The organism is Vibrio floridensis, from assembly GCF_021852965.1.
GTDB lineage: Bacteria > Pseudomonadota > Gammaproteobacteria > Enterobacterales > Vibrionaceae > Vibrio > Vibrio floridensis.
This window is the reverse complement of the sequence record NZ_JAKGCY010000005.1, coordinates 1-57,671: the sequence shown is the minus strand read 5'-3', so window position 1 is coordinate 57,671 and position 57,671 is coordinate 1. Positions and strand designations below refer to the sequence as shown.

51 protein-coding genes and 1 tRNA gene (1 of these 52 running past the window's edge) are annotated in these 57,671 nt (G+C 45.6%); 34 read left to right on the top strand and 18 right to left on the bottom strand.

Features of this window, described 5'->3' with window-relative positions; genetic code table 11:
• A protein-coding gene (locus tag LZU85_RS10160; protein ID WP_103193523.1) for a MarR family winged helix-turn-helix transcriptional regulator crosses the window boundary here: on the bottom strand, positions 1-283 show its 5' portion. It extends 134 nt beyond the left edge of the window; the window shows 283 of its 417 coding nt (coding positions 1-283); its start codon is at positions 281-283; its stop codon lies beyond the left edge, outside the window.
• Positions 283-1,212 carry a CDF family Co(II)/Ni(II) efflux transporter DmeF gene (gene dmeF / locus LZU85_RS10155; RefSeq protein ID WP_176298132.1) on the bottom strand — a complete coding sequence of 310 codons (930 nt, stop codon included), beginning with the start codon at positions 1,210-1,212 and terminating at the stop codon, positions 283-285. Before dmeF ends, LZU85_RS10160 begins: the two co-directional genes overlap by 1 nt.
• A gap of 308 nt (positions 1,213-1,520) precedes the next feature.
• On the opposite strand from dmeF, the gene LZU85_RS10150 reads away from it, so the two are divergent.
• The 3 genes from LZU85_RS10150 (at position 1,521) to LZU85_RS10140 (ending at position 2,841) form a co-directional block, all read left to right on the top strand.
• Positions 1,521-1,937, top strand: a complete 417-nt coding sequence (locus tag LZU85_RS10150) for a lysozyme family protein (protein WP_237287007.1) — start codon at positions 1,521-1,523, stop codon at positions 1,935-1,937.
• 63 nt (positions 1,938-2,000) lie between these two features.
• Entirely contained in the window at positions 2,001-2,390 is a 390-nt protein-coding gene (locus LZU85_RS10145) for a lysozyme family protein (protein ID WP_237287006.1), read from the top strand.
• Entirely contained in the window at positions 2,380-2,841 is a 462-nt protein-coding gene (locus tag LZU85_RS10140) for a hypothetical protein (protein WP_237287005.1), read from the top strand. Before LZU85_RS10145 ends, LZU85_RS10140 begins: the two co-directional genes overlap by 11 nt.
• Positions 2,842-2,956: 115 nt before the next feature.
• On the opposite strand, the gene LZU85_RS10135 is transcribed toward LZU85_RS10140, so the two are convergent.
• Positions 2,957-3,976: an MBL fold metallo-hydrolase gene (locus tag LZU85_RS10135; RefSeq protein ID WP_237287004.1), complete on the bottom strand. Its 1,020-nt coding sequence runs from the start codon at positions 3,974-3,976 to the stop codon at positions 2,957-2,959.
• Positions 3,977-4,168: 192 nt separating this feature from the next.
• Between LZU85_RS10135 and LZU85_RS10130 the strand changes: the two genes are divergently transcribed.
• Positions 4,169-4,798, top strand: a complete 630-nt coding sequence (locus LZU85_RS10130; protein ID WP_011081544.1) for a TetR/AcrR family transcriptional regulator — start codon at positions 4,169-4,171, stop codon at positions 4,796-4,798.
• Between the two features lie 81 nt (positions 4,799-4,879).
• Here the strand turns inward: LZU85_RS10130 and LZU85_RS10125 are convergent, their stop codons facing one another.
• From LZU85_RS10125 to LZU85_RS10100, 6 genes are all read right to left on the bottom strand, one after another.
• Positions 4,880-5,821 carry a Gfo/Idh/MocA family protein gene (locus LZU85_RS10125; protein ID WP_237287003.1) on the bottom strand — a complete coding sequence of 314 codons (942 nt, stop codon included), beginning with the start codon at positions 5,819-5,821 and terminating at the stop codon, positions 4,880-4,882.
• Positions 5,822-5,901: 80 nt separating this feature from the next.
• A complete protein-coding gene (locus tag LZU85_RS10120) occupies positions 5,902-6,999 on the bottom strand; it encodes an ABC transporter permease (protein WP_237287002.1) in 1,098 nt (365 codons plus the stop codon).
• Positions 6,996-7,922: an ABC transporter ATP-binding protein gene (locus LZU85_RS10115; protein WP_237287001.1), complete on the bottom strand. Its 927-nt coding sequence runs from the start codon at positions 7,920-7,922 to the stop codon at positions 6,996-6,998. The genes LZU85_RS10120 and LZU85_RS10115 overlap by 4 nt, the downstream gene beginning before the upstream one ends.
• 3 nt (positions 7,923-7,925) lie before the next feature.
• A complete protein-coding gene (locus LZU85_RS10110; RefSeq protein WP_237287000.1) occupies positions 7,926-8,876 on the bottom strand; it encodes an HlyD family secretion protein in 951 nt (316 codons plus the stop codon).
• A 245-nt stretch (positions 8,877-9,121) separates the two neighbouring features.
• Positions 9,122-9,985 (bottom strand): MurR/RpiR family transcriptional regulator, encoded by an 864-nt coding sequence (locus LZU85_RS10105; protein WP_011081539.1) that lies wholly within the window; start codon positions 9,983-9,985, stop codon positions 9,122-9,124.
• 96 nt (positions 9,986-10,081) lie between these two features.
• Positions 10,082-11,347 carry an amino acid deaminase gene (locus LZU85_RS10100; RefSeq protein WP_237286999.1) on the bottom strand — a complete coding sequence of 422 codons (1,266 nt, stop codon included), beginning with the start codon at positions 11,345-11,347 and terminating at the stop codon, positions 10,082-10,084.
• A gap of 182 nt (positions 11,348-11,529) precedes the next feature.
• Between LZU85_RS10100 and LZU85_RS10095 the strand changes: the two genes are divergently transcribed.
• The 5 genes from LZU85_RS10095 (at position 11,530) to LZU85_RS10075 (ending at position 17,404) form a co-directional block, all read left to right on the top strand.
• Positions 11,530-12,963, top strand: a complete 1,434-nt coding sequence (locus LZU85_RS10095; protein WP_419795967.1) for an N-acyl-D-amino-acid deacylase family protein — start codon at positions 11,530-11,532, stop codon at positions 12,961-12,963.
• Between the two features lie 75 nt (positions 12,964-13,038).
• Entirely contained in the window at positions 13,039-13,431 is a 393-nt protein-coding gene (locus LZU85_RS10090) for a RidA family protein (RefSeq protein WP_011081536.1), read from the top strand.
• Positions 13,432-13,487: 56 nt separating this feature from the next.
• Positions 13,488-15,896: a beta-N-acetylhexosaminidase gene (locus tag LZU85_RS10085; RefSeq protein WP_237286998.1), complete on the top strand. Its 2,409-nt coding sequence runs from the start codon at positions 13,488-13,490 to the stop codon at positions 15,894-15,896.
• A gap of 78 nt (positions 15,897-15,974) precedes the next feature.
• On the top strand, positions 15,975-17,015 hold the full coding sequence (locus LZU85_RS10080) for a lactonase family protein (RefSeq protein ID WP_237286997.1): 1,041 nt from the start codon (positions 15,975-15,977) through the stop codon (positions 17,013-17,015).
• Between the two features lie 26 nt (positions 17,016-17,041).
• The gene (locus LZU85_RS10075; RefSeq protein ID WP_011081532.1) at positions 17,042-17,404 is read left to right on the top strand and encodes a RidA family protein; all 363 of its coding nucleotides are present in this window, start codon (positions 17,042-17,044) and stop codon (positions 17,402-17,404) included.
• Positions 17,405-17,500: 96 nt separating this feature from the next.
• Here the strand turns inward: LZU85_RS10075 and LZU85_RS10070 are convergent, their stop codons facing one another.
• The gene (locus LZU85_RS10070; protein WP_237286996.1) at positions 17,501-18,151 is read right to left on the bottom strand and encodes an HAD family hydrolase; all 651 of its coding nucleotides are present in this window, start codon (positions 18,149-18,151) and stop codon (positions 17,501-17,503) included.
• Between the two features lie 200 nt (positions 18,152-18,351).
• Between LZU85_RS10070 and LZU85_RS10065 the strand changes: the two genes are divergently transcribed.
• Positions 18,352-19,227 (top strand): NAD(P)-dependent oxidoreductase, encoded by an 876-nt coding sequence (locus LZU85_RS10065; protein WP_176298119.1) that lies wholly within the window; start codon positions 18,352-18,354, stop codon positions 19,225-19,227.
• 59 nt (positions 19,228-19,286) lie between these two features.
• On the opposite strand, the gene LZU85_RS10060 is transcribed toward LZU85_RS10065, so the two are convergent.
• The 3 genes from LZU85_RS10060 to LZU85_RS10050 all read right to left on the bottom strand — a co-directional run bounded on the left by LZU85_RS10060 (position 19,287) and on the right by LZU85_RS10050 (position 20,626).
• Positions 19,287-19,844 (bottom strand): GNAT family N-acetyltransferase, encoded by a 558-nt coding sequence (locus tag LZU85_RS10060; protein WP_237286995.1) that lies wholly within the window; start codon positions 19,842-19,844, stop codon positions 19,287-19,289.
• 61 nt (positions 19,845-19,905) lie between these two features.
• Entirely contained in the window at positions 19,906-20,517 is a 612-nt protein-coding gene (locus LZU85_RS10055; RefSeq protein WP_237286994.1) for a DUF2913 family protein, read from the bottom strand.
• 25 nt (positions 20,518-20,542) lie between these two features.
• Positions 20,543-20,626 (bottom strand) — tRNA-Leu (locus LZU85_RS10050).
• Positions 20,627-21,187: 561 nt separating this feature from the next.
• Between LZU85_RS10050 and LZU85_RS10045 the strand changes: the two genes are divergently transcribed.
• A complete protein-coding gene (locus LZU85_RS10045; protein WP_237286993.1) occupies positions 21,188-22,396 on the top strand; it encodes a NupC/NupG family nucleoside CNT transporter in 1,209 nt (402 codons plus the stop codon).
• 109 nt (positions 22,397-22,505) lie between these two features.
• Here the strand turns inward: LZU85_RS10045 and LZU85_RS10040 are convergent, their stop codons facing one another.
• Both LZU85_RS10040 and LZU85_RS10035 read right to left on the bottom strand, forming a co-directional pair.
• On the bottom strand, positions 22,506-23,603 hold the full coding sequence (locus tag LZU85_RS10040) for a DUF3541 domain-containing protein (protein ID WP_237286992.1): 1,098 nt from the start codon (positions 23,601-23,603) through the stop codon (positions 22,506-22,508).
• 70 nt (positions 23,604-23,673) lie between these two features.
• The gene (locus tag LZU85_RS10035) at positions 23,674-24,285 is read right to left on the bottom strand and encodes an alpha-ketoglutarate-dependent dioxygenase AlkB family protein (RefSeq protein WP_176298114.1); all 612 of its coding nucleotides are present in this window, start codon (positions 24,283-24,285) and stop codon (positions 23,674-23,676) included.
• A 144-nt stretch (positions 24,286-24,429) separates the two neighbouring features.
• Here LZU85_RS10035 and LZU85_RS10030 point away from each other — a divergent pair, with 144 nt between their 5' ends.
• On the top strand, positions 24,430-25,809 hold the full coding sequence (locus tag LZU85_RS10030) for a diguanylate cyclase (RefSeq protein WP_176298113.1): 1,380 nt from the start codon (positions 24,430-24,432) through the stop codon (positions 25,807-25,809).
• Between the two features lie 81 nt (positions 25,810-25,890).
• On the opposite strand, the gene LZU85_RS10025 is transcribed toward LZU85_RS10030, so the two are convergent.
• Entirely contained in the window at positions 25,891-26,289 is a 399-nt protein-coding gene (locus LZU85_RS10025) for a PPC domain-containing DNA-binding protein (protein WP_176298112.1), read from the bottom strand.
• Positions 26,286-26,873 (bottom strand): TetR/AcrR family transcriptional regulator, encoded by a 588-nt coding sequence (locus LZU85_RS10020; protein ID WP_176298111.1) that lies wholly within the window; start codon positions 26,871-26,873, stop codon positions 26,286-26,288. Before LZU85_RS10020 ends, LZU85_RS10025 begins: the two co-directional genes overlap by 4 nt.
• A 98-nt stretch (positions 26,874-26,971) precedes the next feature.
• Here LZU85_RS10020 and LZU85_RS10015 point away from each other — a divergent pair, with 98 nt between their 5' ends.
• Complete coding sequence (locus LZU85_RS10015) at positions 26,972-27,589, top strand: glutathione S-transferase (protein ID WP_176298110.1); 618 nt, start codon at positions 26,972-26,974, stop codon at positions 27,587-27,589.
• 63 nt (positions 27,590-27,652) lie between these two features.
• On the opposite strand, the gene LZU85_RS10010 is transcribed toward LZU85_RS10015, so the two are convergent.
• Positions 27,653-29,821, bottom strand: coding sequence for a serine/threonine-protein kinase (locus LZU85_RS10010; protein WP_237286991.1), 2,169 nt, complete (start codon positions 29,819-29,821; stop codon positions 27,653-27,655).
• A 315-nt stretch (positions 29,822-30,136) separates the two neighbouring features.
• Here LZU85_RS10010 and tagH point away from each other — a divergent pair, with 315 nt between their 5' ends.
• The 21 genes from tagH to LZU85_RS09905 form a co-directional block, all read left to right on the top strand.
• Positions 30,137-31,357, top strand: a complete 1,221-nt coding sequence (tagH, locus tag LZU85_RS10005) for a type VI secretion system-associated FHA domain protein TagH (protein WP_272909890.1) — start codon at positions 30,137-30,139, stop codon at positions 31,355-31,357.
• A complete protein-coding gene (tssJ, locus tag LZU85_RS10000) occupies positions 31,358-31,813 on the top strand; it encodes a type VI secretion system lipoprotein TssJ (RefSeq protein WP_011081398.1) in 456 nt (151 codons plus the stop codon).
• Positions 31,814-31,836: 23 nt separating this feature from the next.
• Positions 31,837-33,159, top strand: a complete 1,323-nt coding sequence (gene tssK / locus LZU85_RS09995; protein ID WP_237286989.1) for a type VI secretion system baseplate subunit TssK — start codon at positions 31,837-31,839, stop codon at positions 33,157-33,159.
• 8 nt (positions 33,160-33,167) lie between these two features.
• Entirely contained in the window at positions 33,168-34,496 is a 1,329-nt protein-coding gene (tssL, locus tag LZU85_RS09990; RefSeq protein ID WP_060534064.1) for a type VI secretion system protein TssL, long form, read from the top strand.
• The gene (gene tssM, locus LZU85_RS09985; RefSeq protein WP_237286988.1) at positions 34,474-37,998 is read left to right on the top strand and encodes a type VI secretion system membrane subunit TssM; all 3,525 of its coding nucleotides are present in this window, start codon (positions 34,474-34,476) and stop codon (positions 37,996-37,998) included. The genes tssL and tssM overlap by 23 nt, the downstream gene beginning before the upstream one ends.
• Positions 37,980-38,675: a type VI secretion system-associated protein TagF gene (tagF, locus tag LZU85_RS09980; RefSeq protein WP_011081394.1), complete on the top strand. Its 696-nt coding sequence runs from the start codon at positions 37,980-37,982 to the stop codon at positions 38,673-38,675. Before tssM ends, tagF begins: the two co-directional genes overlap by 19 nt.
• Before the next feature lie 10 nt (positions 38,676-38,685).
• Positions 38,686-39,480, top strand: a complete 795-nt coding sequence (locus tag LZU85_RS09975; protein WP_176298106.1) for a PP2C family protein-serine/threonine phosphatase — start codon at positions 38,686-38,688, stop codon at positions 39,478-39,480.
• Positions 39,480-40,613 carry a type VI secretion system protein TssA gene (gene tssA, locus LZU85_RS09970; RefSeq protein ID WP_237286987.1) on the top strand — a complete coding sequence of 378 codons (1,134 nt, stop codon included), beginning with the start codon at positions 39,480-39,482 and terminating at the stop codon, positions 40,611-40,613. Before LZU85_RS09975 ends, tssA begins: the two co-directional genes overlap by 1 nt.
• A gap of 16 nt (positions 40,614-40,629) precedes the next feature.
• Positions 40,630-41,142 carry a type VI secretion system contractile sheath small subunit gene (tssB, locus tag LZU85_RS09965; RefSeq protein WP_011081391.1) on the top strand — a complete coding sequence of 171 codons (513 nt, stop codon included), beginning with the start codon at positions 40,630-40,632 and terminating at the stop codon, positions 41,140-41,142.
• A gap of 11 nt (positions 41,143-41,153) precedes the next feature.
• A complete protein-coding gene (gene tssC / locus LZU85_RS09960; RefSeq protein ID WP_011081390.1) occupies positions 41,154-42,647 on the top strand; it encodes a type VI secretion system contractile sheath large subunit in 1,494 nt (497 codons plus the stop codon).
• Positions 42,578-44,185: a type VI secretion system contractile sheath large subunit gene (gene tssC / locus LZU85_RS09955; protein WP_237286986.1), complete on the top strand. Its 1,608-nt coding sequence runs from the start codon at positions 42,578-42,580 to the stop codon at positions 44,183-44,185. The genes tssC (LZU85_RS09960) and tssC (LZU85_RS09955) overlap by 70 nt, the downstream gene beginning before the upstream one ends.
• Positions 44,186-44,195: 10 nt before the next feature.
• Positions 44,196-44,999, top strand: a complete 804-nt coding sequence (locus tag LZU85_RS09950; protein ID WP_040110846.1) for a type VI secretion system accessory protein TagJ — start codon at positions 44,196-44,198, stop codon at positions 44,997-44,999.
• The gene (gene tssE, locus LZU85_RS09945; RefSeq protein WP_011081387.1) at positions 44,996-45,469 is read left to right on the top strand and encodes a type VI secretion system baseplate subunit TssE; all 474 of its coding nucleotides are present in this window, start codon (positions 44,996-44,998) and stop codon (positions 45,467-45,469) included. The genes LZU85_RS09950 and tssE overlap by 4 nt, the downstream gene beginning before the upstream one ends.
• Positions 45,466-47,292, top strand: coding sequence for a type VI secretion system baseplate subunit TssF (gene tssF, locus LZU85_RS09940; RefSeq protein WP_015728013.1), 1,827 nt, complete (start codon positions 45,466-45,468; stop codon positions 47,290-47,292). Before tssE ends, tssF begins: the two co-directional genes overlap by 4 nt.
• Positions 47,289-48,257: a type VI secretion system baseplate subunit TssG gene (gene tssG / locus LZU85_RS09935; protein WP_237286985.1), complete on the top strand. Its 969-nt coding sequence runs from the start codon at positions 47,289-47,291 to the stop codon at positions 48,255-48,257. The genes tssF and tssG overlap by 4 nt, the downstream gene beginning before the upstream one ends.
• 13 nt (positions 48,258-48,270) lie before the next feature.
• Positions 48,271-50,835, top strand: a complete 2,565-nt coding sequence (gene tssH, locus LZU85_RS09930) for a type VI secretion system ATPase TssH (protein WP_237286984.1) — start codon at positions 48,271-48,273, stop codon at positions 50,833-50,835.
• Positions 50,836-51,051: 216 nt separating this feature from the next.
• Positions 51,052-51,531, top strand: coding sequence for an Hcp family type VI secretion system effector (locus tag LZU85_RS09925; protein WP_011081383.1), 480 nt, complete (start codon positions 51,052-51,054; stop codon positions 51,529-51,531).
• Between the two features lie 54 nt (positions 51,532-51,585).
• Positions 51,586-53,421, top strand: a complete 1,836-nt coding sequence (locus tag LZU85_RS09920) for a type VI secretion system Vgr family protein (RefSeq protein ID WP_237286983.1) — start codon at positions 51,586-51,588, stop codon at positions 53,419-53,421.
• 9 nt (positions 53,422-53,430) lie between these two features.
• On the top strand, positions 53,431-53,721 hold the full coding sequence (locus LZU85_RS09915; protein ID WP_011081381.1) for a PAAR domain-containing protein: 291 nt from the start codon (positions 53,431-53,433) through the stop codon (positions 53,719-53,721).
• The gene (locus LZU85_RS09910) at positions 53,722-54,630 is read left to right on the top strand and encodes an NAD/NADP transhydrogenase subunit beta (RefSeq protein ID WP_237286982.1); all 909 of its coding nucleotides are present in this window, start codon (positions 53,722-53,724) and stop codon (positions 54,628-54,630) included.
• On the top strand, positions 54,631-57,671 hold a 3,041-nt coding region (locus tag LZU85_RS09905; RefSeq protein ID WP_237286981.1), incomplete at its 3' end, for a DUF6531 domain-containing protein. It abuts the gene before it with no gap.

Sequence of the window (57,671 nt, the reverse complement as noted above, 5' to 3'; positions counted from 1 at the left end):
CTGTTAGCTTGACCACGATGGCACGTCGATCTTCTGGGAGTGCGCAGCGCTCAATCAACTCCGCTTTGACCAGTTTTTCTATCTGCACCGTCAGTGTGCCTGTCGTGATGCCAAGCTTTTCTGCCAGCTCTTTCATTCGCAACGCGCCGTGACAGCCGAGCACTTCAATGGTGTGAATTTGCGCCAATGAGTAGCCGGTTTCTTTCACGACCGATTGCTCCCACGAAGACATCTTGTCGTAGAATTCAGTCAGAGTTTGATTGAGTTTTTCTAAATTTCGCATTACTTGGCCGGTTGCAGTTCCAACGTGAGGTGGTGAATCTTATCAAATTTTTCCAGCATGTGTTTATATTCCTCATACGGGGTTTTGCTGTGATCCACCAAGCTGATGATCGCGCCGTAATGGTGGCCGCTGATCCGCCACACATGTAAGTCGGTCACGGTGGCATAAGGGCTTAACGTTTGGTTAAGCTGCTCGATGTAATTCGATTCAATGCTTTCATCAAGCAAAATGGGCGCCGTTTGTTTCACCAGTCCGAAGGTCCATTTACCAATCACCAGTGCACCCACGATGCCCATCAATGCATCGAGCCAAATCCAGCCGTAGAATTTACCAATGATGAGCGCCGCAATGGCCAAGATTGAAGTGAGGGCATCCGCCAAAACATGAAGATAAGCGGCGCGCAGATTGTGGTCGTGATGGTGCTCATGCGCATGTTCATGATCATGTTCGTGGTGATGTTCATGATGATGATCACCGTGATCGTGATGATGGTGATCATGCAGCAAGAACATACTGGCGACATTGACGGATAATCCAACCACCGCCACCAAGATCGCTTCATTAAATTGAATACTTTCAGGATTAAATAGGCGATGAACCGATTCCACCACCATCAGCAAGGCGACGATTCCTAAAGCAATCGCGCTGGTAAAACCACCAAGCACGCTGACTTTCCCCGTGCCAAAAGAGAAACGAGCACTGTGCGCGTGCTTTTTCGCATAGCGATACGCAAAGAGGGTGATGCAAAAGGCAGCTGCGTGCGTCCCCATGTGCCAACCGTCAGCCAGTAGCGCCATGGAGCCGTAAAGGGTGCCCGCAACAATTTCCGCCACCATAGTAAAAAGGGTGAGTAAAAGAACGTAAAAAGTGCGTTTTTCACCCTGTTGATTGTGTGTGGTAAATCGGTGGCTTTGAGAGCAAGCAGACATAAAAGAAAATCCATTTGTTTGATAGTCAAAATATTTGAAAGTAAATTTAGTTTGATTGTCAAAGTAAGTCAACGATTTGTTGCGTGCAGAAAACGCAACAAGCCACACAGTGTGGCTTGTTGGTTAGGTTATCGGTGGTAGATAGGGTGTTATTTGCTCGAAATTGCAATAGTGATGACTTTATTATTTTCATATAGCTGCGTGTTATCTCCAAAATTTAAAAAATCTGATGACTTTGAATTTATTGCTAAATGTGATTTGTTTATGCTGACAAATATCACAGATTAGCGAATCCTTTGGAGGGTATTTTGTCATTTGAAATTTTAGGTATTGTTGGAACAAATAAGAAAAATAATGTTTATGATGTGAAAGTTATACAAGCACTGTTGAATGTCTACGCTCGGAAAAATGCAAGAAAAGTATTGGACATTACAGGAAAATGTGATGATGAACTAATTTCTAAACTGGTCGAATATCAAAATAAACATCTTAATAGCGCTATGCCAACATATTACGTAGAGCCAAATGGAAAAATAATAAAGTCGCTTAATGACTTAGTTCGCTCTGTTTTTAAACCTTTGTCTATTAATCCTCCCCTCCAAGGTGTACTTACGTGGAGTGCTGAAGGGAATGAAGGAGGAGCATATCATAGTAGAAAGCTACATGTTCCAAGTGATAGTTCAGGTGTTACTGTGGGACGTGGGTATGACTTGAGGATGAAATAACTTGCTCTCGCTCGTAAAGATCTTGCTTCTGCTGGCATCAGACCAGATGTCATATCTAAATTGGTGGGTGCAATAGGACTACAAGGTAAGCAAGCGAAACAATTTATCATTGATAGTGATTTGATTGACTACCAAATATCTGTAGATGCCCAACTAAAATTATTTAATATTAGTTATGCTTTTGAATCTTCAGAAGTGAAAAGGATTTGCAATAAAGCGGATGTAGTTAAGAAATATGGTGCTACAGACTGGGCTAACTTAAATGAAAAGATTAAAGAAGTTACAGTAGACCTGAAGTTTCGAGGAGATTACACATCAACAGCTAGAGAGTATCTACAAGAAAGTATTGCTAATAATGATCTTGGAAGTTTTAAAAAAATCATTACTAATAAATCTCTATGGGCAAGAGTTCCAGCGGATAGCTTTGATAAGCGAGTTAAGTATGTTATGTAAATTTTTATTCTCAAGTTTAAATATGAGAAATTTAATAGTTATAGCAAGCATTATATTAATTTATTCTGTTCATACACATGCTACGACATTACCAGTATCGATAGATAGAGTTGAAACATATAGAATTAACGAATTTCTTATTCGAGTAGTAAAGCATAATATGGAAGTCGAACCATTATTAGAAATTGATAAAATAAGCACGCCTGAATTTAGAGTTATTGATAGTATAGAAATAAGATCTGTATTTATCGAAAATAAAGAGTTGAAATTCAATTCTTCATCTGGAGTTTTTATTGAATCAATTTCATCAAGGAATAGTGAATTATTGTTTTCTTTAGAGTATTTTTATCTAGATGGGGGGAGCGACTATATAGATTGTACTATTTCTATTAATACAAGCTCTATGTCCACTCCGACATGTATTTATAAAGAAGGAGTTAATAGTGAATAAAATGCATTCAAGAGGGTGTAATGTCGCCTAGCACTCCCAGTTTACGATTGGTTTGCTGGTTAAGGTTCGATGCAGTCACTTTGGTCGTGCGTGCCTGCATCCTCCATGTGTGGCTTTAGCCGTTATCTTCTAACCACCACGGTTTGAGTGGTGATTCTTCATTAAGCACAAGGCGCTGACCAATCTCTGGGCTGATCATCGTCACTCCTTTTTCTTCGCTGATCTGTCGCGCTTTTTCCATCGGTTCATGCCAATCGTGCATTGCCAAATCAAAGGTGCTGTTGTGAATTGGCATCATTTTCTGGCCTTGCAAATCAAGATGCGCTTGAACGCTCTCTTCAGGGAACATGTGAATGTTCGACCACAAACTGTTGTACGCGCCAGTTTCGATCATGGTGAGGTCGAACGGGCCGTATTTTTCCCCAATGGTTTTGAACCCATCAAAGTAGCCAGAGTCACCACTGAAGAAGAGGTTTTTCTCACGGCCACGAATGACCCAACTTCCCCACAAGGTGCTGTTACTGTCGGTTAATCCTCGGCCTGAAAAGTGCTGGGTAGGCGTGAACACGTACTCAATTCCGTTGACTACGTGGCTTTCCCACCAATTAAACTCAACGATTTTGTGCTTGTCCACGCCCCATTCTTGCAAGATCACGCCCACTTTCAATGGCACAAGAAAAACGCCCACTTTGCTCGCCAGGGTTTTGACCGTGTTTTTGTCGAGATGGTCATAGTGGTCATGACTAATGAGAACCACATCGATGCTTGGCAGCCCATCAAGCTCAATTGGAGTTGGGTGAAAGCGGGCAGGGCCAAAAAACTGTACAGGTGAGGCGCGTTTACTGAATACCGGATCCGTCATTACCAATTGACCGTCCAACTTCATCAGCACACTTGAGTGACCAAGACGATAGAGCACATCTTGCTGCTCCTCAAGCAACTGTTCTGTCGTGATGCTATGCACTGGCAGTGCAAATGTGGGTTTCGGTGCAGCGCGTTTCGTCGTGAAGTACGCTTTGACGATTTCAAAGAGGTCAGAACCGCCATTGAAATTGGGGTCGCTATTACGAAATGTCTTTGGATAAGGGGATTTCTCTGCTTCAGCAGTCGAGCTGGCGGTGAAGATCGAACTCATGGCAATAGCTCCTAACACAGTCAAAAAAGTGATTTTGATAAGTCGTTTGTTCATTGTGTTTTCATCGTCCTTCTCACCACAAAAGAGAGTGGTTTAATGTAAACTACTCGGTGTAGTTTACATTTTGGGCGTGAAAAGTAAACTACTTGGTGTAAAATAATCACATCTTTCGACAACCTGAGCAGTAACACCATGATTGAAAAGAAAAAGACGCGAAGTGAAGAAAAGCGAGAGGCGATACTCACGGCAGCGAAACAAGCGTTTTTGGAATTTGGTGTACAAAACACCAGTATGGATAAACTGGCTGCGTTAGCAGGGGTGTCGAAACGAACCGTTTATAACCATTTTTCCTCAAAAGAAGCCTTGGTGATGGAGCTGCTATCCGTTTTATGGAAGAGCACGATCACTGAGGATGAGTTGGTTGCACTCAGTAAACGACCTTTGCAGGAACAACTGGTGAGTTTGCTGTGCCAAGAAATCAATGTGATTGCTCAGCCCAGTTATTTAGATATGGCGAAGGTGGCATTAGGCCATTTCTTGTTTAAGCCAGAAGAGCTGAAAGCGCAAACCAGCAGCATGTCGAAACAAGACACCGCACTCTACACGTGGCTAGCAGAGCAAGATAAAAAAGGACGTTTGAAGCTAGAGAGCGTGGAACTTGCTCGCACCCAGCTTCACAGTTTGATCAAAGGCAGCGCCTTTTGGCCGCAGCTTATTGGCAGCGCCGAACCGCTCACGGCTGAGCAAGGAGAAGCGCTGGCAAAAAACACCGCAGCACTGTTTTTAAGTCATTATGCGGTGAGTGAAGAGCACGGTAAGTAAAGGCGAGATTTCCGCAAGTTAAGGCGGCGATACGATCGCCGCAGATTCATAGGGTCAGCAGACTTTAGCGTGTACGCCGTGTTACAACGCTTTGGCGATCTTTTGGTAGATCGTCTCTGCCAATTGATGGCTAGCGATATTCCGTTCCACAATCTCACTGGCCAGTTGACCACGCTCCACCACCTTGACCCAATCTCTGAGCATCGGTGTAAAGCCTTTACTGGTGAGCATTGGTGTCCAATCTTTTAACGCCAATTTGGTTTGCTGGCCTTGCTGCCAAAGGTGGCCTTCACAAAATGAGTCAAATTCAACGGCGCGGTTTTGGTAGCTAGCCACCACACGTTCTGTGGTGACGCCAAATTGACGGTTCATCGACGCGTGTAACAAGGTTTCTCCAGCTTGCCATTGCACATCCACTCGCGCGAGTTGAATGCCCGCCATTTGGTAGGTCAGGTAAACATCTTGCAGATCGGCTTGGCGACTGAGATTCACGCTGTCGAGAGGGTGGATGAAATCATCAAACAGAAAAGTACGCAGCTCACCTGGAAGATCGAGTCGATGTTTTTCCCAACGCAGCGAACGCAGTACCTCCAATCCCTTGCCTACTGTATTTGTGGTGTCGAGTTCAGGGATGGTTTGATTGAAGAGAGGAATATGGCGACGGTTAAACCCGACATATAGAGGCTGGCCGTGCTGATGGGCGATTTCATACAGCGTTTCAACATCGTGAGCGTTGTCTGCCAGTGGCTTGTCGACAAACGTTGGGATGCCCTGCTTAAGAAAATAGCTTGCAATGTCGGCGTGCACGCTGGTGGCCGCGTGAATCATTACCGCATCAATGCCCATTTTGGTGAGCTGACGGTAATCACTACAATATTCCGCAATTCGGTATTGTTTGGCCAATTGTTTAAGCAGCGTGCCATCGCGAGTGCAGAGCACAAGCTCAATATCCGACATTTGAGTGATCACGGGCAAATACGCTTTCTGCGCAATATCCCCTAAGCCAATCATTGCAATTTTCATGGTAATCCTTGTTGTTGGTCGCGAGCGTTAGAACGAGGGGAATGAGTTCCCCTCGTGACAATTGAACATCATGTCGCGTATTAATCCAACGATTTCTTGAAGCGAGTTGAGGCTATGATCAGCCCAAGCAGGGTAAAGCCAATCATCCATAAAGTATCGCGCCACAGGTCGAATAAATCTGCGCCTCGCAAGACAATGCCGCGAATCATGCGCATGAAGTGGGTGGCGGGGAGCACTTCTGCAATCCATTGGGCCGCCACGGGCATACCCTCGTAGGGGAACATAAAACCCGAAAGTAGGATGGAAGGCAGCAAGATGAAAACCGTCATTTGCATGGCTTGCAACTGTGTGTTGGCGATGGTGGAAATCACCAGCCCCAAGGTAAGACTCGCGGCAATAAACAACAAGGTGCCCAACAATATTTGCGCAACGGAACCATTGATAGGGACGCCAAAAATAATGTGTCCAAGCCCTAAGATGATGAACACCTGAATCAAGCCGACAAAAATGTACGGAACGATCTTTGCCACCATCAGTTCAAACGAGCGTACCGGCGTTGTGATCAACAGTTCCAAGTTTCCGCGTTCTCGCTCACGCACAATGGCGGCGCTGGTGAACAAAATCATCGTCATGGTGAGAATGACCCCAAGTAGCCCGGGAACAATGTTCACTGCTGAGCGACGGCTTGGGTTGTAGTAGAGTGCCACTTCAAAGGTTTGTGTTGGTTTCGGGCGGATCTGAAAATCAAAATCTGTCAGCGGCATCGTCTGCAAGCCAAGAATCGCTGCGCTGATCATGGTATCGGAACCATCGACAATCCATTGACCTAACGGTCGGCCTTGCGCCATGCGTTGCGTTAAATCGTTCGGCAAAATCAACGCCGCACGCACAATGCCATCTTGAATTGCTTGCTCGGCTTCTTCCGCGGTGGCGTAGCGTTGAGTCACACTGATCACCTGCGTGACTTTGACCGACTCGGTGAGAATGCGCCCAGCGGTACTTTCGCTTTGATCCACCACCGCGACAGGAATGTCGCGAATGTCGGTATTAATCGCATAGCCAAACAATAGCAGTTGGATCAGGGGAATCATCACCACCATGCCAAAGGTAATGCGATCGCGCGAGAGTTGGCGAAATTCTTTGACCATAATCGCTTTCATTCGATAGAGCGCATTCATTGGCGGCCTTCTCCTGTTACGGACACAAACACATCTTCCAAACTTGGTCTGGCAAGGTTCATTTCCGCGTGTTGTAAACGAGGAAACGTGGCTCTTAGCCACGCAATTGGGTCTGCCACGCGTTGATCGATCAAGACGCGTAAGCGAATGCCCAGTTGCGCTGCAGAACGCACTTCTGCCAAAGGCAATAACTGCTCTTTTAACGCACGTAAATTGTCCGCTTTGACCTCAACAATGTTAACGCCCATTTGCGCCATGAGATCTTCAGGGGATCCATCTGCGCGAATCAATCCCGCCTCCATAATGGCAAGTCGGTGGCAGCGTTCCGCTTCATCCATGTAGTGTGTGGTCACCAAGATGGTGGTACCTTGGTCGCAAAGATCGAACAACTGCTCCCAGAACTCGCGGCGGTTTTCAGGGTCGACCGCTGAAGTGGGTTCATCAAGAAACAGCAGCTCGGGTTTATGCATGGTCGCTGCGGCCAGAGAAAGGCGTTGCTTTTGGCCGCCACTCATCCCAGAAACCCGTTGTTTGCGGCGTTGATCCAAGCCATAAGTGGCGAGTTGTTCATTGATTCGCTGAGTTAGGGTTTTCTTGTCCATACCAAAAATCTGGCCAATGAACTGCAAGTTTTCTTCCACCGTGAGGTCATCGTAAAGAGAGAACTTCTGCGTCATGTAGCCGATCTTCAAGCGGAGTTTTTCTGATTCCTTGGGAATCTCCAAACCGAGCACATCAACGTGGCCTTCGCTCGGGCTGAGTAGCCCGGTGAGAACACGGATGGTGGTCGATTTTCCACAACCATTTGGGCCAAGAAAGCCGTAGATGCTGCCTTTCGGCACGTTCAGCGTGATGTTGTCGATGGCTGTGAAATCACCAAACTTTTTCACCACGTTTTGCGCCTGAATTGCGTATTCAACCATGGCTTACTCTCCGTTGAGATCGACTTGAGTTGGCACGCCGGAAGGGAGGGCGAGCGCAGCTTCGGTAAGATCCACTTCCGCTAAATACATCAAGCGTGAACGCTCTTCCTCGGTGAGGGCGTAATAGGGAGTGAAAGAGGCTTCGTTCGCTACCCAACGCACCGTCCCCTGCAGAGGATCGCTCACGCCATCGACATGGACCGTCACTTGTTTGCCGGGCACGAAGTTCACTCGATACGTCGCAGGTACATAGACGCGCGCATAAGGAATGCGATTGGCTTGAATGACCGCCACAATGCCACTGACAGGCACGCGCTCCCCTAGGTTATAGGGCAGATTGTCGAGAATTCCATCTCGGGTCGCGACGATGGTGAGTTCGTCGAGTTTCTGTTGCTGTAAGACCACATCGGCTTGAGTGGCGGCCAGTTGCGCCTTGGCCTGTTCGATGTCTTCTGGGCGTGAGCCTGCGGTCAGCTTGCTGAACTCTTCATTGGCGGAATCCAGCTCCGCTCTTGCCGAATCTCGCTGTGCGAGAGCGGTGTCTTTTTCTGACTGACTGATGAGCTTTTTCGCCACCAGTTCTGATTTACGTTTGAAGGTTTTCTGCGCTTCGATTAACTGCGCTTCGGCGCGGGCAACGCGAGCTTGTGCTGAAGCAATGTCCTCTGGTCGTTCACCGTTAGTGAGCTTGAGTAGATAGGCTTGCGCTTTGCTTTGTTCAGCGAGGGCACGGGCTAAGACGGCTTGTTGATTTTTGCTATCGAGCTTAACCAGCACATCGCCTTGCGAAACCATCTGACCTTCCTTGACGGGAAGCTCTCGAATGATCTCATTGGCGGTGGCGGTAAAGGTGACGCGGTCACGCTCAAGTGTACCAAGTGCTTGAGACGTGGATTCGGTCGTACAAGCGGTGAGGGCAAGTAGAGCCCATACGCAGATCAGTCGGTTTCGCATGCGATCGTCCTAACAGTAACGGTAGTGGTTAATCAATCAACAGTGTAACGCTGGGTGTGGTGGCTGCTCTAGCAACTTAATTCTGCAAATATTCATCAAGTGATGAATTAAATGCATTTGCCCTCATGAGTATAGTAAGGGTTTGAATTGATGTGATTTTTAAGGTGAGAAACGGGATTGAGCTCGCAGGAGGAACATAAATAGAGCGACACCGAATGTCGCTCTATCTGATTTACTGGCTGTGTCTAATCACCCAAAGGCTGCCTATCACCGCCGCCGCGATGTGAGTCTAATGCCACTTTTAAGCGGCGCAGTTTGTCACGTGAGCGACGTTTATTTTTCACCGCTAACGCCATCGAAAGCACATCGACAAGGGCCAGCATGGCGTAACGCGAGGCGGAAGGCTTGTAGATAAAATCCGTTTCGTGATGCTCTATCGGCAAAACCACGTTCGCTTGTTCAGCCAATGGGGTGCCTTTTGGGGTGATGGCAATGATTTTCAGGCCGTAATCACGAGCCAGTTGCGCCGTCTCCACGATCACTGGGGTGTAGCCTGTCGCTGAAATCAACACCATGACGTCATTAGCATCCGCGGTAGCGGCGACCATGCGCGTCATCAAACCATCGTGGTAGGCAACAATGGCAAAGCCCAAACGAAATAGACGATGTTGCAGTTCCTGAGAGGCAATGGTGGAACCACCACCCATGCCGACACTGATGATTTGTCTTGCACCATAGAGCCACTCAACGGCTTGATCAATGTCTTGTTCATTGATCAAAGCTCGGTTGATATCGAGTGATTGTTTGATGGATTCGTAAATTACTTGATAGCCACTTTGATCGGGCGGTTCGAGAATAAATCGTTGGCCCACGGTGAGTGATTGCGCCAGTTTGATCTTCATTTCGCGCACATTCTTACAACCAATCGCTTTGGCAAAGCGCGTAATGGTGGCCTCGCTGACATCGGCGCTCTGGGCCAGTTCAGTAATACTTGCATTGGCGGCGGTTTCAATGTCATCCATCACCAATTTGGCGACTTTCTTTTCTGCCTCGCGTAATGCGCTAAAACGTTCGGTAATTTGAGAAATAATATCGACTTCTAAACTCAAGGGATTGTCCTACGTTGCCAATGACCGCAGTAAAACTGCGGTCGCAAGAATAGCGTAATTTGCTCTAAGTTGCTGCGTTCACATCGCACAAATTCATCAGAAGCGGGTTTCTACCCAGTGGCTCACTTGATAGTGATCATCGCGAATGGCCAACGCGCGCCATTTGTCGATGGTGAGGCAAGGGTGAGAGGTGGAGAAAACCAGAATATCGCCGACATCGAGTTCGCACTCTGCTGGGATCTCGACAAACGTGTGTTGATCCATGATCGCGATTGATGTCACGCCAGCAGGTATTGCCAGTGGCTGACCGTCGCGAAACGCGTGTTCTAACGTGGGCAGGCCTGCATCAAATGCCACATCACGCTTACCCATGCCAACCACAAGACGCGTTGGTTCCGGGCGAGAAATAACATGTGCCCATAGCTCAAGCGCAGAGAGCAAATCCCCACCAAGATCGCACGCGACGCCCTGATTTTGTTGGGCTCTTTGCATCACTTTTTGCTGTGCGGTTTGGTAAATCCCGGTGTCATGGATGGCGTAGCAGCCAGGGCGAATGACGGGGGTGAGATCGGTAAGGCCGCTAAATTGCTCCGCCACAACGTCATACCAAGCAGAGCCCGCACCAGTGATGATTGGCTGTGATGCGATCAATTGAGCGCTTTTGAGCTTGCGAGCTAAAGAGATCGCATTCTGCAAGAAATGGCGAATCTCTTCCTCGGCATTTTCACCATGAATCACCCCTTCGTACACCTCGATGCCTGCCAACGCCAAATGAGGCAGTGAGTGGATTTCGTTAGCGAGTGAAAGCACTTGTGCTTCGCTTCGACAACCACAACGGCCGCCATTCACTCCCAATTCAATGAAAAGATGAAGTGTTTGCTGGTGTTGGGCAAAAAAGTGCGAAAGGGCGCGAATGTTCCGTGATGAATCCACGCAGCAGTAAAGGTGAATCTCAGGATCTTCGATGAGTTGACTGATGATGGCCATGTTGGCTTTGCCCACCAGTTGATTGGCGATGATGATGTTTTTCGCACCGGCCATGGCGGCGATTTCTGCTTGTGCGGCAGTGGCAACGGTGATGCCCCACGCGCCATTTTCAAGTTGTTGGCGGAAGAAATCGGGCGTCATGGAGGTTTTGCCGTGTGGGGCCAGTTTCACGTGGTGGTGATTGGCAAACTGTTGCATCCACTTAAGGTTATTGTTGAGTGCAGACGCGTGAATCACCGCACTCGGCAGGCTCACTTCGTCCAACGATAAATTGCATGCTTGAGGTTGAATTGCTTGGCTTTTTTCACCAGCAGCGGGGCGTTGAATAACAAAGTTATGATAGTTTCTATCATGATTTTCATAAGGTTTTTTCATGGCTATCTACTTCTAACATGTTTTAAGTGGTTGATATTTTGAGTTTGTTTGTTTCTAAAATAGATCTTGTGGTAGAAACTATCAAACTTTTCGTGGTTATTTGTGTGTTTTGTCACTGATTAATTTTTAGCAAGATTTACTATGACATCAGGTTAAAGAGTTGAGCAGTAGAGAGACGTAGAGTGTTCGATACCATAATTCGAAATGTAGAAATTTTTGATGGCACCGGTGGGATGCCATTTGTGTCTGATGTCGCCATTCAAGGGCAGCGCATTGCTCAAATTGGTGATAGTCAAAATGCGACTGCGGCTTGTGTGATTGATGGCCAGGGCTTGGCTCTCGCACCGGGATTTATCGATGTTCATACTCATGACGATACCAATGTGATTCGTTATCCAGAGTGTTTGGCTAAAGTCAGCCAAGGGGTGACAACCGTGATTGTGGGTAATTGTGGCATCAGTGCCAGCCCGACGATTTTAGCGGGTGATCCGCCTGACCCTATGAACTTGCTTGGTGAGCAAGCCGATTTTAAATACCCGACTTTTGCGCATTACGCCGAGGCGGTAACACGCGCGCAACCTGCCGTGAATGTGGCGGCGTTGGTTGGCCACACGACACTGCGCAACAATGTTATGGATGATTTGTTGCGCACCGCATCCGATGAAGAAATCGAGCAGATGCGACAAGCGCTGACTTTAGCGATGGAACAGGGAGCGTTGGGGCTAAGTTCTGGTTTGGCTTATGCCAGTGCTAAGCAGGCGACCGCCGATGAAGTGATGCGCTTAGCACAAGTGCTCGGCGAGTATGAGGGCATTTATACCACTCATATGCGTACCGAATTTGAAGAGATACTCAGTGCGATGGCGGAAGCCTTTGAAACGGGCCAGTTTGCTAAGGTACCTGTGGTGATCTCCCATCTCAAATGCGCGGGCGCGGGCAATTGGGGACGCTCGGTTGAAGTGGTGGATCTGATGGAAAAAGCCGCTCAACATCAAGATGTCTCTTGCGATTGTTACCCTTATTCGGCTAGCTCTTCCACTTTAGATCTGAATCAAGTGACAGAAGAGATCGACATTTTTATTACTTGGTCGAAAAGCCAGCCACAGTTTGCCGGCAAGATGCTTAAGCAGATCGCCAAGGAAATGGGGTTACCCCTCATGGAAGCAGCCAAAGCGCTACAACCTGCTGGAGCGGTGTATCATTGCATGGACGAACAAGATGTTAAGCGAGTGTTGAAATACCGCTTAACCATGGTGGGTTCGGATGGGTTGCCGAACGATCCTCACCCACACCCGCGCTTGTGGGGCACTTTCCCGAAAGTGCTTGGGCACTATTGCCGAGAAGAAAAACTTTTTTCCCTGCAAGAAGCAATTCACAAAATGACGGGAATGTCCGCTAAACGATATAACCTCACTGGGCGAGGAGTGATCAAACAAGGTGCATTTGCTGACTTGGTTTTATTTAATCCGAGAACAGTGAAAGATACCGCAACTTTTGAAAATCCCATTTCGTTAGCGCAAGGTATTGAACGGGTATTCGTGAATGGAATGCTGGCTTATTTTAATGGTCAGGTTTCAAAACACAGAAACGGTGTTTTTATTTATCGAAATAAATAACGTTTTAATTCAAATAAAGTTATTTGATAAATATTAAATTGATGAAATTAAGTAAGAAAGTAATGGAGAAAAATAATGTCAATTAAACGATATGGTGTAGAAGGCGGCGTGGGTACAGGTGGTCAGCATTTACCCTTTGCACGAGCAACCGAAGCGGGTGGTTTCCTTTACGTCTCTGGCCAAACACCGATGATTGATGGTGAAGTGGTTGAAGGTGGCATTGTTGATCAGTCTCGCCTTGCGATTCAAAACTGTGTCGACATCATGAGCGAGGCGGGCTATACGCTAGAAGATGTAGTACACGTTAAGGTTGTGTTGACCGATGCACGCTATTTCCAGTCGTTCAATAAAGTGTTTAAAGAGTTTTTTGGCGAGCATCCACCTGCGCGTATTTGCATGGTGTGTGACCTTGTGGTGGATGTCAAAGTGGAAGTCGACGTAACGTGTTATCGAGCCGACCGTCGCTAATCGCCGTCTCATCCACTAAGTAGAACGAGTTTCACATATTTAGGCTACCGGCAGCGATGATACCTAATACCCACTTAATATTAATGCCTTACCCGCAAAACGTTGAGTTAAGCGAAGGCAAGGTGACGCTGGATAAAGCGTTCAGTATTTATATCAAAGGTTACGACTCACCACGCGTGGCGTTTAATGTTAAGCGCACCATGGAGCGGCTCTATCGACAAACTGGCTTGCCGATGCTGAATTGGCAGGCGAAATCCGAACAAGAAGCAACGCTGGTGGTCGATATTCAACGTGCCTCAAGCAGCACGGTGCAAAATATCGACAGCGATGAGTCATACCAATTGAAGGTTGCAAATGGCAAGATTTTGCTTTCATCCACTGAGCCTTATGGCGCGTTTCATGGCTTAGAAACCTTACTGCAACTGGTTTCGACGGATGCTAATGGCTACTTCGTTCCCGCCGTTACTATCTCTGATGCACCGCGTTTTAAATGGCGTGGGGTGTCGTACGATACTGCGCGTCATTACATCGAACTGCCGGTGATTTTGCGCCAATTGGATGCCATGGCCTCAGCGAAAATGAACGTCTTCCATTGGCATATCTGGGATGACCAAGGCATTCGTATTCAACTGGAAAACTACCCTCGCTTATGGCAAGCCACCGCGGATGGTGATTTCTACAGTAAAGATGAAACTCGCCAAGTGGTTGAGTACGCGCGTAATCTTGGTATTCGTGTGATCCCTGAAATCTCGCTGCCTGGCCACGCTTCGGCAGTCGCGCACGCCTATCCGGAATTGATGTCTGGTTTGGGTGACCAATCCTATCCGCAACAGCGGGGTTGGGGGGTGTTTGAGCCTTTGATGGATCCGACTAATCCGGAGCTCTACACCATGTTGGCAAGCGTATTCGATGAAGTGGTCGAGCTCTTCCCTGATGAGTATTTTCACATCGGAGGGGATGAGCCGAACTATCAACAGTGGCGTGACAACCCGAAAATCCAAGCGTTTATTAAGCAGCACCAATTGGACGGCGAACGAGGGCTGCAATCGTACCTGAATAGCCGAGTCGAGCAGATGCTGAACGAGCGCGGCAAGAAAATTACAGGCTGGGATGAAATTTGGCATAAAGATCTGCCCAAATCGGTGGTGATTCAGAGCTGGCAAGGGCATGACAGTATTGGCCGAGCGGCGAAAGAGGGCTATCAAGGTATTTTGTCGACGGGTTATTATCTCGACCAGCCTCAACCCACCAGCTACCACTATCGTAACGACCCGATGCCGAAGGGGATCACCGTCGATGATCAACTGCATCAAGGGGAAAAATTTGTCACCTACCATTGGGTGAAGCCTCGCAACAAAGGAGGCCCGCGCAAAGGGAATCTCACCATCATCGAGGGTGCTGACGGCAAAGTGCGTGCGTTTACCGATTACAATGGTAAATCGCGTGAAGAAGTGTATGTATTGGAATACGTCCCCGGAGTGATGTTCCGTGGCCATTTTGACAACTTCATGTCCTACACAGAGTTCAATTATCAGTTTGCTGGCGATCAACTAAAAGAAGGCAGCTATCAACGTATTGGTAATGTGCGTTGGCCTGCAACTGGCAATCTGGTGGCCTCCAGTGAAGGAGAAGTGAAGAGCATTCCGAAGCCTAATGGCGGTTATCCTGCTCAACTGACCAAAGAAGAGGAACCGTTGATCCTCGGTGGCGAAGTGACCATTTGGGGTGAAAATCTCGATTCGATGACCATAGAACAGCGCTTATGGCCACGCAGCTATGCGATTGCCGAACGACTTTGGTCAAGTGAATCGCTCACTGATGAAGCCAGTATGTACCGTCGAATGCACGCGTTGGATAGTTGGTCGGAAATTTCTCTTGGCCTGCGTCATCATGCCGATGCTCGGATGATGCTACAGCGTTTAGCCAATGGAGCAGATGTTGCACCGCTCATCACGTTAGCCAAATACACGGAGCCTGCACAATATTATGCAAGGCACTGGGAGAAATGGATTTCTACACCAAACAAGGGGGATTTGTACAACCAATATGAACGCTTAAATCGGTTCGCCGATGCCCTAGTGGTAGAAAGCTATGCGGTGTATGACATGGAAGCTTTGGTGCGCGGCTATCAGTCAAATGGCGATCCGCAAAGTTCGCAAAGCAAGCAGACGCTTGAGGAGCTCTCTGAGCATTATAAGGTAGTAAAAGGTGCAGCGCGTCAATCTCGTGGGATTTTTGCTGCCAATGTGGCCTCACGTGAGAGTGTGGCGATCGCAGATGCAACCATAGCGCTAGCGGAACTGGGTCTTGAGTTGGTGGAAAAAGCGCAACAGGGACAAGTGCTTTCAGCTGCTGAGCAAGCGACCTATCAAGCGATGTTGGATAAGAATGCGGTCATTTTTGATGAAACCATTGTGGCGATAGTAAGACCAACCGAGCAGCTACTTCACAAAATTGCACCTTAAAGTCGAAAAGCCATTGCCGCCTGTGACGACAGGCGGCAAGGTATTGAAATGGCTTAAGGAAAAGGAATAAAAGACAAAATGACAGTTGGCCGTTTGCATTTTTACGTTGGCACCTACACCGATGAACCGAGTATTAGTGAGGGTGTCGTACAGCTAGAACTGAATACTGAAACAGGGGAACTCGTTCCGTTTAATGAACTGGTGACCTTGCGAAATCCTTCCTACCTCACCCAGACCCCCAAAGGTCTTTACACCTTTAGCGAAGTTGATCAGCACGATCAACCTCAACTGGTGCAAGTGGGGTGCATTGACCAAAGTACGATCGCTATTGAAGGGAGCTACCCTTGCCATATCGACATCGATCCGACGCAGATGTTTTGTGCCGTCGCAAATTATGGTTCAGGCAACACCTCCATTTATACGCTCGACGTGTTAGGTGCGCCCTCAGAGTGTATTGCTGAGCTTTATGTGGAAGGTGATGGCCCAAATCGAGAGCGACAAGCATCACCCCACGCGCACCAAGCGACTTTTCTACGCCATAGCCCTTTTTTAGCTGTGGTGGATTTGGGTACCGATCAGGTGCATTTCTATCAAATTGATGGTCAGCAGCAAGCCTTTACTTTGCATCAGTCACTCAAGCTTCCTGCAGGCAGCGGCCCTCGTCACTTGGTCTTTAATCAGGCGGAAACTCGCGCCTATTTGCTGTGCGAGTTGACCGAAACTTTGTTAACGCTAGAACGAGCAAACGAACGTTGGGCGATGCTTTCAGAGCAACCTTTGCTGCCGGGCGAAGAAAATGGCGCAGCGGCTTCTGCCATTCGATTGTCTTCCGATGAGCAATTTCTCTATGCATCCTGCCGCCGACAAAATAAAATCACGGTTTTTGATGTCAGCCAAAGCGAGCCGAAATGGTTAGAGGCGGTGGATTCTCTTGGAGATTTTCCGCGAGACTTTGTGTTATCGCGCAATGGCAAATGGTTGCTGGTGGCGAACCAGCATAGCCATAATGTGGTCAGCTATCGTCGCGACCGCCACACGGGCCGATTAACCGCAACGGGATTCAGTTGCCAAATTGGTAGCCCGGTTTGTTTAGTCGAGCATCAAGAACCCTTTAAATAAAATCAATTCGATAAAGAGAAAATACGATGACAATTCACCGCATTAACCCATGTAAACGCTGGTCTGATATTACCGTCTTCAATGGCATCGCGCATTTTGTGGAAGTGGCTGACAGTGATACCAACGCGGACATGAAAGGCCAAGTGGAGCAGATTTTTGCTCAAGCAGAAGCGCAATTGGCGAAAATTGGCAGTGATCGCTCGCGTATTCTTTCGGTGACCATTTACGTGACTGATTTTGCCAACTTTGATGCACTTAATGAAGTGTGGGACAACTGGTTCCCAGAAGGCTGCGCTCCAAGCCGTGCTTGTGTCAAAGCAGAGCTTGCTGATCCAGACTACTTGGTTGAAATGACCTTTGTCGCGGCAGCGGGTGAAGCGTTTCAGTAACTATTTGAACGCGTGCAGAACAGTTAACGGTTAGAAAATTTAAAAGGGGCGATGATTTCGCCCCTTTTCTTTTTACTCGTGCATTTCGCTTTGGGTTTAGTTGCTGGTTTGCAGCTCTTTCAATACATCGTTAAGTGATGGACAGATCCGATGGCCAAAAGCGATCACTTCATCGCATGGCTGTACCAAATCAGGAATTTGATAGGTGATCATGTTCGCAGCAACGGCAGCACGGACACCATTGTTAGAATCTTCAAATGCTAAGCATTGCGCTGGTGGAATCGACAAACGGCTCGCAGCAAGTAAGTAGATTTCTGGATCTGGCTTGCCATGCGACACTTCACATCCTGTCGTTATGGAATCAAAGTAGTGATCGAGTCCGGCCAACTTGAGTTTCACTAAGGCGACATCTTTTTGTGTTGAGGTGGCGACTGCGGTAGGGATACCGCTCTGTTTGAGCCACTTCAGCAGCTCTATCACCCCTTCTTTCACCGGAATCGCTTCGTGCAATACCACTTGGTTGTAACGCTTGCGCCATTCTGCATGAAGACGGTCTAAATCCTCACCATAGGCGGACCGCAAAATGGTATCGATACCCGCAGAGTTGCGGCCAATAATAGATAGGTAGGTGTCTTGGTAAAAAGGCAGATTTTGTACATCACAAGCTTGTTTAAAAATACGCATACAAACGCGTTCAGTGTCGAGCAAAAGCCCATCCATATCAAAAATAGCAGCGTTAAATTTCATCAGTACAGCTTTAATCAGACAAGTAGAGTGAAAGACATTGTGACACAGGACCCGTGAAAATGGCAGGTTAAGCTGCCAAGGTGAGGTGCTTGAGTTCTTTGCATACAGATCCAAGTATTTGTTGGGAAAGTGGATATAGCAAGTAAGTAGTGGTTTCAGTTATCATGCCTATTCACGAACACAAGGTCATTGGGGGAAAGATGGAAGTCAAAAAAGTCGCGTTTATTGGTCTGGGAGTGATGGGCTACCCAATGGCGGGCTACTTGAGCAAAGCGGGATACGAAACGCATGTATACAACCGTACTTTTGCCAAGGCTCAAAAATGGACAGAACAGTATCAAGGGGAAGCCTTTGAAACGCCACGTGAAGCGGCACTTGGCTGCGATGTGGTGTTTGTTTGTGTTGGTAATGATGACGATGTACGCAGTGTCGTTTATGGTGAAGACGGAGTATTAGCAGGGTTGGAACCGGACTCGATCCTGGTGGATCACACCACAACTTCTGCCGAACTGGCAATTGAACTGGCGGATGCTTGTCGTAAAGTGTCTAACCATTTTATTGATGCGCCAGTTTCTGGCGGACAAGCGGGCGCAGAAAACGGCGTGTTGACGATTATGTGTGGCGGTGAAGAGGCCATCTTCAATACGGTTTCATCCGTGATGGAGGCTTATGCAAAGCAAATGACGCTGCTGGGCGAAAATGGCCAAGGTCAACGCTGTAAAATGGTTAATCAAATCTGTATCGCGGGTGTGCTTCAAGGTCTTAGTGAGGCCATTTTGCTTGCGCAAAAGTCAGGTTTAGACATCACACAAGTGGTAGATACACTGAAGCACGGTGCGGCGGGATCTTGGCAGATGGAAAATCGTGCGCTGTCGATGGCGCAAGGTAAGTTTGACTTTGGTTTTGCCATTGATTGGATGAGAAAAGATCTCGGTTTTTGCTTGAAGGAAGCACAGCGTGTCGGGCTTGAGTTGCCACTGACAAAGCAAGTGGATCAGCAGTACGCAGAGCTTCAGCAACAAGGACAAGGACGGATGGATACGTCAGTGCTGATCAAAGCCGTCGCGAAACAGTAAGTTTAAACGGTAATTCAAGTATCAATAACCATGGGAGCTAAGAAGCTCCCACGTTTTTTCTAGCAAGAAAGGAGCTTTGCTTGCCACTCGGATTTTGATATCGCATACACGGCGTGGTCGAGCACTCTATTTTGAACTCTCTCGTTGCGGCGAATGATCCCCTCGAGTTGCATGCCGAGGCGTTCAGCAACCGCACGACTGGCATGGTTTTCTTTGGCTGCGCGAAGTTGCACCAGCTCCATCGACAAAGTATCAAATGCATACTCTATCAGCGCTTCACACGCTAAAGTGACAATACCTTTGCCTTGCATCTCTTCTGAAAGCCAATAACCGATACAAGTTCTTTGAAGATGGTGGTTGATTTCGTGAAGACTGATGTTGCCGACGAGCTTCTGTTGATAAAAAATCGCGCAGGTTACTGATTGACGATCTGCGTATTCGTGCAGTGAACGTTGAATAAACTGCTTAAAATCTTGCTCGGTTTGGCAAAGTGGAGGCCAAGCCAGCCATTGGGATAGGTAGGTTTGTTGCTCTGCGACCAATGGAACGTAAAGTGCAGCGAAAGAATCTTGAACCAAAGCGAGTTTGATATCAGGGGAGACGTCGAGTGTAAACATCGGCAATCCTTTGAATTATTGTTGTTTTGGCAACTTAGGATAGCAGGATAGTGAGTGAGTATTAAGCGAGTTCTAGCGTAATACGAACAAATTGTTCGTCTTGATATTGAACGGAATAGTGAAAGGTGTTGCTTGCGTAGATGGCACCGAGAAACAGTGAGCGTTGACTCATCGGGCCGCGGAACAGCATAGAAATGGGTTCGATCAGCTTGTTGCGTTGATCGAAATGCTGGTTGAGGTTAGTGGTCAACACGCACAATAAACAACCATGTTCATCATGTGACAAATCCACTGCTTCTGGGCGAGAGAGTAACACGGTGGTACCGAGTTTCTTTTCGACTTCATTGATCAGCAATAGGTAGCTATCTAGATGTGGTTGAACAGGGGCACTTTCCGCTCCTACACATCGCTCCAATAATGCTTCAAGGTTGCCATTTTCGCCTTTTGCTTGCTGAGTTATAGATTTAAGCGGTTTTTTAATCAACTTATAGCGATTGCTCTTCAGCTTTGGTTTCAGCCATTTTTGCAGAATGTCGTTACTTTCTTGACGAGAGAGTGAGGAGTGTGCGGTAGCGAGGCGGCGAAATTCCAGGTGCAACAAAGCGTGAACGGCAAGTTCACTTAGCAGTTGGTTTGCATCTGCATTGGGTTTCGCGGGCTTAATACCTTGCATCACATTGATTTTATTTATAAAGGAATGGTGCCGAGAGAGGGACTCGAACCCTCACACCATAGGCGCTAGCACCTCATGCTAGTGTGTCTACCAATTTCACCATCTCGGCACAGGATGTTGAAGCTAAGCTTCAAATTTTGATGCGGTTCATTTCAAACCGAAGCGAATTATATCCAAAAATTACTGGAAGGCGAGTATTTCCTTTACTTAAATTGGTGATTTTGGTTCGTTTGGATAATTATTATCCATCTAAGTGGTAAAAATCATCATTATCCCCATTTTATGTAGTGATTAGAGTGTGAAATGCACGTGTTGATTAAATTATGAACGCTTGAACGTTTGCGTGAATAAATGTGATGAATATCTCTTTTTGTTGTCTATACTAGCGACCCGTTTAAGCGGGAAATAGGGTTTATCGTTCATAACCCTTACCCATACAAGCCGTCACAAGGAAACAAGTTGCCCAATATATTGGCTATTTGAGTGAATGACCCCAAGGACCGGACCAGCTGACTTTTGAAAGCTTGTATAAGGTAAAAAAGATGTCGAACTATTCGTTCAATTTCATTCGTGAGTCTTGGTGTCAGTCGTCACCGCTTCATACCCCTTCTTCTTTTGCTGGTTTTTTCAGCTCCTCCTCCATTTTTAAGTTTTAACTAGGTCGTTGCTCATGAATATTTTGTTAAGTCTATTAGGTGTGGTTGCGCTCATTGGTTGTGCGTTTTTGCTGTCGGAAAGCCGTCGCTCTATTAACTGGAAAACGGTATCGCGAGCTTTGCTGTTGCAGGTGGGGTTCGCGGCGTTAGTTCTTTATTTTCCATGGGGACAAGCGGCGCTGGCGGGATTGAGCAGTGCGGTCTCGGGATTGCTGAGTTTCGCTGATGAAGGGATCGCCTTCTTGTTTGGTGATTTGGCATCCTCTGGTTTTATCTTTGCTGTCCGTGTTCTTCCGATCATTATCTTCTTTAGCGCTCTTATCTCTGCCCTGTATTACTTGGGTATCATGCAAAAAGTGATTCAATTTATTGGTGGTGGCATCCAGAAATTCTTGGGTACCAGCAAAGCCGAGTCTCTTGTCGCAACAGGCAATATCTTCCTTTCTCAAGGTGAATCACCTCTGCTAATTCGTCCGTTTTTGGCCAATATGACTCGATCAGAACTGTTCGCTGTGATGGCAGGCGGTATGGCATCGGTTGCGGGTAGCGTGCTCGGTGGCTATGCTGGTTTAGGTGTTGAGCTGAAATATTTGATTGCAGCGAGTTTTATGGCGGCACCAGGCAGTTTGTTAATGGCAAAAATCATCGTGCCTGAGCGTGCGACGCCAAGCGACTACACCAACATTGAACTCGATAAATCTGACCAAAGTAACGTGATTGATGCACTGGCAAGTGGTGCGATGGGCGGCATGAAAGTGGCTGTTGCGGTGGGTACGATGCTGATTGCGTTTGTTAGTGTGATTGCCATGGTGAACACGGGTTTAGAAAACTTGGGTGAGCTATTTGGTTTCACTGGCGTCACGTTGCAAGCGATTTTTGGCTATTTATTCTCTCCATTGGCTTGGTTGATCGGTATCCCTTCCAATGAAGTGCTCGCAGCGGGTTCTTACATTGGCCAGAAGATTGTGATGAATGAGTTTGTGGCGTTCATTGACTTTGTCGAGCACAAAGCGCTGCTTTCTGAGCACAGCCAAGTGATCATCACTTTCGCACTGTGTGGCTTTGCCAATATTGGTTCAATTGCCATTCAATTGGGTTCGATTGGTGTGATGGCGCCAGAGCGTCGCAGTGACGTAGCAAACATGGGCCTTAAAGCGGTTGCTGCGGGTACGTTAGCCAACCTAATGAGTGCATGTTTGGCTGGGATTTTTATCTCCCTCTAATTCTGACAGCCTCAGCAGACTTCTTCTTTGCTAGCGAGAAGAAATGCTAAATCAGAACAAAAATGCCCTGTGAGAACAGGGCATTTTTTATGCGCTAGATTTACAAAGATTAGGGTTGAGCTGGTTTATCGGCAATCAAGCCATAAGGCATTGAGGTGAACACTTTAGGGTTATGTTCCAGAGTTGGCGCTTCATTCACCCTTTGCCAATCGAGCAGCATGATAGCCAGGACGTTACGATGTTCACCCGATTCCATGTCAAAGTCACCAGAAGTTGAAGGGATCATGCCACGCTCCGAGTCGATTGAGGCTTGAATAGCTTGACGTGTTTTCTCAACAACAGGGTCGTCTTCTAGTCCTGCCAGTAAGAAGCTGATACCTACTTCTGCAATGACATCTTCTTTTGCTCGAAGCAGAATGGTATCAATGTGCTCTCGGAAATAGTCAAAAATCCATTGATGTTGCTGTTCACTCACTTGATGCTGGTAGTATTCCGAATCGGCAAAAATGATGTGAGTCATCCCATAGATTTTGTTGCCAAACTGCTGGCCATTAAGCGCTTTGTCTTTTTCGTCGGGGTAGGTCTCTTTAAATGCTTTGATAAAATCATCCACCACGTCTTGTTCACCCAATTGGCGCAGCCAGTAGACTTGATTAGCCAGTTGCGCAGCCCACGCTTCAATCATCTCTGAATTGGTCGCGTATTTCTTAAAGTCATAGCGTCGAATGACTTCACGTAGTTTCGCATCTTGCTTGTGCTCTAGGCCATATTCGTTAGCACGAGCCATCGAACCAAGCAGATCAACGCCTAGATAGAGATACTCTGGCATGTGTTTGGTTGCGGTGTAGCGACGGATGCTACGCTCATCGGTATCCCCAATGTAACCTGCTAAACGCTTTTCCGAATATAGAATCACTTGTTCTGGTGTGTTCACCTCGGCAGCAAAACGATTCAAACGGCTTGCCACTCTAGCGAGATCACTCCAAACGGCTGCAGCGTATTTCGGATCCAGTGTTTGTCGATACATTCGCAAGCCATAATGACCTTCTTTGAACGCTGGCAAGGTATAAAGTTGAGTTTCATAGGTACTGCGGATTAACTGTGCAGATTCTTGGTAGCTCGGTATGGTGACTTCTTCACTCGCCAGTGATGAAAAAACCACACCCAGTGATAATAGAGAAACGAGTGTCCGTGTCGCGATGTTCATGACTGATTCCAGTATCAAGGAGATAAATCGGAAAGTACCAGTTATTGTCACGGTTTATGTAAGCGTCAGGTCAAATGGCGGTAGGAATTATCTTTCGATAGGTCAAGTTGATCCTTTCTGACTTGTTTTTAGCGGTTTTCGGTACACAATGTTGCCAAAAATGTTGAGTTGTACCGCCCATCACCAAGAGCGATCCTGATGTTAACTCAAACTCGATTTTTTGCTTGGTGACTTTGTGTTGGAGAACAAAACGACGTGTTTCTCCTAAGCTGAGGGACGCAATGATTGGATTGCTCCCCAGTTCAGCTTCATTGTCTTGATGCCAGCCCATTGAATCTTGACCGTCACGGTAGAGGTTGGCGAGCACAGAGTTAAACGTAGTGTCTGCTGCCAGTTCGCACTGTACTTTGAGCGCTTTTAGCATAGGTGTCCACGGCAAAGGTTCCATGGTCAAACCAGAGTAATGATAACGCTCCTCGCCGTACCAAGCTTGAAGCCGAGGTTGCAGAACTTGCTGACCAAACATACGAATGTATTTTTGCTCCCATGCCAAGCTATGCATCAGTGCTGCAAAAACTTGATTGGCTTGTTCTTGGTCGAGAAAGTTGGGCCGCCACAGTAACTGGCCGTCTTCTATGTCGAGCCAATCTGAGGTTTCAAACAAAAACAGTGAAGATGACATACACTTACCTAGTAAATATACAAAATAATGCTTAACTCTGACGATTGGATTGGTTTATTCTTATACTTATATTAAGTTTTTTAACAATAATAACGATTTATCCATTGCTTAACCTATTTTTTAGAGCTGGAAACTGGGGATTCGATGAAGTATATGTCTGGAAAACGATGGAGTGTCAACCTGTTGTTTGTCCTGTTTCTTATTCTGTCTGTCGGCATTATTGAGCTGCTCAATCAGGAGCAGAAAAAAGTCAGATTAGAGTATTTTCAACGGGAGGCGAAAGAACAGTTGTCGTCTATTCGTTCCAAGTTAGAAGCCGCGATAGTGTCTGATATCTATATTGTCAGCAGCTTGGCTACGTTGGTTTCGCTTCACCCTAACAGTAACAAACAAGCGCTCGATCAAGCATCAGATAAAATTCTTCGAAAAGGCAAACATATCCGCGTTATTGGCTTGGCAAAAAATGATGTAGTTAACTACGTCTATCCACTGCTGGGTAACGAAGGTGTACTTGGGTTGGATTACAAAACAGTACCTGAACAATGGGAATCCATTAATAAAGCGAAAACGATTGAAGAAATTTTCATCGCAGGGCCAGTTAATCTGGTGCAAGGCGGTAGAGCTTTGATTGCTCGCGTGCCGATTTTCAACGATCCCCCACTGAACTCGCAATATTGGGGGGTGTGCAGTGCAGTACTGAACTTTGATTCACTGATTATGGAGGTGGGGCTAGCGAGCTTTGCCTACCAGCATCGTGTTGCCATTAAGGGATTTGATAGTGAAGGGGAGAGAGGTCAAATGGTGCTTGGAGAGCAAGCCACTTTTGATCAAGCTTTTGTCAAAGAGCGTGTTAACTTCCCTTATGGCAGCTGGGTGCTTGCGGTGGCGGAAGACGATCGTTTGTTTGCGTCATTGCCTTGGTATCAATTACAAGCGGTTCGGCTGATTGGTTACCCTTCGTTGATTTTTTTCTGCTTGATCTTTTTTGCCATCTACCGGCTCTACAGAATGGCACATAGCCGTTCTCTGCACGATGAACTGACGGGACTCCCTAATCGTCGATACTTTATGTACTCGCTCGAACACCATTTTGAGCATGCAAAAAAGCAGGATCGTGATGAAACCTTTGCAGTGATCAATTTGGATTTGGATCGATTTAAACACATCAATGATACCCTTGGGCACTCAGCCGGCGATAAAGTGTTAATTGCGTGTGCGGAGAGACTCAAAGCCACGCTACGCTCAACTGATTTGGTTGCGCGAATAGGCGGGGATGAGTTTCTAGTGTTGTCAGCACGGATACTGCGTGAAGAAGACATGGAAGTGTTGATCAATAAACTCAAGGTAGCACTTTGTTCTATGCCAATCGTTTATGAGAGTGAACTGATCTACCTCAACATCAGTATTGGTTATTGCCTATTTCACCATGACATGAAGGATTCAGAAGAGATGTTAAAGCAGGCAGATCAACATATGTACGCGGAGAAAAAAGCCAACAAAACGCGCTTTGCAGTCGTGAACTGATTGAAGTGCTTGTTCTTCGATGTAAGGCATCAATCGGTGAGTTGCTCGCCGGTTTTACTCCTCGTAAAACAGTTGAGCATCTCACATGGCGTTGGACAGTTCACTAAAACCAGTGTTGTCATCCCACACACGTTGGAAGAGCATATCAGGATACGAATGAATAATAAGCTCTGCTGTTGTATCAACAAAGCTGCCTTCTAACAAATGCCCACCGTATACACGTCCTTGTTTATCCGCGACAGAGATGTGAATATGTTGATGTTCAGGTGTTAATGTCGCTGTGATAGAAACAATTTCAAAGGGTTCGCTAACGCACAATGTGTTTTGCGCACCGGCTAATCGTAGGTTGATACGTTCTAAGCAACCAGTACAACCGGCAATACTGCCTGCGGAAATTTGATGCTTTTTGACGATATCGGCGATCGATGTTTTCAAATCACAGCCCCGAGTGAGCCTTTCTACAATCACGTTGATGGTCATTCGTGTTTCTCTGTCTTAATAAGTACCAACAATGCGTTAAGTGCACAATCGAGGTCATCATAACGTTTGGCTTTTCCAAGTACGCGCATCCCTTGCATTTGGTTCAAGATAAGCTTTGCTATGTGTTCTGAGTGAGTTGAGGTGATCACTAGCCCTTGCTTTTGCGCATTGTCAATTGCCGACTTTAGCACCGTTAGCAAATGGTCAAAAAGACGGTTGCCTTTCTCTAACACGGTGCAGTCCTCTCCAGCATGTTCTACCAGAGCATTTTGCATGAAGCACCCACTGGTCCCTTTTCTCTGTATCTTTGCAAACTGGATTAGAAAACGCTCAAGCTCAGGCATACTGGCATCTTTTTGAGAGAGTTCGTTTAGCGAGGGAAATGAGATCGTTTTTAGATAAGTGTCTAGCGCTTCGTAGTAGAGATGTTGCTTATCTCCAAATGTGTTGTAGAGGCTAAATCGATTGATTTTAAGCCCGTCAACTAAGTCCGAAATAGCAGTATTGGCATATCCTTTCTTCCAAAAGAGTGCCATGGCTTCTAGCAGTTTTTCATCACGACTAAAGTTAGCTTTGCGTGCCATAAGAATTCCAATTGAGCAAAAATATTCTTGACTGAACGTTTAGGAAACAAGTAGAGTTTAACCTAAACGATCGTTCTGAAAAAGAAAAAGGACTAAAAATGAAACTGTATGAAACAGAAATGACTCCTAGCTGTCGCCGAGTAACGCTATTTTTGGCTGAAATTGGTGCAAGTGTTGAACGCGTTCAGCTCAACGTAAGAGAAGGTGATAACCTCAAACCCGAATTTTTGCAGAAAAGCGTCAATGGTAAAGTGCCGATGCTTGAACTGGACGACGGCACAACGCTGTGTGAAAGCGTGGCAATCTGTCGTTATTTTGATGAGATTCATCCGAATGAAATGGCGTTGTTTGGGCGTAACGCTTTAGAAAAAGCGCAAGTCGAAATGTGGCACCGTGTTGTCGAGTTTCAAGGGCTCTACACTGCATTCCAAGCTTTTCGCAATATCACGGCAATATATCAAGACAGAGAAACGTGTGTGGAAGCATGGGGCGTAGAATCTAAAAAACGTGTTGAGGCATTTTTGCCAGTATTGGAAAAGCGCCTTTCTGAAAGCAGTTATGTTGCGACAGAACACTTTACGATTGTCGACATTACCGCATTTATTTTTGTTACGTTTGCTGTAAAAGGGCTTGAGCTTGCGGTCTTTGAACATTTCAGCCACATTCAGAAGTGGTATGAACAAGTCTCCAGCAGAGCGGCATTCCAGCCTTTGTAATTCAGTATACCTATACTGAAACGGCCAAAGCGGGTGACGCTTTGGCCGTTTTTTGTCGGCGCCTTAGCCTCTAAAGTCGGTACTGTCGACTTGCTGCAGAAGTTCGTTTGCCTTTTTCATCGCGTTTCGCGCACTGACTGATTGGCGTTTTTTCAGCAGCATATCAGAAAACTTTAAGTATTTATTGGCCGTTTGAAAACGCAGATCCGAAATGTTTGGAATGTCCATGGGGAACTCTCGGGCTAACTCTTCAATATCCACTACCACTTGATCCAGTGCTGATACAGTAGCAGCCTTTTCAAGGTTTTGATAAATTTCAGACAATCTATCTCCGTACAGTATTATTACTGCTTCAGATGGGTATTTCACTTTGTCACTATTGCTTGGCTGCTTTTGCCAACTATCTATTGCGATCACTGCTTCGTTGAACACACGAGCGTTTTGTAGTTTTTTACGTGATATTTCATTGGTACTGAAGAAGGTACCACCAACGGCCAAAAGCTCAGTGAGTCTAACGGAATCCTTCACTTCGATGGCCTGATCAATGTTTTGGTAAAACACCTCAGTGGCTAAAGAGGAGGGTGTTAGAGGATAGTTTTGTTGAATTGAATGCAAATCATTGTGTAAATCAACGATCGATTTCCCATCCTGTTGAGCATCGTATTGACCTTTTTCGAGTACAGAATTGATGTGTCTTTCAATTGACAGCAACGTTGAACGCTTGCTCGAGCGCATGTCAAGGTTGAGCAATTCAAGCTTGTGGGAATCTGGGTAGTAGATGGCCGCGTGCTTCAGGACAGATTCGACTTGATCGTAATCGGGATACTCGTTATTGCTTTGGTTGAGAATTTCATCAATCTGTTGCTCGAATGTCGCGAGAAGCGTTTGCTTGTGATGCCGCAGTAATCCGGCTCTTAAAACCGGATGGATGGTATCGGATGCGCTAAGTTCGAAGACTGACTCAGGTTGGCTATTAATGATCTGTTGTTGCGTTTGTAGCGAATGAGCCAATTGGCGATTGGCCTCTTCCAACTGCACGATCTGCGAGTTTAAGTGATACGCAATACCAAGAGAGGTGGATAAACCTAGAACAATCAATGCAGCTATCGCATATTTTGAGCGATTATTTTGGTTGAGTCTCTGTTTTAGAGACTGGGCGCTGAGCTTGTACTGACCGCTGGTGTCGGTGAGAATCGTTTTAATATCGGGCCATAGGGTATTTGGAAAACCAGAGGGTTTCTTTAGCGGAATCGCATTTTTCTTAGCCAAATCGATAGGGGTTCGATTATAGGGATGCTTGCAAGAGAGTAGTTCGTATGCCATGCAGGCAAACGCAAACAGATCGTCCTGTCTGCATGGCTTATTACCGCTAATAATATTGAGGGATGCATAATTTGGTGTATATCCCAATACTTGATGATCATCGACTTTACGCTTGGCGGCGTACTGATCTTGTTTGAGGCGTTCAGTTTTTGACACACCAAAGTCGAGCAATTTTACCGTACCGGCTGAATCGATCATGATGTTAGCGGGCTTCAGGTCTGCGTGTACGATATCAAGTGAATGAGCATATATCAGAGCATCGAGTATTTGGTTTAGTAGGACTTTGGCATTAGGAAACGCTAAGCCATTGGGTCTGGAACGCTGAATCAACTGTTCGATGGTCTCACCATCTAAGTATTCCATCACAATAAAATAAATTTTGTTATCGACGCCAAAATCAAAAACACGAATGATGTTGGGGTGGCTCAAGGTTTGAGTATGTTGCGCCTCTCGGATAAGCATTCGCGCAGTCTCTGGTTGGTCGATGTATTCGTGCTGCAATACTTTGAGTGCGACAAAAGGACTAGCAACTCCAGATGATTCAAGAACTTTATCTTTGGCTCGGTAGACGTCACATAGGCCACCATGCCCAATTAGGCTGTCAATCACGTAACGATTTTTGACTAAATGGCCTTTATCTAGAGTTTGATGACCAGAAGCATTGTTTTCCTCCGTCACAGCGGTGTTTACCTCTGTTCTTGTTGAGGGGGGAGCTGTTTTTGATTCGGGTCTTTTAGTGTGAGATTTGTCGTTAATATTGTCTTCTTTAGTTATTTCTTTAACACTAGCTGGTTCTATTTTACTTTTTTCTACATTCTTTTCTGGACCGATTTTTTGTGAATGCGCAATAAATTTAGTCTTGTCATTTTTCTCTTCTTGCGTGTTTTTCTTCTCATTATCAACTGACATATACAACCCCTAAAACGGTAAAGAGTGACATCATATACTCAAAAAAGTTTGATTTGGCTGCGAGTTAAAAGCTTTCGTACTAATTAACAGAGGACTAATTCTTTGTAACATATCTTCTCACTGAAAGTTTGAACTGTGTTCTATATTTGTTTTGTTGCATGATTTTGGCTTTGTGTTAAATCTGCAAAATGCTCATTATCGCAAGCAATAAATATATATAAAGTAGTAGTGCATTCTAATACCGAAAACAAAATCGAGTTTGCATTTTGGGTTTTGTTGATAAATGCATTATTAATAAAGTGGCTAGAGGATGTTATGGGAATAGTGCTTTCGATTACTAGTTTCCACCGTTTTACACCAGAAATAAAAAGTGTGTATTCAATACCAACCAATGAAGAACACTTTTGTATGAAATTTGGTCGCTCTGAGAGCTGTGATTGGGTATTACCTGATCCTGAACGAATTATTTCTGGTGTTCATGGTGAAATAACTAAGTTTGGTAATGATTATCTACTTAGAGATCTCTCTACAAATGGTATTTTTGTTAATAAGTCAGTCAGCCCAGTAGGAAATGGTGTCGAGGTGGCTTTAAATGACAAAGATGTGATTAATTTTGGAGATTATGAAATCGAAGTATCATTTAAAAATAGTGAAAACCATAACGTAACTCAAAGCCAAATCCACACTAATACTCTGTCACCACGTGAAGTAAATAAAGAGCCTGTCAGTGGTAATGATAATTTTATGGATTTTGGTTTTGATGCAAACCTATTTTTGGCAGAAGAAGAAGAAAAGCAGCAGCAAAATCTATCGCCAGAGCTAGGTGATTTGGATGACTTTCTTGATGCTCCCATATTAAGCCCTCACATAGAGCCGACTTTGAAAGAAGAGAGAGCGACCGACTATCCTCGTGATGAGAAAGTGGCTAAGCGATGTGAGCGTGTTGACTCGGATTTGAACGCCTTTCTCAAGGGGGCTGGCATCGATTTAAGCTTAGTTCCAGAACAGGAAAGAGAGCAATGGTTTAATCGATTAGGTCGCTCTTATTCTCTCATGTTAGAAGGCCTAATGCAGACACTGCATAATCGTGCAGAATTTAAACAGGCGAACAAATTAAACCATACATCTTTTCAGAAAAAGGAAAATAATCCTCTTAAGTTTTCGGCTAATTTAGAAGATGCAATTCACAATCTATATAACAGACGCAGTGTGAGTTTTCTCTCACCGGAAGCTGCCATTCAATCTGCATTCAATGATATAGAAGCTCATGAAAAAGCAATGATAGAAGGTGTTCATGGTGCTGTATCTGGGGTGTTACGACTGCTTGAGCCGAATACCATATCTGGAAATGTGTCTCAAAGTGAAAAAAATGGATTGACATCAATATTTTCGCAACTTGATAAAAAACGATGGAAGAAGTATGAAAATATCTATTTTCAAATAAGAAATGAAATTGACATTGATGAGAAAGGGTTTTATTTGGAAGACTTTTCCAAATCTTATGAATCGGCAATAAGAAAAGTAGGGAGAGAATAAATGAAAGCCATGGCAAAAATAATTACCACAATAATAGTGTTTTTATTAGTGGGTTGCAGTGCGGCAAATATGGTTGTTTCTCCCTATTCAAATTTGGAAATAAAGACGGGGTTCAATGTCAATCCAGATATGAATGGCAGACCTTCACCTGTCGTAGTTTATGTCCTTGAACTTACTTCTGATACCTTATTTACGAGTCAAGACTTCTTCTCTCTATATGAAAATACAGCCCAAACGCTAGGTCCGGATCTGGTGAACAAAACAGAATTGTATCTCTCCCCAGGCCAAAAAACACTTTATGAATCTACGATGAAACCAAGTGTTGAATATATCGGCATTGTAGTGGCATATCGAGACATCGAAAATGCAAATTGGCGCAAGGTGATAAAGGTCGACCGCAAGGGCTATAACACCTACGAGCTTTCACTAGATGAATTGTCTTTGGCTATAAAATAATAACGACGTTGGCAGGATATTAAATGAGTGTTTATTCACCGATTGTTTGGAGTGAAGGGATGTTTCTGCGTCCTCAACACTTTCAGCAACAAGAGCGAGCGTTGTCTCATGAATACAAAGGTCTAACGCGTTTAGTAGGTTGTTATGCCCGAGGAATTGAATCGTTTTCTCTCGACAAAGAACAGTTGAAAGAAGGGGTTGTATCGCTAACTGAGTGCGTGGGAATTTTCTCCGATATGACATTCGTTAACATACCTATTAAAGAGCAGCTTCCTGAGCCACTCAAAATTGAACCAGGGATTGAAAATACTTTGGTTCAGCTTGTGATACCTGCAGAAAAATCCCAAGGCCAAAACGTTTCCCATTCCGAGACTTCAATGGTAACGCGCTATAAGGTGGTTGATCACACCTTAACCGATAGCGTGTCTGGTGATGAAGAAGTACTTCAACTCGCTGCGCTTAAGTGCGAGTTAAAGGCAACCAATGACAATTTGCCGGGCTATGTCTCTTTGCCTCTGGTGAAAATTCGTCATGTTGGTAGCGAAGGTCAAGTCATTCTTGATGAAGAGTTCGTACCACCTTTCCTTAATGTCCACCATAGTTCGCTGCTTACTCGTTATCTGAATAACGTTTTAGCCATGATCAAAATTAGGGCAGACGCCATTGCAAGTCGTCTCGGACAAGGCAAGTCAGCGTCTTCCTCTGCAGTAGATTTCATTATGCTACAGATGCTGAATCGTTATGAGGCTAATTTAAGACATTTATCGAAAGGGAGTGAGCTTCATCCACATGAGTTAGCGACGGCCTTATTGAGCTTAATTGGTGAGCTGTCCACTTTTTCGAGTAAAAATAAGCGAGTCCCTAAGCTTCCCGAATACCAACACAGTAATTTGGGGCCTGTCTTTTCTGAGATGAATCAAATCCTCAGTCAATATCTGAGTGTGGTATTGGAGCAAACTGCGACCAAGATGCCCTTGGATATTCGCCAGTTTGGGATTCGCGTTACGCCATTACCAGATAAAAGTTTGCTTTCACTTTGTCAGTTTGTATTAGCCGTTAAAGCCGATGTCTCTGCCGATGAAATTAGAAAAAAGTTACCAGGACAAATCAAAGTTGGACCCGCAGAGAATATTCGCGACCTTATCAATAATCAGATCAACGGTATTGCCGTTTCGCCACTGAATGTGGTGCCAAGACAGATGCCTTACGCAGCAGGCTACGTCTGTTTTGAGCTGATTAAACAAGGCGCTTATTGGGCTCGTTTAAATGAAAGCGGGGGAATGGCATTTCATGTCTCTGGTAATTACCCAGGGTTAGAAATGGAGCTTTGGAGTATTAACCAATAAGTGAAGCTATGGACGAAACGATTGTAAAACCAACCCCTGGGCGTAAAAAAGCACCGCAGTCGACACCTGTTGCATCGCTTGAAAGCGATAACACGGTTCTCTTTACGCAAAATAGTAAAGAAACGCGTGAAACGAGTATCGTCGCGTTTGGCAATAACGTACTGCTGGCAGAAGCGAATGTCATTGTTTCCTTGCTTGGCCAAATTAGAGCGACGGCCACGCACAGTGATGTCAAACAGTTACGTGAAGCATTTGTGCAAAAAATGCGTGACTATGAAAACCGGTTGAGATTACAAGGCGCAAATAGTAAGCAGATCGATATCGCACGCTACTGTTTATGTTGTGCTATCGATGAAGCAGTCCTAAATACCGAATGGGGAAGCCAATCCGTTTGGGGACACAACTCGTTATTGTCGACATTCTATTCCAATACTCAAGGCGGTGAGCAGTTCTTCATACATCTCGATGAAAGCCTTGCCGAACCCAATAAGCACTTAGATCTGCTAGAAGTCATGTATATCTGCATGAGCTTAGGTTTTTTGGGGCAATTTCGAGTTCGAGAAAATGGAATCGAGCAACATCGTTCCTTAAAAAACCGCGTAATGGATGTCCTTAAATCGCACGGTCGGGACTACAGTCCTTCACTCAACGATGATGCGTTAGCCAAAGTATTGGTTGGTGAGCAGATCGCAGAAAAAGCACCATTGTGGGTTGTTTTATCAATTACCGCGGCTGTGTTAGTCAGTGTGTACATGTACTTAAGTTATAGCCTAAACGAAAAATCCGATCAGACCTTTAGTCAGTTAATGAACTTAGTGCCGAGCAAAGAGATAGAGAACCAGAGTGCGGATTATATTTCGTCTCTTGCCGTAGCAAATCAAATCCAACGTTCGTTGGCAACGGAAATAGAAATGGGTTTGCTAAAAGTCGATGCATTACCCGATAGAGTGCGTATTACTTTTCAGTCCAATGATCTGTTTGAATCAGGCAGTGCGGAGCTTGTCGCGCATATATTCCCTGTGGTTTCGAAAGTGGCCAGAGCACTCGAGGCGACCAATGGAAAAATATTGGTTGTCGGACATACCGATAATAACCCCATTTTTACCAGTAAATTCCCTTCTAACTGGCATTTGTCTCTCGCCAGAGCGACAGCGCTAACCGATCGCTTAGCATCAGCAGGCAAATTGAGTGGGCGTGTCATTCCAGAAGGAATGGGAGATGCGAGACCTTTGGTATCAAATGAAACCGCAGAAGGAAAAAGCATCAACCGTAGAGTAGAAATCGATCTCCTAGTTCAAACCCAATCAAAAATGGATGCAAACAATGGCAAAGATTAAACGTTTATTGGGGAAAAAATGGCTGATTAGCTTGATCGGGCTTGGGGCAATTTCTATTTTTATTTGGTTTGTCGGACCATTGATCGCGATAGCAGGCATAGAGCCACTGAAATCAGACTTTAACCGTTTGTTGGTTATTGTGGTTTTAGTCTTTATTTGGGGTGTGACGAATGTTGTCCGTCAACAGAAGGAGCGAAAGGAACAAGATGAAAGCATCCAAAGCCTATTAGAGGTGGATGCCCTGACCGATAAAGAAGCGGCGGCAGAAATAGACGTCATGCGCGAAAGAATTGAGAAGGCGATTCAAGTCGTGACGAAAGGTGGAAAGCGTAAGAGCCATCTCTACCAGTTGCCTTGGTACGTCCTTATTGGTCCTCCTGGAACCGGTAAAACGACGGCATTAAAAGAATCGGGTCTCGAGTTTCCTCTATCAGATTCAATGGGCGTTGACTCGGTTTCTGGTATTGGCGGTACGAGAAATTGTGATTGGTGGTTTACCAATAAAGCGGTGTTGATTGATACAGCTGGCCGATACACCACGCAAGACAGCCAAGCTCATGTCGATTCAAAAGCATGGTATGGATTCTTAGGCTTATTGAAGCAATACCGTAAACAGCGTCCCATTAATGGTGCGATTGTTACGGTCAGCATCGCCAGTATGCTCACACAAACTCGCACCGAACGAGGCATGCATGCAAGAGCGATAAAAAATCGGCTACAAGAACTGAAAAATCAATTGGGTATGCAGTTCCCAATTTATGTTGTGTTGACAAAGGCTGATCTCATTGCGGGTTTTAGTGAGTTTTTTACGGAACTGACCAAGGAAGAGCGAGAGCAGTTATTAGGATTTATGTTTCCACCTTCAACAGAAGACGAGCGAGGCGTCATCTCTCTATTTAACAAAGAGTTTCATGACTTACTGGAGAGACTTGATCGCCGCATGATGCAAAGGCTTGAAACGGAGCATGACCTTGACAAGCGATCTTTAATTTTTGAATTTCCAAAACAATTGCGTTGTCTTCAAGCGAATCTAGACGAGTTTCTGAACGACATTTTTGCCCAAAACAAGTTTGAAGAATCTTCAATGATTCGCGGCGTCTTTATTGTGAGTTCATTGCAAGAAGGCACGCCGGTTGATCGTATCATGTCTGAAACATCCCAAGGGCTGGGGTTGGGCAAACCTCTACTGCGGTTAAGTTCCAAAGAATCAAGCAGCTATTTTGTAAAAAACTTGTTTGAAAACGTCATCTTTAAAGAGCAGTTTTTAGGGACGGTCAATCGTCATCATCAAAAGCAAAGTGGCTGGATTCGAAAAGGCGTCTACTGCTCGTGCATGGCACTGTCTGGGGCTGCGATCACACTGTGGATGATGAGTTATCAGTGGAACAATCAACTCATTGATGAAACGGATCGTCAAGTGACTGTGGTGAATGACTTACTTGCTAAGTCTGGTCTGGACTTCGAAAATGACTTGATCCCCTCGATAAACATTCTCAATCACATCATGCGTTTCCCTATGGGTTATAGACAGCAAGATGACGAGAGAGATCGTGTGACATCGTTTGGTTTGTTTCAAGGTGAAAAAATTGGCCAATCAGCTAAGAGTGCTTATCACCAAGCACTGACAAATTACTATTCATCCTATGTTGAATCGGTACTTCTCAGTGAAATGAAGAACAATGAACAACACCGAGAATATTTGTACGAAACACTCAAAACATATTTGATGCTCTTCAACGATGACAAATTTGAGAGTGAACATGTTCTTGGTTGGTTCAATTATTTCTTTGAAAGGCAGTATCCCGGTGAACTGAATGAAGAGTTAAGAGAGCAACTCTACGCTCATACCGAGAACTTTTTGTCGCAGGCAGACAGAGGCTTATATATCAACAACGATTCAGTAACCGCTGCCAGATTGGTTCTAACAGAAATGTCGTTGTCGGAAAGAGCCTACCAAAGAATGAAACTGCAGTTCCTTAAAAGTCATGTGCCTTCATTTCGTTTAACGGACGTTCTAGGGGCTAGGGGAGTTGAGCAGTTTGAGCGAAAAAGTGGCAAGCCATTATCGATGGGGATTTCCGGTTTCTACACGTACAACGGTTTCCATAGCATCTTCCAATTGCAACTGGGTCGTATGGTAAAAGCCTTGATGGAAGAAAACTGGGTGTATGGGGATGAGATTGACGCCCAAAACATCGACCATGATCTCGCTTTGCAAGGTGTGAGAGAGCGCTACTATCGTGACTATGTCTACGAATGGAAGACACTGCTCAATGACATCCAACTCAAAGCGGCACCAAGTTTGAAACTAAGTTTAGAGCAGAGTATGGCATTAGCGGGCTCTGAGCGACCAATTGAATCGCTGCTTAAAGCGGTACAAAAAGAGGTGGCATTAACGAAAATTTCGCTAAGCAACAACGAAAAAGCGGCAGCTGAAGTCGCTGGCAAAGTTGCCAAAGTGAAATTTTCAAATACGGCGGACAAACTTGATTTATATCGTCCGGAAGAGGGCAATACGTTTGATATTGCGCTTCCTGGAAAAGAAGTGGAAGCCGAGTTTGACGATCTTGTTAGGATGACAGACCAAGACTTTGACGATATTCATCTCGCACTGAGTGGTTTAAAAAGTTATTTGGCCGATCTCTCTAGCTCAGGAAATAATCAGAAAGTCGCCTACAAGAGCATCTTAAATGGCACCGTGACAGGAGAAGTTGCCGCGTCAATTGAACATGCTAAACAGCTTTTACCCGCTCCGTTCAACAACTGGCTAGGTGAACTTTCCGAGGAATCGGTCAAGTTAGCGGAAAAAGGATCGCGATCTCACCTTAATACGCTATGGGTTAACAAGGTTCTTAAACCTTATGAGCGCAGCATCAAAGGCAGGTATCCGTTTGAGCCAAGAGCGAAAACAGAAGTGACGTTAAAGGACTTCAGTCGATTCTTTGGCTACGGCGGAACACTTGATGCGTTCTTTGTCGAATACTTGGAACCGTTTGTCGATACGTCGAGAAGTGTGTGGCGCTTCGAGAAGGAAATCGGTGTCAGTCAAGAAACACTCGCCGTATTTCAACGCGCAGATCGCATCCGACAGTCATTTTTTGAACTCGACAATACACTGAAAGTCGATTTTGCAATGAAACCGATATACCTAGACCAACATATAACCAGCTTTGTACTGGAAGTTGGGGGGCAGAATCTTGCATACCGACATGGGCCAGCAAGAGTAAAAAATCTGTCTTGGCCAGCTAAGCGTTCAGCGACAAGAGTGGTTTTCACACCACCCGATTCGATTCGTGAAATTGCTTATACCTATGAAGGTGAATGGGGCATTTTTAAGTTGCTTGATCAATCTCTGAAAGCAAGGCCGCAATCTCGCAAAGACAACATCGTCATGATTGATTTGAAAGGCAACAAAGTTCAACTGGAATTGATTCCTAAGAGTACGATGAACCCATTTTGGTCGAGTGATATGGAGAGTTTCCGATGTCCGCAAACGCTATAACACCAAGCTGGGGCTTTATAGGCAAAATTCCTGCGAAAGGGGATTTTATAAAGCAAGACTTGCCGAAACCTTTTGCGGATCTTTTCCACGACTGGCAGCAGGCGATTATCGCCGTTAGCAAAGAACAGCTACAGGAAACATGGCAAAGCCATTTTCTAAACGCGCCAATTTGGCATTTCGCATTGGACAGTGGTGTAACCAATGACGCCACGATCATCGGAACGATGATTCCTAGCGTAGATGCTGCTGGACGGTACTTCTTTTTTACATTAGCCAGGCCCGTTCTTGGTGATGCCGTGAGCTATTGGAGCTGTCGAGATTGGGCCAATGAATCGCAAGATCTGGCGTTAACCGTGCTGGACGACCATTTTACCTTCGACGTTTGGAGTCAGAATCTACAGTCCGGCACAGAGTTAATTAACGCTATTTCGGCAGAAACGTTACCGGTTTCCCAAAAGAAACTGAGCGGAGAAAACCTCTTTATTAAGGAACATACAGAAACCAATGTGATGAGTTTGCTCTCTCATGTTGTTCGACAGCAGTTCCCTAAGCCGTGCTACTGGTGGACGGATGGTAATGATGCCATCGAGCCGATGATGCTAGTCATGGATGGTTTACCTCAAATTGGCAAATTTGCCGCAATGTTGGATGGGCAATGGCAGAAATGGAATTGGTAACGGTGATCGAATGAGTTGGAGTTTATTTACATTTTCCAAGACACACGCAGGTAAAGTCCGCCCTTACAACGAGGATGCGTTGTTGGATATGACCGCAAGGCGTGTATGGGTTGTTGCAGATGGCATGGGTGGGCATTCAGCTGGCGATGTTGCGAGCCAAATGCTTGTCGATCGCATTGAAAGATTTGTTCTCGACACACCCGATTTCGGCATCGATGAATTGCGTCAGATGATCGAAGTGGCCAATAGGGAAATTTTCCAGTACGCCCAAGTTCACCTCGATGGCAAAACCATGGGTTCCACCGTTGTGCTGTTGTTCCTACAGGACGGTTATTTCCATTGTCTGTGGGTTGGTGATAGTCGCATTTACCTACTCAGAGACAATCACTTGGTACAAAAGACGCGAGATCACAGCCAAGTGATGGAGCTAGTTGAGCAGGGACTGCTAGCGGAAGAAGATGCAGAAAAGCATCCTTTAGCCAATGTAATAACGAGGGCGGTTGGCGTCGAAGAGACGGTGAGAATTGACCAACAGTCGGGGCAGTTGCTTCATGGCGATCAGTTTCTCCTTTGCAGTGACGGTTTGACTAAAGAGCTTAGTAATAGCGAAATACATCAGATTATGTGTGCAGACTCGGTTAATCAGTCTGGTCTTGCACTTCTTCACGCAGCGTTAGTGCGGGGGGCAAATGATAATGTTACGTGCGCATTGATCAAAGTGGCCAAAGAAAAGCAATTGGTTCAAGAGGGCGTGTCTCATTCCTCTGATGCAACGGTGCCAGTCTATGCAAGAAGGAGGGTGTAATGAGTCATCACTATGAGGAGTTCACTTGGTTTGAGCCGGCCTTACTGCCAATTTCTGCCGAGCAGCCAGCAGGTGTGGATCCAAGAAGTGACATTACACCTCAGTCACTCTATTACCGACTGAAAGACCAGAGAATGCAGGCGAGAAATATTGAGCGAAATGCCATTATTGAAGAAGAGCCTATTCTTAACTATGCCAACCTTTGGCAAGTGTTTCTTGATGAAGTTCCGCAGGCACTGGCGTCACAAACCAAAGATCTAGAGTACGTGGCATGGCTTATCGAAGCGTTAACTCGCCTTGATGGTTTTAAAGGAATGGCGGTTGGCTATGAGCTGGCCACCTACTACTTAGAAAATTATTGGGCAGATCTGTATCCAATGCCGGATGAAGATGGCCTAGAAACAAGAATTTCGCCCATCATCGGCCTGAATGGCATTGATAATGAGGGGACGCTCATTTTTCCGTTATCGTGCATACCCATGACCGAAGGGTTGTCAGAACAACCTTATGCGTATTGGGAGTATCAACAAGCTTTGGACTTTGAGCGCTGTGATGAGGACAAGAAACGAGCCAAACGCGATCAGGGTGTCCCTGAGTTATCTGACATTGCCCAAGCCGTCAAATCGTCGAGCAGTCAGTTCTACCAAAGACTGATAGAGGATCTAAATAGAGCCATAAGTTCTTTTGAACGATTTTCACAGGCTTTGGATAGTGCGTGTGAAGAAGTCACCCCAAGTTCCTACATTTCTCGAAAATTAGATGCAATACACTCGGCAATTATGCATTTGGCGAGTGACAAAATGATCAAGGTTTCAAAAGAAACGAATTCAGATGAATCATCGCACTCTGCTTCTAGTCACGAAGGCGAGAGCGATGGACGAGGGCAGGGCGAAGCTAATTTTCAGTTATTGGCCGCTAATATGCACTCTCGTGAACAGGCCATAGTGCAGTTGCAACGAGTGGCTGATTTTTTTCGTGAAACAGAACCACATTCACCCGTTTCATACACGATTGAACAAGTGATTCGATGGTGTGGAATGTCTTTGCCAGAACTCCTGGCAGAGCTTATTTCCGATGGAGACGCCAAGAAAGGCTATTTCCGTTTGGTTGGCATAGCAGACAAAAATGAGTAATTAAAGGGAGAACGATATGACTAGTATCCACTCGAAATTATCGCGAGTACGGAAGCCACGTGTTCATATTACCTATGATGTTGAAACAGAAGGCACATCACTGAAGAAAGAACTTCCGTTTGTAGTGGGTGTGATGGGGGATTTTGCTGGCCAAAATACTGAAGCCCTCAAACCACTAAAAGACCGTCGTTTTATTCAAATTGATCGAGACAACTTTGATGATGTACTCAAGAAAATGAGTCCATCAGTGGAGTTTAAAGTGAAAAACACGATGGTGGATGACGGAACGGAATTTGCGGTCAATCTGCAGTTCCAATCGATGAAGGATTTCGAACCCGCCTCGATTGTTAGACAAGTTGATCCGCTTCGTCAATTGATGGACACACGCAATAAATTGCGCGACCTAATGACCAAAGTTGACCGTTCAGAAGAGCTAGAAAACGTGCTTGAAGCGGTTTTGAACAACACCGACAACCTATCTAAATTGGCTGATGAACTCAAGTTAGGCCAAGAAGAGAAAGCGGAGTAAGGGACTGCACAATGACAACACAGCTTGAAACCCAATTAGACCCCACCGTTGAAGGCCAGAGTTTTTCCTTCCTCGAACAAGCGATTGGCGCGACCAAACAAACGGAAGCGTCGAGAGCAGAAGAGTTAATCAAAACATTAACAGAAGAAGCTTTAAAAGGTACGGTAACGTGGAACAAAAACCTAACCGTGACGTTTCGTGAAGCCATTACCGCTTTGGACAAAAAGATTTCCGAACAGCTGTCTGCGGTGATGCATCACCCTGAGTTGCAAAAGTTGGAAGGAACGTGGCGTGGGTTGAATTATTTGGTGATGAACTCGGAAACAAGCTCCACGTTAAAGATTCGTATGGTGAGTATGACCAAGAAAGAGCTGCACAAAGATTTAAGTAAAGCAGTGGAGTTCGATCAAAGCCAGGTCTTCAAGAAAGTCTACGAATCAGAATTTGGTAGTGCTGGTGGTGAGCCATATGGTGCGATCATTGGTGACTATGAATTTACGAATCATCCAGAAGATATTGAAACGCTGCGTCTTATGTCGAATGTTGCGGCAGCTGGTTTTTCTCCATTCCTTTCTGCCGCCTCACCTGCGTTGTTTGGTTTTGACGAATGGACGGAATTGTCGAAGCCTAGAGATTTAGAGAAAGTATTTGAGTCGCTCGAGTACACTCAGTGGCGCGCATTCCGTGAAAGCCAAGACTCACGCTTTGTCAGCTTGACGATGCCGAAAGTCCTTGCTCGACTTCCTTATGGACAAGCGACATCGCCAGTCGAAGAGTTTGGTTTTGAAGAGTTTTCCGTAGACGAAACCACCGGAATTGCCGTGAATGCGCAGCACAACGACTACTGCTGGATGAACTCGTCGTATGTACTGGGAGCGAAGCTCACTGACGCATTTGCCAAGTATGGATTCTGCACGGCAATTCGTGGTGCTGAGGGCGGTGGCCGTGTCGACAATCTGCCAACGCACTTCTTTATGAGTGACGATGGCGATCCAGATATGAAATGCCCGACCGAAATTGGCATTACTGACCGTCGTGAATCCGAGTTAGGTAAACTGGGCTTCCTGCCTTTATGTCACTATAAGAATACCAACTACGCTGTATTCTTTGGTGCGCAAACCTGCCAAAAACCAGCCAAATACGATTCGCCAGATGCCACTGCGAATGCTGCGATTTCTGCGCGCTTGCCTTACATGATGGCGACTTCTCGTTTTGCGCATTATCTCAAGGTCATGGCGCGAGATAAGATTGGTAGCTTCATGGAAGCAGAAGACGTTGAGTCATGGCTAAATCGATGGATCCTTGGCTACGTCAACGCGTCGGAAGGCGGTGGTCAAGAGATCCGTGCGAAATACCCGTTGGCGGATGCGCGAGTGCAGGTCAGAGAAGTTCCTGGCGCACCGGGTGCTTACAACGCGGTCGCGTGGCTTAAGCCTTGGCTGCAAATGGAAGAGCTTACCACGTCTCTCCGTTTGGTAGCGAAAATCCCTCAGTCTGGCGGATAAGAGAGACTAGGGGCTGGCATAACAAGCCAGTCCCTCATATTGATATGAATTTCATCGAAATTGAGCAACTTTCCCACGATTTACCGACACCAGAGTCTGCTTTGGAGAATGGTATTTGGATGGCGCATTTTCTTGATGCCAAGACGATGACGCAGATGGTGAGCTATTGGGTTGAGATTTCTGGAGCGAAAACGAAACAAGAGTTTGTTCACAGCATCATCAGTGCCATTGAATCGATTGATAGGGAAGTGAGCGCTCAACTGGATGAGATTCTGCATCACCGACAAATGCAAAAGCTTGAAGCGACGTGGCGAGGCTTAAATTACCTTGTTCAGCAGAAAGATCACAATGCCGGAGAGCTTGTAAAGGTCAAAGTCCTATCTTGTACATGGGAAGAGCTGAAGAAAGACAGTGAGCGAGCGATAGAGTTCGATCAATCCGCGCTGTTTAAGTTGGTCTATCAAAACGAATACTCGATGCCAGGGGGAGAGCCGTTTGGTTTATTGATTGGTGACTATTATCTCTGTGGCGGTCAAAACGCCATGGTGGTTGAAAGAGAAATCAACATATTAAGGAAAATTGCGCAGTCGGCAGCAGCGGCGTTTAGCCCTTTCATTATGTCGGTCGAACCGAGTGTTTTTGGTTCAGATTACTTTGAAAACATCGCGTCGATGACGAACGTCTACGCCCAATTTGAGCAAAACGAATACGTGAGTTGGAAACGACTACGAGCCGAAGAGGATGTTCGGTTTATTGGTTTAACGCTACCCAACCTTTTGTATCGTCAACCATATCAAAGTGACGGCTCGAGATCGGATTCTTTTGTTTACAACGAACGAATTCGAGATTCGCACCAAGATTTGTTGTGGGGAAATGCCGCTTATTCTTTTGCCGCGGTCATTGTTAGAGCATTTCAAGAGCACGGTTGGTTTACACACATACGTGGACATAAAACAGGGGACTACTCTCAAGGCATTATCCAGCCTCCTTCTTTATGTCAGGTTGATTTACCAGGAAAGGGAGGACGATATCGCACACCTCTCAACTTAAAAATAACGGAAAAAAGAGAGCAAGAGTTGGCAGATTGCGGATTTATCCCTCTGTCTCCCGTCGCTGAAACGCCTTTTGTTAGCTTTACCTCGAACATCTCTTTGCACAAACCTCAGCAGTTTGCTTCCAAGGGAGCCAGTGTAAATGCACGTTTGTCTTCGATGTTGCAATACACCTTATGTGTTTCAAGAATTGCTCACTATTTAAAAGTGATGGGAAGAGATCGGATTGGCAGCTATCAAGATGCCCAATCGATAGAACGAGATTTTCAGGCGTGGCTTCATAAATATACCACTGCGTCTGATGAGGCTTCGGATGAACTGAGAGCAAAATATCCGCTTAACGAAGCCAAAATAAAAGTCACTGAAAAGCTAGGTAGCCCAGGAAAATATTATTCGGTGATCCACCTACGGCCCCATTTTCAACTGGATCAAATGGTTTCATCGATCAAGTTGATTACGGAGTTGTCTCCTGAGCATATTGTATAAGGAAATAAACATGTCAGATTGGCAAGACCACCTCAGTCGAAGCGAGCTCGAACTCGCCAAAGAAGCGCTGATTAAAGAAATTAAATTGGCGCCCAAAAACGCCACTATTCGCAGCAAGTTTATTGAACTGCTATGCATCATGGGCGAGTTTGAGCGCGCGGATGAACAGTTAATGCAGTCCATTAAGTTGTTTCCTGAGTATTTGCCCGGCGCAAGCCAAATTCGTCATCTGGTTAAAGCTGCTCAAGCAAGAAAGGACTTTTTTGCAGGCGCCGCATCAGCGCAATTCATAGAGGGTACCGAAAAACTGGGTGAAACGATTGTTCAGTTCATTTTGGCGCAAAAAGAGAACAACCATGAGGAACTGATCTCGGTGTGTGAGCGTGCAGAGCAATCCCGTCAAGCACTCCAATTTGAAATTAATGGTGTGCGCTATGATGATGTGAGAGATCTCGATGATCGATTGGGGGGCTTCATTGAGCTCTTTTCTTCCGCAGGTAACTATTTCTTAGTTCCGATGGACCATATCCATTACTTGGAACTTAAACCCGCCACCAACATGTTGGAAACACTATGGCGACCATGCGAGTTCGATATTCAAGGACTTGGCGAAGGTGAAGCTCATTTCCCAATGACGTACGTAGATTCCGAAAGTGGCAACCAAAAACTGGGCAGAGAAACGGACTGGAAAAATGTTCTAGGTACGGATCACTGCATCGGTCAAGGGCAAAAGATGTGGTTAGTTGGTGACAATGCGCTTGCTTTGAGCCAATTAGAACGAGTCGCCTTGGCTGTGGAAACCACGATTGAATGAGTGAAACAGGTCTAGTCCCATCCCTCATGGATAAATTGACGGACAGTGATCCTCTGAGCAGCATTGATAGAGACTTTCCATTAACGCGACATGCGTTGATGGATTCACTCAGACGAGATCTTGAATCATTACTGAACAGCCGTATCAACTGGATGACGTTGTCAGATGAGCTACGTGAAATACAGACGTCTATCTTGCGATATGGTTTGCCAGATTTCTCATCAATGCCATTTAGCAGCGCGGATGGGCAACAGGTTCTGTGCCAACGAGTGAAAGAAACCATTCAACAGTATGAACCTAGGCTCAACTATGTGTCGGTCGCCATTGCAGAAGACAAAAATCCGTTAGATCGAATTTTAAAACTCAGAATCAAGGCGACCTGCATGATTGATAATAACGAGCAGGAGTTGGTTATGGATTCGGAAGTTGAGCCCGTCAGTCTAGGGATAAAACTGAGTAGAGCGAAATGAGTGAAGATTTTCTGAAATACTACAATCGAGAACTCGCGTATTTGCGTCATAAAGGCCATGAATTTGGGGAACAATACCCTAAGATTGCCGCTCGATTGCGAATGAATGATGAAGTCGTTGAAGACCCTCATGTATCAAGGCTTCTCGAAGGGTGTGCTTTTCTCTCTGCTCGTATACGACAAAGCTTGGATAACGCGTTTCCACAGCTAACCGAAGCGTTAATTGGGCAGCTATTTCCCGATTTTCACGCCCCCATTCCGTCAATGTCGATTGTGCAGTTGAAAGGAACGACTTCGTCGTCGTCGGCGTTTACGGTGGCCAAAGGAGAACGTGTCACGATCACGGCACCGGGATACCAAGAGTGTGACTTCAAAACATGCTGTGCCACACAAGTTCATCCTTTTGATGTCACTGACGCCCAGTTTGAAAATGCCCCTTTTAGTGGTACAGAATGTCGTATGGAGCTCGCTGCCAAGTCAGTGCTCAAACTCGAAATTCAATCGAACAATGCTGAGTTGAGCCTATCCACTCTGGATGATTCATGCCTGCGATTCTATCTGAGTGGTCAACGACAAGCGGCTCTGCAGCTTTATCAACAAATTTTTCAATCCTGCATTGGCCTAAGCTTGGTACAAGGAGGTCGATGCAAAAAAGAGCTCACGCCACGTCACATACGTTCATTGGGCTTCGACGACCAAATACAGGCGGTTCCATACAGTAAGCGTAGCTTTTCTGGCACGCGTCTATTGATCGAGTACTTGCACTTCCCCGAAAAATTTCTGTTTTTTGAGCTGACAGACTTAGATCTCTCAGTCCTCGCTAGCGAACAAGGGAAAGCAGAAATCTGGCTCTATTTTGCAGAAGGCAACGACTGGTTGGAGAAACAAGTCTCTGTCGAAAATATCGCCTTGGGAGCGGTTCCGGTTGTCAATCTTTATCAAGCGAAAATGAAGCCAATGAGGGTGCAAGCCTCTGAATATGAATATCAACTGCATCCAGAGCACTGCGATCCAGAGTCGAGTGAAGTGGTCAGTATTGATGACGTCACTTTAAGAAACTGGAATAAGGTCTTCGAAAACTTGCCCCCTTACTATGCGGGGACGCATACCCACTATCAAACGCAATATGATCTGTTCTGGTTAATGCGTAGAGAAGATAGAAACTGGGCTGGTGGTTTTGATGAACCCGGGCGGGAAGTGTTCGTATCACTGGTTGATCGTAAGCACCAGTTGTTTGCCCCCGATGCGAAAGAAAGTTGGTTGATGTCGATCGACACGTGGTGTTGTAATCGTAATCTCCCCGCCAAAATTCCGTTTGGTGGAGGGCTTCCTCTGGTCACATTGCCCGAGAGTCAGGACAATTTTAGTCGAGTTCGTTGCTTGACCACGCCAACCGAAACCATTCGCGCCGAAATGGATGAGACGACTCGATGGCAGTTTGCAAAACTGATTACATTGGATCATTTCTGCAATCAACAAGGAGCGGAAACGCTTAAGCAAATCTTAAACTTGCTGGCTTTTAGAGGTTCGCCAGAAACCAAAGCATTGATCGATTCAATTAAAGGTATGTCGACAAAGATGACGACTGGTCGTGTGGTACAAAATGGTCGGGTCGGCTTTTGCCACGGCAGCGAAATCACCTTAACGATTTCCGATCAGATTTTGTCTCGAGAACAGATCTTTTTGTTAGGAAACGTGCTATCGAGTTACTTCTCACAATTCGCTGAAGTCAACACGTTCACACGGCTACTGATTAAGCTCTCCTCCACTGGGGCGTTATTCCATACATGGCCATCGATGGCGGGAGAGAGAGAGCTGTTATGAAAAGTGAAGATTTTCTCGCTGAGATTGAATCGCTACCTCTCTTTACCGCGATACATTTGATCGAGACTCATTTACTGCAGGCAGATAGTCATCTGGGTTCTGATGCGTTACCAAAGAATGAAAAAATCCAGCTCACAGTCTCGCAACGTTTAGGTTATGAGGCGCGAGAGCTGATAAATGTCGCGTCAAATAGCCAGAGCAATAAATTAACCTTACAAACCAACATTCTCGGTTTAACCGGTGAGCAGGGGGTACTGCCGAGTCATTACAGCGAGCTGGTTATGCAAAGGGCGCGTGAAAATGACACGGCTATGAAGGATTTCTTCGACATTTTTAACCACAGACTGCTCTCTCTCTACTACCGGTGTTGGCAGTCATACCAATTGCCTGCACAACTGCGAACCCAAGATAAGAAATCAGCGGCGTCGCCCATTCAGACCGTCCTCTCCTCTCTGACTGGCAACCAGGACGATGAAGCGATTTTCTTTGGCGGTATGTTTACGTCAAAGCGTCGAAGCCGTGCATACATCAAAAGCGTCATTGAGTTTTATACCGGATGTGATGTGCGTTTGCATGAGTTCAAAGGTCGCTGGTTTGACATTAGTGAAGCAGAGCAAACTCGCCTTTGCAGCCGTGATAGGCCGGAAGGGCAGCACGCACAACTGGGATTGGGGGCCATGCTTGGTAAGCAAAGCTGGAACATGAGTTCTGGATTTGATGTCGAGTTGATTGCAAAGGACCCTGATTCATTGGCGGCGTTGCTCCACACCGAACGATTGGGTGAGACCAAGCATTTGATGTGCCGAATGTTGGGGACGAGTAAGCGTATTCGTTGGACTTTAACCGCTCGTAGAGCACAACTTCCTAGCGCTAACTTAGCAAAAGGAAGAGGTCGATTAGGCAAAGGCAGTATCTTAATGCCGAGCCTATCGAACGCAAATAAACAAATAACGATAACAATTTAAAAAGGATTTAAGAATGGCATCTCTTTCACTATCCGCGTTAGTTGACAAGTTAACCCCTGAAGCGAAAAGAGCATTAGAGCAAGCCGCTGCTTTGGCGAGCTCAAGAACCCACCACAGTATTGAAATGACACATTGGCTGCTTACGCTAGTGCAAAGTGCTGGGCCTGATGAAATCGAACTGTATCGTTCGTTTAAGGTTGATCTGAACCAACTGCAGACAGATTTCACTTTGCAATTAGAGAAGTACAAAACGGGCTGCCAAACTGTGCCGGGGTTGTCATCCCATACGGTCACCATACTACAGAATGCATGGATGACAGCGACGATTGCGTTTGAAGCAGAAAAAATTGCTGCTGTTCATTTGCTTCATGCCTTCCTCTCTGACGACACGCTGTTTGCCCTATCTTCGACAGTAAGCAAAGAGTTAAGCAAAATTCAGCCTAGCGCGTTAATCGAATACGCTCAGACTCATGTTGAACTGGCTAATCAAACTCCCAACCACAGAGCTTCTACACAAGCGTTGGATCAATTTACGATAGATCTGACAGAGCAAGCAGAGCTGGGGCAAATTGATCCGGTGATTGGTCGCGATGATGAAATTCGGCTGATGACGGATATTCTTCTGCGACGCCGTCAAAATAACCCTATCCTGACGGGTGAGGCGGGGGTAGGTAAAACCGCCGTTGTCGAAGGACTTGCGCTAAAAATCGCTCAAGGGGATGTACCTCCCGCGCTTAAAGCAGTGAGAATTAAATCGCTTGATTTGGCGCTACTCCAGGCCGGTGCTGGTATGAAGGGCGAGTTTGAAAATCGATTGAAGAACGTGGTCAAAGAAGTCAAAGAGTCTGCGGTACCTATCGTACTGTTTATCGATGAAGCGCATGGATTGATTGGTGGAGGGGCGCAGGCTGGTCAAGGTGATGCTGCGAACATACTTAAGCCCGCCTTAGCCAGGGGGGAGCTACGCACGATCGCCGCAACCACATGGGCTGAATACAAAAAATATGTAGAGAAAGACGCGGCTCTGACCCGTCGTTTTCAAGTGGTTAAAATAGAGGAACCTTCACCTGAATTGGCGATAGAGATGCTGCGTGGCCTCGTTCCTGTCATGGAAAAACATCATGGCGTCCACATTACTACCGAGGCACTCAAGGCTGCCGTCTTTCTTTCTTCTCGCTACATTAGCGGCCGTCAGTTGCCAGACAAGGCGGTATCGGTTTTAGATACCGCGTGCTCTCGTGTTGCTTTGAGTCAAAACTCGATACCAGGGCTGCTTGATCAGAAATACAAAAAACGCCAAATGATAGAAGCTCAACAACTTCAGCTGACCAATGAACTTGCATTTGGTCATTCTCATCAAACAGCTCTTGACGAACTTGAGAGCAAGTTGTCGCTCCTTCAAAATGAAATTCACCAACTAGAGACAACGTGGCGAGATGAAGAAGGCGCAGTCAAGCAGGCCAAAGCGCTCCGTGATTCCATTTTGGCAGAACCATCTGCAGAGAAAGCCAATCAGCTGCAATCCATTGAACAGCAGTTATCGTCTAACCCGATGCCTTTGGTGTTTTCGCATGTTAACGAAGCCCTAATCGCTGAAATTATTGCAGGCTGGACAGGCATACCATTAGGCAAACTAAAAAGCGATGAAATAAAAGCGATTCTAGACTTACAGCAACATCTGCAAGAGCGAGTGGTCGGCCAAGATCACGCGTTGAGTAAAATGGCGGAAGTGATCAAAACCGCGAGAGCACAGCTCAATGAAGAATCAAAACCTAACGGTATCTTTTTCTTGGTAGGCCCAAGTGGTGTCGGTAAAACGGAATCTGCGTTGGCCATTGCTGAGCAAGTGTATGGTAGTGAAGAAAACATCACCGTCATTAACATGTCTGAATTTAAAGAAGAGCATAAAGTCTCGTTACTGCTGGGCTCTCCTCCGGGCTACGTTGGGTATGGCGAAGGTGGTGTGCTAACGGAAGCCGTAAGAAGAAAACCTTACAGCGTCATATTGCTTGATGAAATGGAGAAAGCCCATCCGGGTGTACAGGATATTTTCTATCAAGTGTTTGATAAGGGCATGATTAAAGACGGTGAAGGGCGAGACATCGATTTCAAAAACACCATCATTATCATGACTTCCAACTCTGGGACGGAAACAACAATGGAGTTATTCCAAGATCCAGAGCTTGCTCCGGATCCGGAGGCACTCAAAGAAGCGCTACGAGATGATTTATTACAGGATTTCAAGCCCGCTTTTTTAGGTCGAGTGACTGTCATTCCTTATATCCCTTTGCACCGTGATGTATTGGAGAAAATCACCGCGCTGAAACTCTCCAAAATTCAGAAGAGGATAAAAACAAACTATAAAGCAGAAGCGGTGATCAACGATCGCTTAATTAATAGTATTGTTGACAGCTGCAATGAAACGGGCAGTGGCGCGCGTGCTCTTCAAAATGTGATTGAAAATAAGGTGCTGCCTAAAATATCTGAATCCGTATTAAATGCCATTCTTAATGATATAAGAATTAATAAAATTGAGATAGAAGGTGAAGTTGATGACTTGTCTATCTCAATCGTCTAATACTTTTTTATGATTTTTAGTTAATTGAGAATTGCATCTAACATGTTTAACAGATGTTCGTTATTCACTACAAAATAGCGAGCATCTCAGTTATAAAAGTGTGTATTTAATTTTACCTATTTAATACATTTATTATTAATTCTAAAGTTCTTATTCTATTAAGAAAATCTGACTCTTTTTTTGAGTTTTATTAATCAAATGCTATAGGAGACTAGCATGCAGTCAAATACCTACCTGAAATATGCAGATATTAAAGGTGAAGCTACCGCAGAACAGTACAAGGATATGATTACTCTTCTTTCAGTTGATTGGAGTGTAGGTCGTGAAATTTCTTCTTATACTGGTACCGCAATGGATCGTGAAGCAAGCTCTACTCGTCTTTACGATATGACCATTACCAAACTTCAAGACAAAGCATCCCCAGATCTGTTCAAAGAAGCCACGATTGGTAAGGGTAAACCCGCTGTATTCCATATCACTAAGCAGGGTGAAAAAATCGAAGAAATCATGAAAATTCAACTAACGGATGCCATGATTTCTAACTATGCAGTGTCAATTCAAGACGACCGTCCAATTGAAACAATCACCATTTCTTACACAGAGATGATGATGACGGTGACGCCTACTGATGACAAAAACAACACATCTGCTCCGTTGGTATACGGTTACAGCGGTGTTAAAGGTCAACAAATGTAAATCATTTGGAGGGTTCGAAAGTGCCCTCCTTATTTGTTTATAAAGAAGTTTGTAATGAAAAAAGCGACTCAAGATAATAAATTTATAAATATTTCCACGCCTTATGGGAAAGATGCGATTATTCTCAATTCTTTTGAATATAGAGAAGAAATGTCAGAGCTATTTTCATTGCGAGTTTATGCTTATTTTAATGGTCAAAAAGGCGAATTGAATCAAATCGTGGGTCAGCCAGTTATTATCAAAATGGATAATAATAGCCAAGTCATGTTGGAACCGAGATACTTCCATGGGTTTGTTGCAAAGGCAACACTAGCAGGAAGCCGAGTGACCAAATTTGAAGATGGTGAAAACTACAAAAACATTGAGCTTGTTGTTGTGCCAAAATTGAATTTTGCGGACTACAAAATCAACAGCCGAATCTTTCAAAATAAAGATATAAAAGAAATCATTTCATTAATTCTTGGTGAGCATGGCGTCGACTTTTCTTTTTCTCTGACCAAAAGCTATGCCAAGTATAACTACAAAGTTCAGTACGAAGAATCGGATCTACAGTTTGTTAAAAGACTCTTATCTGAGGAAGGACTGTCGTTCTGTTTCAGCCATACTAAATCTTCACATGTGATCGAGATATTTGATGATGCCAGCTATTACAAGCCAGGTGCTGAATTTTTAATTGATTTCAATTCAGGTACCGCAGAGTTGGGTCATATCTCTTCGTGGCATGAAGCTCAATCGATGGTGATCACGCGCAGTCACAAAAGTGGCTATGATATGAAAAAGCCAGCTTCACATCCCAACAATACGGCAAAAGGGAGCGAATCCTTATTTACCGTTCCGAGCAGCGAGCATTATGAATATCTGGGTGAAGCGGAGTCGGGTGATCAGTACAAAACGAGAAATACCCACACGATCGAATCATTACAGCAAAACGCATACGTTTGTTCTGGAGAGTCGAGTTGCCGCTCCTTTGCTGTCGGCAGAAGTTTCAAATTTGGCAAGCATGAAGACCCTAGCCGAATCGGCAAAGAGTTCGTGCTCTCATCGATTGTTATCAACGCTGCTGTTTTCAACCAAGTAGGTCATGGTGGCCCTTCAAATCAAGGTGTTAGGAGTTATTTTACCTGCATTGAGTCAGGGAAAGTGCATCGTCCGGCGGTGAACTTTGTGAAGCCAGTTATTCGTGGAATCCAAACTGCGGTTGTGACAGGTAATAAGCAAGGTGAAATCTACGTCGATAAATATGGGCGGATAAAAGTTCAATTTCACTGGGATCGTGAAGGTAAGTTTGATACGACGAGCTCGTGCTGGATACGTGTCGCACAACAAATTGCAGGGAATGGCTGGGGAAGCTCATTTCTGCCAAGAGTAGGGCAAGAGGTCATCGTTGAATTTATCAATGGGGATCCGGATCAGCCAGTGGTGACAGGGTCGCTTTACAATGGGACTCAAGCGCCACCTTTTTCGTTGCCAGAGAAGAAAACCCAAAGTGGTTACCGTAGCCAGTCTGTAGAAAAAGGGGCGAGTAACTTCAACGAATTACGCTTTGAAGACAAACCGGGTGAGGAACATGTCTATCTTCATGCGGAAAAGAACTTCCAAATGGTCGTCGAAGATTCCGCTGATGTCCTAGTTGAAAATAATAAGACCCAGAAAATTACCAACAACCTAACGGAGGAGGTTGGACAAAACGTCTCTGGGAAGATTGGGAAAAACTATTCACTCGATATTGGCGAAGTCCTTTCTCTGACCGCAGGCAAAAGCATTGAAATTAAAGTGGGCGGTGCTTCGATTCAGATGTCGAGTTCGGGGGAGATCAATATTAAAGGCAACAAAATAGCCATTAATGGTGCCTCGATTGCCTTAAAAGCTGGCCAGATTTCACTGAACTAGGAAGAACACATGGGTAAACCTGCATCTGTCATTGGTTGTTTTCACGTCTGTCCGAAAAAGACAGGGAAGATTCCCCATGTTGGAGGCCCTGTCGTCACGGGCTCGCCGAATGTGAAAATAGGAGGTATACCTGCCGCGAGAGAAGGAGACAAGCTGATATGCGTTGGTCCTCCCGACAGTATTTCAAGCGGTTCATCGTCAGTAAAAATTAACGGCAAGCCAGCCGCTCGGATGGGTGATAGCACTTCTCACGGTGGCAAAATATTGGTTGGTGTACCTACCGTGTTGATTGGAGATTAGATGGCGCTCGAACTTAATCCACACGCTGTTTATGTTGGTTCTCACAATCTGGCGACTCAAGATAATTTAGGAACGATTGAGCCACCTCAATGGTGCGACGATCTGTTTTATTCTGGAAATAGCTATAAAACAATCGCACATCAATCAGCGTCTCTATTGGTTCGTTTGGAGGAGCTGATTGCGCATTATTCAGTAGACATTTCTAGGATCCCGACACAAGCGACGATTTTCTTCTTGCTGCCTGAACTAGCGACACAAGATGAGGTACTGAAGCTGGTGAAGAAACTCAACGAGGTACTGGGTGACACGCCTAGCGGTCAGCGTTCTATATTTTGTTACCCCTATGGGAATGCCTCGTTTTTGGTTGCCTTCGAGCGTGTCATGCATTGTCTTGAGCGCCATGAGTGCTGGGTGTTGTCTGTGGATACTTCGTCTCTATTTTGTGTAGGCAGTGAATATCAACTTTTTGAAGACATAAAAACTGACTCATTACTCTTGGTGCATATTGCACGCTCTACATACGGTCTAGAACCATCGAAAGTTCAGTTTGACCGTTATTCCAGCCACTATGAAAGTGGCATTCCCAGAGTGATGGCGTCGTTGTCTCAAATGTGTCAAAGAGAATTAACGGAACTCATGTTACCTCTAGACGGTGCTGATATGCCTATTTGGCATTCCCAACTACACCGTTTTTCGCCTTGGGTAACAGAAAACACAGGCTATTTGTTCTCCAGCACATTGGTGGGGCAACTCGGTGCTGGAACCGGGTTATATAAGGCGCTTCATGCCTATCAAAAACAGTTGCAAGATCCACAGAAACCCTTTCATGTCTTACAGATTGATGCTGAAGAGCAGGGGTTAGCTGTGGGTATTTTGTATCGTTGGAGCAGTCGTTCGGAAGATAAGTAAATGAATGGACAACGGATAGTCAAAATCTCTGCCTACGATGGATCGTTACACTATTTCTCAGACCAGCCAATCGCTGAAGGGAAGACACTGCACTTCTCGACAGAATTGGTTGCTCAACAGTTTGTCGAAAAATTTAAGCTTGCTTCGTTAGAAGACATCGCCGAGGTAAGCGGTTGGTTGGGAGATAATATACCCCAAAGTCCCTTTCGCGATGAAAAAGTCTTCGAAGATTACGTTGCGTCACTGAGTGCGGCACTGGCAGCAAGAAGGCTGCATGTCGTTCAGTTTGAAAGCGTGACGCCAGCATCATTAAAACCAACGATTTTAACGCCACCACCTCAAAACCAAGAGTCAAAACCCGCGTCAGATGGGAAAACAGAGAGCCAAACCAGTGATGATAAAACTTGCGACGAAGCGCAAGCCGAAAGCAGTAAACATCATGAAAAAGCCGGCGACCCGGTTTCTATGGTGACGGGTGAAGAAATCCTAACACTGTGTGACTTAACACTTCACTATCGATTGAGTTTTTCTCGCACCTATCGTTCCTCGTTTTGTCCTTTAGACACTGGCTTAGGGCATGGTTGGCGACATTGTTTCGACTATCAAATCCACGAAGTACACTCTGAAAAAGGAAAGCTAACGGGTTGGCATTTTTGCGATGAGATGGGCGACGTCATTGCGTTTCCTGTCGTGAACCAAGGTGCGGTGAGTTACCAAACTTACGTAGGAGCAAGTTGCTTCCATCACGAAAATGGTTATTTGCTGGTCACGTTAGCGAATGGTACCCAGTACAAGTTTGAACGGAAGAATGACACTTGGTTAATTAAACAAATCAGAACGACAGCCATTGATTTAATTGATCTGGATTATTCCTCAAAACAGCGTTTGGTCGGCATTCGCTACAACAAACAGCATTGTGCAGAGCTTCAATATGATCGAAGAGGCCATCTGGTTGAAGTCCGGCTCCCCGATTCCGGGAAGGTGTTGGCGAGCTATCAATATGACGCGCAAGACAATTTAACGGCGGCAACCAATCAGCATGGTCAAACAGAAAGCTACTTCTACTCAGAGAGTCATTTGCTCAAAAGAAGGCAGCGTCAGTCGGGATTTAGTCACTATTTTGAGTGGTCAGCAGAAGGCCCGGAAGCCAAATGTCTTCGTAATTATGGCGATGACGGCACTTACGATTATCAATTTCACTACCAAGATGAAACGTCAAGTTATCGCAACACCTTGGGGCATCAATGGTCATTTGAACACAATGTTCATGGCAAACTAAGTTCAAAACGCAGCCCAGAAGGGCGTGAGTGGCGCTGGGAATACGATGACAACGGACGACTCGTGCGCGCAATACAACCCAGCGGTGAGACGGTGTGCTACCAATACAATGCGTATGGTCAGAAAACAAAAGCGCGTCATTCCAGTGGAGCCACAACAGGTTATCAATACAACGCACTAGGTCAGCAAACGGCGATTCGTTATCCAAACGGCTCATTAGAGCAACGCCAGTACAATATATTAGGTTTACTGACGGCTTTGAGCGATTCAAGCGGTAAGCGGACGGATTGTCGTTATGACAAGTTTGGCCGTCTGATCGAACGTAAAGCATCGGATGGTGAAAGCCATCAATGGTGGTGGAATGATGCCCATCAGATGATCGCTCATCAAGCCAATCAAACATTGCTACGTTACAGTTACAACCAAGAACATAGGCTCGATGGCATTGCATTTCCCAACGGAATGGTGACCGCATTTGAGCATGATACCTATGGCCATCTGACCAAAACCTTTACCTACAGTGAAGAGGATGACTTACAGCATGAAGTGCGTTACCGGTACGACGAATGCGGCCGAGTAACACACCTTATTACCCCAGCAGGAACGAGTACGATTGAGTGGGGCTTGCTGGCACAGCCGAATGCAATCATCCGCCCTGATGGTGGAGAGCTTGCTTTTCGTTATGATGGAGAAAGGAACCTCGTTGGAATTTTTCGCAGCGATGCATGTGATTTTCTGTTTACGCTGTCGCCAGACGACTATGTCACTGAAACGCAGAATTTTGATGGTGTCACTACTCAGTATCACTATGATTTAGCCGGAAGACTCTCCCGTTTAGAAAGTTGTGAACGTCAAGTTGTCTTTTCCTATGATGCTGAAGGCAATCTTTGTCTGGTCAAGGCGGGGGCGACGCATGGCGTGTCAGAAAACCGATACCAGTTTAGTCACAGGTCGCAACTGCGTTTGGCAACCAACCAAGCGTGCACAATTCAGTACCAATACTCGTCTGGTGGTCAGCTATCTCAGCAAATTCAGGGGCAGCACAGGATTGGTTATCACCATAACGCATCAGGGCAACTTAGCCAGTTGCTTCTAGCAGATGGCAGTCAAGTGAACTATGCGTATACCGTGTACGGTCAATTAGCGGCTATTTCAATGGGTGAGAAGCCGCCTTGTGTGCATTTTGACTATGACTCTATGGGGCGAATCTGCTCGGTTTACTTTGGACAAGAGCAAGAACAGAAACGGTTTGATGGTATTGGCCGACTGTCTCAACAACAGTGGAACAACCGAAGCAGGAAATACCATTATGATACCGCTCACCAGCTCGCCATTATTATCGACAGTGTACAGGGTGCATCACATTATCAATACGACAGCCTAGGTCAGCTCACTCGCGCCAAAACCGCGCATCAGGAAGAAACCTACCGATTCGACAGTTTTGGCAATCCAAGTGAAGCGGATTGTCTGCTAATGGGTGACAGATTGGTGGAACACAACGGTTGGCGCTTCCAGTATGACGCTCATGGCAATCAGATTTGTGCAGAGGGCGAGGGGAGCGCGCAGCATCGATGCTTCAACGCACTCAATCAGCTCGTACAAGTCGACAGTGATGGGGTACTTTCTCATTTTGAATACGATGCGCTGGGGCGTCGTAGTCGCAAAGTGACAGAAAGTGGCACCACAGAGTTTATCTGGCAGGGGAGCCAGTTAATTGGTGAGTATCACAACGGAAAGTACCGTTGGTATTTTTATTTGCCCAA

Coding starts and splice junctions, on each gene's coding strand:
- dmeF (WP_176298132.1), bottom strand. CDS start 1,212: ATGTCTGCTTGCTCTCAAAGCCACCGATTTACCACACACAATCAACAG.
- LZU85_RS10140 (WP_237287005.1), top strand. CDS start 2,380: ATGTTATGTAAATTTTTATTCTCAAGTTTAAATATGAGAAATTTAATA.
- LZU85_RS10135 (WP_237287004.1), bottom strand. CDS start 3,976: ATGAGTTCGATCTTCACCGCCAGCTCGACTGCTGAAGCAGAGAAATCC.
- LZU85_RS10130 (WP_011081544.1), top strand. CDS start 4,169: ATGATTGAAAAGAAAAAGACGCGAAGTGAAGAAAAGCGAGAGGCGATA.
- LZU85_RS10125 (WP_237287003.1), bottom strand. CDS start 5,821: ATGAAAATTGCAATGATTGGCTTAGGGGATATTGCGCAGAAAGCGTAT.
- LZU85_RS10120 (WP_237287002.1), bottom strand. CDS start 6,999: ATGAATGCGCTCTATCGAATGAAAGCGATTATGGTCAAAGAATTTCGC.
- LZU85_RS10115 (WP_237287001.1), bottom strand. CDS start 7,922: ATGGTTGAATACGCAATTCAGGCGCAAAACGTGGTGAAAAAGTTTGGT.
- LZU85_RS10110 (WP_237287000.1), bottom strand. CDS start 8,876: ATGCGAAACCGACTGATCTGCGTATGGGCTCTACTTGCCCTCACCGCT.
- LZU85_RS10100 (WP_237286999.1), bottom strand. CDS start 11,347: ATGAAAAAACCTTATGAAAATCATGATAGAAACTATCATAACTTTGTT.
- LZU85_RS10090 (WP_011081536.1), top strand. CDS start 13,039: ATGTCAATTAAACGATATGGTGTAGAAGGCGGCGTGGGTACAGGTGGT.
- LZU85_RS10085 (WP_237286998.1), top strand. CDS start 13,488: ATGATACCTAATACCCACTTAATATTAATGCCTTACCCGCAAAACGTT.
- LZU85_RS10080 (WP_237286997.1), top strand. CDS start 15,975: ATGACAGTTGGCCGTTTGCATTTTTACGTTGGCACCTACACCGATGAA.
- LZU85_RS10075 (WP_011081532.1), top strand. CDS start 17,042: ATGACAATTCACCGCATTAACCCATGTAAACGCTGGTCTGATATTACC.
- LZU85_RS10070 (WP_237286996.1), bottom strand. CDS start 18,151: ATGAAATTTAACGCTGCTATTTTTGATATGGATGGGCTTTTGCTCGAC.
- LZU85_RS10065 (WP_176298119.1), top strand. CDS start 18,352: ATGGAAGTCAAAAAAGTCGCGTTTATTGGTCTGGGAGTGATGGGCTAC.
- LZU85_RS10060 (WP_237286995.1), bottom strand. CDS start 19,844: ATGTTTACACTCGACGTCTCCCCTGATATCAAACTCGCTTTGGTTCAA.
- LZU85_RS10055 (WP_237286994.1), bottom strand. CDS start 20,517: ATGCAAGGTATTAAGCCCGCGAAACCCAATGCAGATGCAAACCAACTG.
- LZU85_RS10045 (WP_237286993.1), top strand. CDS start 21,188: ATGAATATTTTGTTAAGTCTATTAGGTGTGGTTGCGCTCATTGGTTGT.
- LZU85_RS10040 (WP_237286992.1), bottom strand. CDS start 23,603: ATGAACATCGCGACACGGACACTCGTTTCTCTATTATCACTGGGTGTG.
- LZU85_RS10035 (WP_176298114.1), bottom strand. CDS start 24,285: ATGTCATCTTCACTGTTTTTGTTTGAAACCTCAGATTGGCTCGACATA.
- LZU85_RS10030 (WP_176298113.1), top strand. CDS start 24,430: ATGAAGTATATGTCTGGAAAACGATGGAGTGTCAACCTGTTGTTTGTC.
- LZU85_RS10025 (WP_176298112.1), bottom strand. CDS start 26,289: ATGACCATCAACGTGATTGTAGAAAGGCTCACTCGGGGCTGTGATTTG.
- LZU85_RS10020 (WP_176298111.1), bottom strand. CDS start 26,873: ATGGCACGCAAAGCTAACTTTAGTCGTGATGAAAAACTGCTAGAAGCC.
- LZU85_RS10015 (WP_176298110.1), top strand. CDS start 26,972: ATGAAACTGTATGAAACAGAAATGACTCCTAGCTGTCGCCGAGTAACG.
- LZU85_RS10010 (WP_237286991.1), bottom strand. CDS start 29,821: ATGTCAGTTGATAATGAGAAGAAAAACACGCAAGAAGAGAAAAATGAC.
- tagH (WP_272909890.1), top strand. CDS start 30,137: ATGGGAATAGTGCTTTCGATTACTAGTTTCCACCGTTTTACACCAGAA.
- tssJ (WP_011081398.1), top strand. CDS start 31,358: ATGAAAGCCATGGCAAAAATAATTACCACAATAATAGTGTTTTTATTA.
- tssK (WP_237286989.1), top strand. CDS start 31,837: ATGAGTGTTTATTCACCGATTGTTTGGAGTGAAGGGATGTTTCTGCGT.
- tssL (WP_060534064.1), top strand. CDS start 33,168: ATGGACGAAACGATTGTAAAACCAACCCCTGGGCGTAAAAAAGCACCG.
- tssM (WP_237286988.1), top strand. CDS start 34,474: ATGCAAACAATGGCAAAGATTAAACGTTTATTGGGGAAAAAATGGCTG.
- tagF (WP_011081394.1), top strand. CDS start 37,980: ATGTCCGCAAACGCTATAACACCAAGCTGGGGCTTTATAGGCAAAATT.
- LZU85_RS09975 (WP_176298106.1), top strand. CDS start 38,686: ATGAGTTGGAGTTTATTTACATTTTCCAAGACACACGCAGGTAAAGTC.
- tssA (WP_237286987.1), top strand. CDS start 39,480: ATGAGTCATCACTATGAGGAGTTCACTTGGTTTGAGCCGGCCTTACTG.
- tssB (WP_011081391.1), top strand. CDS start 40,630: ATGACTAGTATCCACTCGAAATTATCGCGAGTACGGAAGCCACGTGTT.
- tssC (WP_011081390.1), top strand. CDS start 41,154: ATGACAACACAGCTTGAAACCCAATTAGACCCCACCGTTGAAGGCCAG.
- LZU85_RS09950 (WP_040110846.1), top strand. CDS start 44,196: ATGTCAGATTGGCAAGACCACCTCAGTCGAAGCGAGCTCGAACTCGCC.
- tssE (WP_011081387.1), top strand. CDS start 44,996: ATGAGTGAAACAGGTCTAGTCCCATCCCTCATGGATAAATTGACGGAC.
- tssF (WP_015728013.1), top strand. CDS start 45,466: ATGAGTGAAGATTTTCTGAAATACTACAATCGAGAACTCGCGTATTTG.
- tssG (WP_237286985.1), top strand. CDS start 47,289: ATGAAAAGTGAAGATTTTCTCGCTGAGATTGAATCGCTACCTCTCTTT.
- tssH (WP_237286984.1), top strand. CDS start 48,271: ATGGCATCTCTTTCACTATCCGCGTTAGTTGACAAGTTAACCCCTGAA.
- LZU85_RS09925 (WP_011081383.1), top strand. CDS start 51,052: ATGCAGTCAAATACCTACCTGAAATATGCAGATATTAAAGGTGAAGCT.
- LZU85_RS09920 (WP_237286983.1), top strand. CDS start 51,586: ATGAAAAAAGCGACTCAAGATAATAAATTTATAAATATTTCCACGCCT.
- LZU85_RS09915 (WP_011081381.1), top strand. CDS start 53,431: ATGGGTAAACCTGCATCTGTCATTGGTTGTTTTCACGTCTGTCCGAAA.
- LZU85_RS09910 (WP_237286982.1), top strand. CDS start 53,722: ATGGCGCTCGAACTTAATCCACACGCTGTTTATGTTGGTTCTCACAAT.